Below are 57,671 nucleotides of genomic sequence, written 5' to 3' on the forward strand. Positions count from 1 at the left end.
CGAACGCGGCGGCGGTGTGGGCGAAGTCCCGGGCCCACACGGCCTCGTAGAACCGCATGGCCCGGACCGTACGCTGCTCGCCGCCGTGTTCGGCGCAGTACCCGAGGGCCAGTTTGGGCACGTACTCGCCGGGCAGCGCCCGGTAGACGGCCTCGAAGCAGCTGCCGGCCTGCCGCACCTCGGCCTTGCTCAGGTGGAGCACGCCGCGGTGCCAGGCGATGCGCCAGTCGTAGGCCGCGGCGCGCTCGCCGAGCAGGGTCTCGGCCTCGGCCAGCCAGTTCTGGGCCTCGCCCTGCGCACCCTGTCTCAGATAGGCGCGGCACAGCCACAGCGCGGTCTCGGGGGTACCGAGGCGGGATTCGCGGGGCCACTGCCGGGCGACCCGGTCGGGGGCGTCGGGCGGGAAGGTGTCGAGCAGCAGGGCGGCGCCGTCGTCGGGGTCGGGGACCGGTTCCGGCAGGGCGCCGGCGACCTCGGCGGCCGCGGGCGGGGAGACGTCGAGATCGGCGGGGTGTTCACCGGGCCGGCCGGTCCAGTGGTCCAGGGAGGGGATCGCGCCGAGCCCGGCGTCGAGGCTGGCCTCGGTGGCGCGGAACCGGGTGCTGCTCTCGGGCAGTTGCTCGCCGAACTGCAGCGAGCGGAACTCGCGCAGGACCTCCCAGAGCTGGCGGGACATCTCGGCGGCCGAGCGGAACCGGGCGCGGGGTTCGGCGTGGGTGGCGCGGTCGATGAGCCGGCGGAAGGAGTCGGGGGCGAGACCGCGGGCCGCTTCGGTGCCCCGAGCCAGGGCCTGCAGGGTCATGCCGACGGTGTAGAGGTCGCTGTCGACGTGCCAGCCGCGGCTGTCGACCTCCTCCTTGGGCGGGGCGAAGCTCGCGGTGTAGACGTAGGCGGAGCCGCGGTCGCCGATCGCGCGGACCGCGCCGAGGTCGATGACCTTGATCGCCCGCCCGAAGTGGATGACGTTGGCGGGCTTCATGTCGCAGTAGAGCAGCCCGCGTTCGTGCATGTACTGCAAGGCGCCGAGGATCTTGCAGCCGTAGGTGAGGACGTGGTCGAGGCGGGGGCGGCCCTGGAAGACGCGCTCGGCGTCGTCGGCGTCGAAGAGCTGCTGCAGGGAGCGGCCGCCGATGTAGTCCATGACCAGGTAGCCGGTGGACGAGCGGCCGGGGGCCCGGTGTTCGACATAGGTGATGATGCGGACGATGTCGGGGTGGTGCAGCCCGGTGAGCGAGCGGCGCTCCTCGACGGCGTTGCGGCGGGCGAGCGCGTCGTGGACGTCGATCAGCCCTTTGAGGACGACGCGGTGGCCGTCGGCGCTGGTGTCCTCGGCGAGGTGGATCCAGCCGAGGCCGCCGCGGGCCAGGCAGCCGAGGATCCGGTAGTGGCCGGCGACCAGGTCGCCCTTGTCCAATTGGGGAAGGAAGGAGTAGGGGGTACCGCAGCGGGGACATCGGCCCTCGACCGGGGCGGGCTGGCCGCCGTAGCCGATGCCGACGATCATCGTGCAGCCGTTCGCGCCGCAGCGGCGGCCGCCGGTGGGCGGCCGGGGGTCCTCGACGAGCCCGCCCTCCGGGGCGGGGACGTCGGGCAGCAGGACCAGTGCGTGCTGGTCGAGTTCGCCGACTCCGGCGACGGCGTGGGTGGGCTGCGGGCCGGGCGGTTCCTCGGGCCCGGGGGGCGGTGGCTCGGACCGCGACTCGGGCCGCGACTCGGACCGCGGTTCGGTCCGTGGCTCCAGGTGCCGGTGTCCGCAGGTGTCGCAGTAGCCGGTGCCCATGATGTGGCCCGCGCAGCCGGGCCGGATGCACGAGGTCATGGGGTGCCCTCCCTTCCGGGTGCCGTGCCGGAGCAGAAGCCGACGAAGCGCCGGGCGGCGGTTTCCGCCGCGTCCACGTCGCAGGGGCTCTGCCGCAGCAGCGACAGGGCGAGTTCGTAGAGCCGGTAGGCCTCCATGACCCGGTCGTCGCCCTGGACCGCGGCCCGTTCCCGGCACAGCGGCCACTCGGCGGTGACCCGGCCGAGGAGTTCCTCGCGGCGGCGCAGCCGGTCGTCGAGGACCGAGATCGCCTGTTCCAGGCGCTGGCGGCGGCGCTCGGCGGCGTCCTCGAAGGTGAACAGCAGGTCGGCGTGGCGGGGTTCCCGCTCCCGCTCGGGGGTGTGGGCGACCCAGGCGAGCAGCATCCGGGTGCGCCGTACGCCGGCCTCGGCCTGGTCCAGCAGCTGCCGGGTGCCGGGGTCGGCTGCCACGCGGTCCCGACGCTCGTCGAGTGCCGGCCCCAACTCTTCCACGATGTGGTCGAGTTCGCGGTGCAGCCGGGTCCAGCGGTGGCGCAGGGGTCGCTGGACAAAGGATTCGGCGGCCTGGGCCGTGCGGCCGCCCCGGCGGCGGAAGACCAGGAGCAGCCGGGCCCCCTGTTGAGCGAGCCGGTCCAGCAGGCCGAGCAGGGCGTCGGGTTCGGCGGCCTGGTCGACGCCGACCAGGACGGCGGCGAGTGGCACGCGCAGGGCGCCGAGCCGTTCGGGCCTCGGGTCGCCGCGGATGCCCAGCCGCTCGGCGATCCGGTCCATGACCTGACCGGCCGTCATGCCTTTCACATCCAGGGCGAGATCGTGGCCGCCGGCCGGCGGAACGGTCTCGGGCGGGTCGTGACTGAAGGCGCTGGTGTTCTGCTGGGTGCGCAGCTCCCGGTCGGCCAGGGTGACGGCGCGGGTGAGGGTCCAAGCGCGGCCGCCGCGGGCGGGGACGACGGTGACGAGCACCGGCCAGCCCTCGCCCCGGAACCAGGAGGCGAGTTCGGTGGCGAACGGCACGTCGAGCCTGCCGGCGGTGCCCGTCGCGCCGGGGCGCAGCCCCGGGTCGACGGCTTCGGCGCCCTCGCTCCAGGCGGCGGCCTGCGGCAGATGGCTCAGGATGGTCTCGGTGGGGCTCATGTAGCTGAAGACGGAGCCCGGTCCCTCGTCGACGCTGAGGACGATCCCGATGACCTCGTCGGTCTCGTGGTCGACCACTCCCCCGCCGCTGAAGCCCTGGGCGGCCAGCTCGCCCCGGGTCTGCGGGCGCAGTTGCACCTGGTGGTCCCGGCCGCGGGCGGCGACCAGGGTGGCGCCGTGCCAGCGGCCGCCGTCGTCGCCGGCCGGGAAGCCGTACATGCTCACCGGTCCGTGCGGCGAGGCCAGCCGATAGAGCCGGGTGGTGTGTTCGGCGGGCAGCGGCTCCGCCAGCCGCAGCAGGGCCAGGTCGCCGATGCGGTCGCCGAAGGCGTCCTCCCGCTGCGGCACATGCTCGTCCGCCCGGACCGTGGCGGCCACGCCCGGTACGCCGGGCACGCCGACGAAGTGGACGACGTAGGACCGGCCCGGCCGGACGACATGGGCCGCGGTGAGCACGCGGTCGGGGGCGAGGAGCACCCCCGCGCCGAGCACCTGTCCGTCCTGCTCTTCGATGCGAGCCACCCAAGGTGGCGTCCTTAACCGCGACTTGACGGCTCGCTCCCCCGTGCGCGTCATGTCACGAGAGGTTACTCCGCGTGCCCTTCCGGTACCACTGGTGTGCACGGGGTTGTCGCGGACGGGCGGGATGCGAGCGTCTGCACCGGATGCCTCCCCCGGTCCGGCGTCACCGCGCGCGGGCCTCCCACCCGGTCCAACTCCGCACGCCGACGGCGATCACCGGCCCGTCCGGCGGGTCGTCCCGGTACTGCGGATACTTCTCGCGCAGCAGCCGTACGGCGGTCTCGTGGGCGTCGCGGACGGCCGGGTCGGCCGCGTCGGGCGGCAGGACGCGGGCCTCGCCGTCGGCGCGGACCCACCACAGGTGGTCCCAGTTCTCGTCGTAGGCGTCCGCCAACAGGCACACGGCCGGGTGTGCGGCGATGTTGCGCAGCCGCTTGAGGCGGGCGGTGGACTTGGGTTTGTGGTCGACGGCGGTCACGAGCCGGTCGGTGCCGTCGAGGGTGTGCCGGGCGAAGACCACCGGCACCTGGTGCGGGCGGCCCGCCGCGTCGACCGTGGCCAGCCGGGCGACCCGGGCGGCGGTGAACCGGCGCCGCGCCTCCGCCTCGTCCAGTGCGGGCATCCTCGCTCCCGGCGTTCAGCGCGCGTGCAGTGCGTCGAGCACGTCGAGCACGTCCGCGTCGGTCAGCTGCCCGAAGTCGACGTACCACTGACCGACGGCGCTGAACCCGGCCGGCCGGAGCGGGCACACGATCATGTCGGCCTCGTCCGCGAGCAGGGCGAGGGAGTCCGGGGCGCCGACCGGGACGGCCAGCACGACCCGGGCGGGGCCCCGGCGCCATACGTGGCGCAGGGCGGCGCGGGCGGTGGCGCCGGTGGCCAGGCCGTCGTCGACGACGATCACGGTACGGCCCTTGAGTTCCGGGGGCGGGCGGTCACCGCGGTAGCGGTGCTCCCGCCGGGCCAGCTCGGCCCGTTCCCGCTCGACGGTCGGGGCGAGGCGCTCCTCGGTGAGGCCCAGGCGGTCGAGGGTGTCCGAGTCGAAGAGGGGAGGATCGTCGGCGGCGAGGGCGCCGACGGCGAACTCCGCGTGGTGCGGGGCGCCGATCTTGCGTACGACGAGCACGTCGAGCGGGGCGTCGAGGGCGCGGGCGACGGGCGCGGCGACCGCGATCCCGCCGCGGGGCAGGGCCAGCACGACGGGGTCGGGAAGGTCGCCCCTGTCGCGCAGGTCCCTCAGCAGGCCGGCGAGTTTCCGTCCGGCCTCGGCGCGGTCCCGGTAGTACATGGGCCCGTCCTCTCGCCGGGGTCCTCTCCCCCGCACCTCCATGGTGCTACGGCGGCCGGACCCGCCGTCGGAACTTCCAAAGAATTCGAACGCGTGGACTATACACAGAGTGTATAGTCCGGGCATGCCTTTTTCGACTTCGACCGAGACGAACCCGCCCCCGCAGCACGCGACCAAGAAGATGCGCGCAGGGGGCCGAAGGTTGCGTCTGTCCGCGCTCACCTCGGCCGCCGCCTGCCTGGCGCTGACCCTGTCCGGCTGCGCGGAGGTCGACACGACCGCGCCGAGCACGGTGCGGGCCGAGGCGGCGCACGGGGCGCCGGCCCACTTCGGGTCCGTCGACTGCCGCGAGGCCAAGTGCATCGCGCTCACCTTCGACGCCGGACCCAGCGAGAACTCGGCGCGACTGCTGGACATCCTCAAGCAGAAGAAGGTCCCGGCGACCTTCTTCCTGCTCGGCAAGCGGCACATCGAGAAGTACCCGGAGCTGGTCAAGCGGATGGCCGCCGAGGGCCACGAGGTGGCGAGCCACACCTGGGACCACAAGATCCTCACCCGGATCTCCGACGCGCAGATACGCGAGGAGCTGAAGCGGCCCGACGACGCGATAGAGCGGCTCACCGGGCACAAGCCCACGCTGATGCGCCCGCCGCAGGGCCGTACGGACGCGAACGTGCACAAGATCGCCAAGCAGCTGGGCCTCGCCGAGGTGCTGTGGAGCGTCACCGCGAAGGACTACACGACCAACGACTCCGCGCTGATCACCAAGCGGGTCCTCGCGCAGGCGTCCCGGGACGGGATCATCCTGCTGCACGACATCTACCAGGGCACCGTGCCCGCCGTGCCCGGCATCATCGACGCCCTGAAGCAGCGCGGCTACGTCTTCGTGACGGTCCCCCAGCTCCTCGCCCCCGGCAAGGCCGAACCGGGGAAGGTGTACCGGCCCTGAGGCCGAGCCGGTTCAGGCGGCGCGGGCAGCCGCGAGGCTCTCGCCCTCCGCGTCCGCGCGGCGCGCGGCGGCCGCCGCGTCGACGAACTCCCGCAGGTCCGCGGTGAGCTGCCGCGCGTGGGTGGCGAACAGACCGTGGCCGCCGTTCTCGTACACCTTCAGCGTGGCGTGCGGCAGCAGCCGCGCGGTGCGTTCCCCGGTGAGCGCGAGGGGTGCCGAGGTGTCGTGGGTGCCGTGCACGACGAGGACGGGGACCCGCACGCCGGGCAGCTCGTCGGTGAGGTCGAGCGCGGCCACCACGGCCCGCACCCCGTTCGCGGCTCGGGGCGTGGCGGCCAGGCAGCGGTCGACGAGGTAGCGGACATAGGCGGCGGACAGCTCGTTGCCGGGCCGGCTCACGGCGAAGAAGTCGTCCGCCGAGGCGGTGAAGTACCCCGCGCGGTCACGCCGGAAGATCTCGTCGTCGGCGCGCACCACCGCCGGGTCCACGCCCTGGGGAAGCCCGGGCGAACGGACGACTCCCGGTGTGACGCCGGAGACGAGCACGGCCCGTGCCACCCGGTCGGCGCCGTGCCGGGTCAGGCAGCGCACCACCTCGGCGGTGCCGACGGAGTGCCCGACCAGCGTCACCTCCCGCAGTCCGAGGTGGACGAGCAGACCGTGCACGTCGTCGGCGAGGGTGTCGAGGTCGTAGCCGAGCCAGGCGTCGTCGGAGCGTCCGTGGCCGCGCCGGTCGAGACCGACGCACCGGTAGCCGGCCTCGGCGAGCGGCAGCATCTGGTACTCCCACAGCTCGTGCCCCAGGTACGCGCTGCTGACGAACACGACGACGGGTCCGCGGGCGGGGCCGTGGTCGACGTAGTGCAGCCGGGTGCCGTCGACGGGGCTCTCGTAGTACGGCATGGGGCCTCCTCGGGATGGTCCGGACGGGTTCGGACGGGACGGGGCGTCCCGTCGTGCTGTCGGTCCCGATCCTTCCCGGAGCCGGTCCCCGGGTCGATTACCTGCCACGTCAAGCGCTCGGAGCCGAACGGGTTCCGGGTCGGCGCAGTGCCTTGGTGAGCAGCGTGCCGGCCACGACGAGGGCCACGCCCAGCCACCACATGTTGTCGAAGATCAGGACGGCGATCCCGATCGGGACCAGCAGGCCGGCCAGCGGCAGCAGCAGATCGGCCACCGGGGGCGGGTCCGGACCGGGGCGGCCGCTGTCGCGCCGGGCGTGGGCCCGGGCCACCTCGGGATACCACTCGGTGAAGCGGAGAGCCACGACGATGGCCAGGATCTGGATGATCCAGCCGGTCCAGAGATTGTCCGGGTTGTGCAGGACGAGGTCGCCGTAGCCGCCCGCGAGCGCCGCCACCAGGAAGGCGAGCCCCCACACCCCGGTGATGGCGTAGTTGGTGCGCAGGAACGCGGGCGTGTCCCAGAGGGCCGGGTCGACCTGTTCGCGGGCGTACTGCAGGGTGAACGGCATCCGGACGGCCATCGAGCCGAAGGCGATCAGCACCAGCGCGATGTTGGACACCTCCCCGGCGTACGTCTCCAGCCAGCGCAGCGTGCCTTCGCTCGCCAGGACGCCGACGACGGCCATGCCGGCGAAGAAGACCACGTCGCACAGTTCGAGGAGCTTCCAGGAGCTGCCCGGGTGGGCCAGCCTGCCGAGCAGGACCAGAGCGACCGAGCAGGCCAGCGCGAGCGCGACCGAGATCTCGAACCGGCCCGGTCCGACCAGCAGGGAGAAGATGATCCACGGAGCCATGCCGACGACGGGGCTCTCCAGGAACCCTCTCCAGCCGGAGGCCGCCGCGGTGCCACCCACGGTGCTCACTCTTCCAGGGTGGACACCGTGCGCCCCATCGGCCACTCGTGGGCTCACACGTTCGCCGGCGGCCGCACCGCCGCTGCGCCGGCGAGGTGACCCTGGACCGAACTCGCAGGTGGCGGGCGGCGATTCCCTACGATCGTGCCGTGCCCATCTTCTCTTTCGAACGCACGGTACCGCTCCCCCTCGACGAGGCGTGGCGCCGGCTCACGCAGTGGCCCCGCCACGCCGACGTGGTTCCGCTGACCCGGATCACCGTGGTGACGTCCGGGCCGACCCGCGAGGGCACCCGCTTCGTGGCCCGCTCGGGCCTCGGCGCCCTCGCCTTCGACGATCCCATGGAGGTGACGGCCTGGCATCCGCCGGTGGACGACGGGCCCGGGCTGTGCCGGCTGGAGAAGCGCGGGCGGGTCGTCCTGGGCTGGGCGGAGATCGAGGTCCGGCCGGGGCCCGGGGGCCGCGCCCGGGTGGTGTGGCGGGAGGAGCTACGGGTCCGGTTCCTTCCCCGCTTCTTCGACGGCGTGGTGGAGCGGACGTCACGCGCGGTGTTCGGACGGGCGGTGAACAGGCTCCTCAGACGGGCGTGAGAGGGCTCCGCTCTCAATGGCCCGTCAAGGCCCAGTGCTCCGGCTGTGCGACGTAGATCCAGTCGAAGCCGTCGTATCCCTCCGTGTCGAGATGCTGCGCCCGGCCGAGTCCGGCGCGCAGGGCCACGCGCTGGGAGGCGACGTTGGCCGGCCGTGTGCGTGCGATCAGCGGGAGGTCCGGCAGGTGCCGGTGCGCCCAGGCGGTGACCGCGGCGGCTGCCTCACCGGCGAAGCCCTGGCCCCAAGCCGAGGCGGCGAAGCGGTAGAAGAGGTTCAGGACCCGCTCCCCGTGCAGTTCCATGGGCTTGACCCCGCAGAACCCGAGCTGCCGGTGGGAGCCGTGGCACCGGACGACCCAGTACCCGTACCCGTGCCGCTCCCACTGGTCGTCCCAGCGCCGGTAGAGCACTTCCGCCTCCTCGAACCGGGCGAGCGCGTCGGAGGGGTTGTGGGCGCACGTGTCAGGATCACTGTGAACGGCGAAGATCGCGTCGATGTCGGCTTCGGCCGGGCGTCGTAACGACAGCCGGGCGGTCTGCAGTTCCTCGGCTGCCGTGCTCCTGTCACTCATGTCAAGATCGTGGAGCCGGGTGCGGCTGCCCGGAAGGGCGGCCGGATCCGCCGAGGGGAGCCGCGTGAGCGCCTTCGCGCAAAAGATCGTCGAAACCGCCCTCGGACGACGACCGGGCGCGCTCCGCGACGGCGGAACTCAGCGGCGCACGAAGGGGATTGGCCTGGCAGATCCCGCGCGACGCGGTGCCCGACCCAGCCCGTCCGTCGGACGGCACCGCGCCGCTCAGGCCACCGACCCGATCCGCCCCGCCGGCAGCGACGCCGTGTCGTGGTGGATCGGGGTGTGCGCTCCGGTCAGCGAGATCCCGCTGCCTCCGCGCCGGCCCGCGACGATCTCCGCGGCGATGGAGAGTGCCGTCTCCTCGGGCGTACGGGCGCCGAGGTCGAGGCCGATCGGGGAGCGCAGGCGGGCCAGTTCGAGTTCGGTGACGCCGACCTCGCGCAGGCGCTCGTTGCGGTCGAGGTGGGTGCGGCGGGAGCCCATCGCGCCGACGTAGGCGACCGGCAGGCGCAGGGCCAGTTCGAGCAGTGGTACGTCGAACTTGGCGTCGTGGGTGAGGACGCACAGGACGGTACGGCCGTCGACCTCGGTGCGCTCCAGGTACTTGTGGGGCCACTCGACGACGATCTCGTCGGCCTCCGGGAAGCGGGCGCAGGTGGCGAACACCGGGCGGGCGTCGCACACCGTGACGTGGTAGTTCAGGAACTTGCCGACGCGGACCAGGGCGGAGGCGAAGTCGATGGCGCCGAAGACGATCATCCGGGGCGCGGGGACCGACGACTCGACCAGGAGCGTGAGCGGGGCGCCGCAGCGGGAGCCCTGTTCGCCGATCTCCAGCGTGCCGGTGCGGCCCGCGTCCAGGAAGGCACCGGCCTCGGCGGCGACCGTGCGGTCCAGTTCGGGGTGGACGCCGAAGCCGCCGTCGTAGGTGCCGTCGGGGTGCGCGAGGAGGGCCCGGCCCAGCAGTTCGGCCGGTCCCTGGACGACGCGCGCGACCGCCGCCGCCTCACCGAGGGCGGCGGCGGCCAGCGCGGCCGCGAGCACCGGCCGGGCGGGACCGTCCACCCGGACCGGTGTGACGAGGATGTCGATGATGCCGCCACAGGTCAGGCCGACGGCGAAGGCGTCCTCGTCGCTGTACCCGAAGCGCTCCAGCACGGTCTCCCCGTCCTCGAGCGCCTGCCGGCACAGGTCGTACACGGCGCCCTCCACGCACCCGCCGGAGACCGAGCCGATCGCCGTGCCGTCGGCGTCCACCGCGAGGGCGGCGCCGGGCTGGCGCGGGGCGCTGCCGCCGACGGCCACCACGGTGGCGACGGCGAACTCACGGCCCTGCTCGACCCACCGGTTCAGCTCCTCGGCGATGTCCAGCATCTCTCGGTCTCCTTAACGGGGTTGCGTGGGAAGGGCGTTGACGGGCCGGCTAGTGCACGCCGAGCCAGCCCTCGATGGGATGCAGTGCGAAGTAGATCAGGAAGACTGCCGTCAGACCCCACATGAAGGCGCCGATCTCGCGGGCCTTGCCCTGGGCGGTCTTGATGGCCACGTAGGAGATGACGCCCGCGGCGACACCGGTGGTGATGGTGTACGTGAACGGCATCAGGACGACGGTCAGGAAGACCGGGATCGCGGTGGCTCGGTCGGCCCAGTCCACGTGCCGGGCGTTCATCAGCATCATGGCGCCGATGACGACCAGGGCGGCGGAGGCGACCTCCTGCGGGACGATCGCGGTGACCGGGGTGAAGAAGAGACAGGCCGCGAAGAACAGGCCCGTGACGACGGAGGCCAGACCCGTGCGGGCGCCCTCGCCGACGCCGGTCGCCGACTCGATGAAGACCGTCTGGCCGGAGCCGCCCGCCACACCGCCGATCGCACCGCCGGCGCCGTCGATGAACAGCGCCTTGGACAGGCCCGGCATACGGCCCTTGTCGTCGGCCAGCTTGGCCTCGGTGCCGACGCCGATGATGGTGGCCATCGCGTCGAAGAACCCGGCGAGCACGAGCGTGAAGACGATCATGCCGACGGTCATCGCACCGACCTTGCCCCAGCCGCCGAACTCGACGTGCCCGAAGAGCGAGAAGTCGGGCATCGAGACGGCACTGCCGTGCAGTTCGGGGGCGCCGTTCGCCCACTGCTTGGGGGCGATGACGCCGGCGGCGTTGAGGACCGCGGCGACGATGGTGCCGGAGATGATGCCGATGAGGATGGCGCCGGGGATGTTCCGGGCCTGCAGCATGAAGATCAGCAGCAGGGTGCCGGCGAAGAGCAGCACGGGCCAGCCGGCGAGTTCGCCCGCGGGGCCGAGGGTGACGGGGGTGTGCGCACCCTGGTGCACGAAACCGGCCTTGTAGAAGCCGATGAGGGCGATGAAGAGGCCGATGCCCATCGTGATGCCGTGCTTGAGCGCGAGCGGGATCGCATTCATGATCATCTCGCGCAGGCCGGTGACGACCAGCAGCATGATGACGACGCCGTACATCACGCACATGCCCATGGCCTGCGGCCAGGTCATGTTGGGGGCGACCTGCGAGGACAGGACGCCGGAGACGGAGAGGCCGGCGGCGAGGGCGAGCGGCACCTTGCCGACGAATCCCATCAGCAGCGTGGTGAGGGCCGCCGCGAACGCGGTCGCGGTGATCAGCGCCTTCTGGCCGAGCGTGTCACCCGCCGCGTCCTTGCCGGACAGGATGAGGGGGTTGAGCAGGAGGATGTAGGCCATCGCCATGAAGGTGGTGATGCCGCCGCGGACCTCTGTCGAGACCGTGGACCCTCTCTTGGTTATGTGGAAGTACCGATCGAGCCAGGAACGCCCGGCCGGGACGCGGCTGCCATCGCCCGCGTCGTCGGCTGCGGTCCTGGGCTCCACTGACTGCTGGGTCATGGTGCCATCTCCCAAGGTTCACAGGGGCACCCGTGCGTGCGCCTTCGGCAACTCACGGGATTTGGGGGAATGGACGACCCGGGGGACGGCCCGAGACGAACATGGGGGCCTGGGGGGACGTAGTCCCCCCAGTTACATCACCTACTGAAACCCCGTAGGGTCATGTCCCCGTCAGGTGCTCGGGCCGCACCGGAGTGCGGTTGAGCTCCAGCCCGGTCGCGTTCCGGATCGCCGCGAGGACGGCCGGGGTGGACGACAGGGTCGGGGCTTCACCGATGCCGCGCAGCCCGTACGGGGCGTGGTCGTCGGCGAGTTCGAGGACGTCGACCGGGATGGTCGGCGTGTCGAGGATGGTCGGGATCAGGTAGTCCGTGAAGGAGGGGTTCCTGACCTTCGCCGTCTTCGGGTCGACGATGATCTCCTCCATCACCGCCACGCCCAGGCCCTGGGTGGTGCCACCCTGGATCTGGCCGACCACGGAGAGCGGGTTGAGGGCCTTGCCGACGTCCTGGGCGCAGGCCAGTTCGATGACCTTGACCAGGCCGAGTTCGGTGTCGACCTCGACGACCGCGCGGTGCGCGGCGAAGGAGTACTGGACGTGCCCGTTGCCCTGGCCGGTGCGCAGATCGAAGGCCTCGGTCGGCCGGTGCCGCCACTCCGCCTCGATCTCGACGGTCTCGCCCTCCAGGACGTCGACCAGGTCACCGAGGACCTCGCCGCCGTCGGTGACGACCTTGCCGCCCTCCAGCAGGAGTTCGGCGGTGGCCCAGGCCGGGTGGTAGGTGCCGAACTTGCGGCGGCCGATCTCCAGGACCTTCTCGCGGACGAGTTCGCAGGTGTGCTTCACGGCGCCGCCGGTGACGTACGTCTGCCGGGAGGCCGAGGTCGAACCGGCGCTGCCCACCTGGGTGTCGGCCGGGTGGATGGTCACCTGGGCGACGCCCAGCTCGGTGCGGGCGATCTGCGCGTGGACGGTGACTCCGCCCTGGCCGACCTCCGCCATCGCGGTGTGCACGGTCGCGACCGGCTCGCCGCCGATGACCTCCATGCGCACCTTGGCGGTGGAGTAGTCGTCGAAGCCCTCGGAGAAGCCGACGTTCTTGATGCCGACCGCGTAACCGACCCCGCGTACGACGCCTTCGCCGTGCGTGGTGTTGGACAGACCGCCGGGCAGCTGCCGCACGTCGGCGCCCTCGCTGGACTCCCACTGGCGCTCGGGCGGCATGGGCATCGCCTTGACGCGGCGCAGCAGTTCGGCGACCGGGGCCGGGGAGTCGACCGGCTGCCCGGTCGGCATGATCGTCCCCTGCTCCATCGCGTTCAGCTGCCGGAACTCCACCGGGTCCATGCCGAGCTTCTTCGCCAGCTTGTCCATCTGCGCCTCGTAGGCGAAGCACGCCTGGACCGCGCCGAAGCCGCGCATGGCGCCGCAGGGCGGGTTGTTGGTGTAGAGGGCGATGGCCTCGATGTCGACGTCGTCGACGACGTACGGGCCGACCGCGAGCGAGGACGCGTTGCCGACGACCGCCGGCGAGGCGGACGCGTAGGCGCCGCCGTCCAGGACGATCCGGCACTTCAGGTGCGTGAGCTTGCCGTCCTTGGTGGCGCCGTGCTCGTAGTAGAGCTTCGCCGGGTGCCGGTGGACGTGCCCGAAGAAGGACTCGAACCGGTTGTAGACGATCTTGACGGGCTTGCCGGTGCGCAGCGCCAGCAGGCAGGCGTGGATCTGCATCGACAGGTCCTCGCGGCCGCCGAACGCGCCGCCGACGCCGGCCAGCGTCATGCGCACCTTGTCCTCGGGCAGGCCGAGGACGGGCGCGATCTGGCGCAGGTCGGAGTGGAGCCACTGGGTGGCGATGTAGAGGTGGACGCCGCCGTCCTCCTCGGGCACGGCGAGGCCGGACTCGGGGCCGAGGAAGGCCTGGTCCTGCATGCCGAAGGTGTACTCGCCCTCGACGATCACGTCGGCCCGCCCGCGGGCCTCCTCCACGTTGCCGCGGATGATCGGCTGGCGATGCACGATGTTCGGGTGCGGGACGTGGCCGATGTGGTGGTCGTCGCGGTTCTCGTGGATGAGGATCGCGTCCGGAGCGGTCGCGGAGGCCTCGTCGGTGATGACCGGGAGTTCCCGGTACTCGACCTTGATCTTGGCGGCGGCGCGGCGGGCCGTCTCCGGGTGGTCGGCGGCGACGATCGCGACCGGCTCACCGTGGTGGCGTACCTTGCCGTGGGCGAGGACCGGGGTGTCCTGGATCTCCAGGCCGTAGTTCTTCACCGCGGTGGGCAGGTCGTCGTAGGTCAGGACCGCGTAGACGCCCGGCGTGGCGAGGGCCTCACCGGTGTCGATCGACACGATCTCGGCGTGGGCGACGGTGGAGCGCAGGATCTGGCCCCACAGCATGTCCTCGTGCCACATGTCGGACGAGTACGCGAACTCGCCGGTGACCTTGAGGGTGCCGTCCGGGCGGAGCGTGGACTCGCCGATGCCGCCCTTGGTCTGGGAGCCCTGCGTGATCTTCGTAGGAGCACCGTTGGTCGGCATGTCAGACCCCCTCGGACTGGCGGGCGGCCGCCAGACGGACCGCGTCCATGATCTTCTCGTAGCCCGTGCAGCGGCACAGGTTGCCCGACAGCGCCTCGCGGATGTCCGCGTCGGACGGGTTCGGGTTGTTCTCCAGCATCTCGTCGGCGGCGACCAGCAGACCCGGGGTGCAGAAGCCGCACTGGACGGCGCCGGCGTCGATGAACGCCTGCTGGATCGGCGAGAGCGCTGCGTCCGGGGAGATCGCGCCCTCGCCGGTCTGCGAGTCGGTGCCCTTGGCCTGCCACTGCTGGGCGTCCTGCAGGCTCGTGCCGCAGGCGCCGCTCGCGCAGCCGCCCTCGGCGCGCTGCTTGGCGTAGTCCGCCAGGCCCTCGACGGTCACGACCTCGCGGCCCTCGACCTGGCCGGCCGCGACCAGGCAGGAACAGACCGGGACGCCGTCCAGGCGGACGGTGCAGGAGCCGCACTCGCCCTGCTCGCAGGCGTTCTTGGAGCCGGGCAGGCCGAGGCGCTCGCGCAGGACGTAGAGCAGGCTCTCGCCCTCCCAGACGTCGTCGGCTTCCTGCGGACGTCCGTTGACGGTGAAGTTGACGCGCATTACGCAGCTCCCTCGGTGGCGCGGCGGGCGCCGCGGTACGACTCCCAGGTCCAGGTGAGCGTCCGGCGGGCCATGACGCCGACCGCGTGGCGGCGGTAGCTCGCGGTGCCCCGGACGTCGTCGATCGGGTTGCAGGCGGCCGAGCAGAGGTCCGCGAACTGCTTGGCGACCGACGGGGTGATGATCTTTCCGTTGTCCCAGAAGCCGCCCTCTTCCAGAGCCGCGTTCAGGAAGTCCTCGGCGGCCTTGGCCCGCACGGGGGTCGGGGCGGCGGAGCCGATGCCGGTCCGGACCGTGCGGGTCTCGGGGTGCAGGGCGAGGCCGAAGGCGCACACCGCGATGACCATGGCGTTGCGGGTGCCGACCTTGGAGTACTGCTGCGGGCCGTCCGCCTTCTTGATGTGGACGGCGCGGATCAGCTCGTCGGGCTGGAGCGCGTTGCGCTTGACGCCGGTGTAGAACTCGTCGATCGGGATCAGGCGGGTGCCGCGGGCCGCCGACTCCACCTCGACGTCGGCGCCGGCCGCGAGGAGGGCGGGGTGCGCGTCACCGGCGGGCGAGGCCGTGCCGAGGTTGCCGCCGACGCCGCCGCGGTTGCGGATCTGCGGGGAGGCGACCGTGTGCGAGGCGAGCGCCAGGCCGGGCAGCTCGGCACGGAGATTCTCCATGATCCTGGTGTACGGGACGGAGGCACCCAGCCGTACGGCGCCCTCGCCGACCTCCCACTCGGTGAGGTCGCCGATGCGGTTCAGGTCGAGCAGGTACTCGGGCCGGCGGTGGTCGAAGTTGATCTCGACCATCACATCGGTGCCACCCGCAATCGGCACAGCGGTGGGGTGCTCGGCCTTCGCGGCGAGCGCCTCCTCCCAGCTGGCGGGGCGAAGGAAGTCCATGACCGGCTCTCTTCTTCGTCTCGTGGGTCGTACGTATTGAGCCAATCCGTGTGCGGCGGGCCCGGCTCGTTCATGTCCTGTTAACGCGGAGTGGACTCAGTACACCGCCCCGTACTCCGACCCGGTCAGTCACCGAAACCATGAAGGAGTTGGCTGGCCACGACGGGCATCTTGTAGATTCGTATGAACGGAGGTCATCGGTAACCTCTCCGTTTTCCTCGGGAAACGCAGGACACAGCCCGACGACCCCGGAGAACGGCCTGTGCGCCCCGCGTCGGGTCCCTCCCCCGTCACCCATCCAAGATTCATCGTAGGTTTCGAGACAAAGAACGGCGGCGACGAAATGCGGCTGCGCGCACTTCTGGACACCGATGCGCTGGGCCTGCGGCTGCTCGGCGGCGAGGACGAGCTGGACCGCTCGGTACGCGGAGTCATGACCACCGACCTGCGCGACCCGAGCCGCTACCTCTCCGGCGGCGAGCTGGTGCTGACGGGCCTGGCCTGGCGTCGGGACGCCGACGACTCCGAACCCTTCGTGCGCATCCTGGTGCAGGCCGGGGTGGCGGCCCTCGCGGCCGGCGAGGCGGAGCTGGGCGATGTGCCGGACGATCTGGTGCTGGCCTGCGCCCGGCACCGGCTGCCGCTGTTCGCGGTGCACGAGTCGGTGGCGTTCGCGACCATCACCGAGCACGTCGTACGGCAGGTCTCCGGCGAGCGGGCCGGAGACCTGGCAGCCGTGGTCGACCGGCACCGCCGGATGATGACCTCGGGCCCGGCCGGCGGCGGCCCGGACGTGGTCCTCGACCTGCTCGGCTCCGACCTGGACCTGCGCGCCTGGGTGCTCTCCCCCACCGGCCGGCTGATCGCGGGCTCGAAGGTCTCGGGCCCGGAGCTGCCGGCGGAGACCTGCGCCAAGCTGGCCGCCGAGCACCTGGCCGCCGCCCGCACCGGCCGCCGCGGACCGCACCGGCTGCTGCTGGGCGGGACCCGCTACTCCCTGTTCCCGATCCGCTCCTCCGGGCGTTCCCCGCAGGCCGCACGCGACGTGCGCGAGACGGTCCTGTCGGACTGGCTGCTGGCCGTCGAGGCGGACGCCGGGGACTGGCCGGAAGAGCGCCTCGACCTGCTCCAGGGCGTCACCCAGCTGATCGCCGTCGAACGGGACCGCCGGGACGCGGCGCGCACGGTACGGCGCCGGCTCGCCCAGGAGGTGCTGGAGCTGGTGCAGACGGGCGCCGCGCCCGCCGAGATCGCCGCGCGCCTGCGGGTCGCGGCACCCGTGCTGCTGCCCGGACTCGGGGCGGCCCCGCACTGGCAGGTCGTGGTGGCCCGCGTGGAGTGGGACGGCGACGCGGTCGAGGGCGGGCCGGTCGCGCAGTCGCTCTTGGAAGAGGTCCTGGTCGACCCCATGGCCACGGGCCCGGAGCCCTCGGACCGCATCGCCGTCGCACACACCGGCGACGAGGCGATCGCGCTGGTCCCCCTCCCGGCGGTCGCCACCGAGCACGACGGCTCGGAGACCGGTCTGCTCGCCGACGCGCTGCTGCAGTCGGTGCGCGAGCCGCTGTCGGCGGGCCTGAACGACGACGGGCGGATCACGCTCGGTGTCAGCGCGGCCGTGCACTCGGCGGAGGGGCTGCGCGGCGCCCTGGAGGAGGCCCGGCACGCCCGCCGGGTGGCCGCGGCCCGCCCCGGCCGGGTCTGCGCGGCCGGCCACCAGGAACTGGCCTCCCACGTCCTCCTCCTCCCGTTCGTCCCGGACGACGTCCGCCGCGCCTTCACGGCACGCCTGCTGGACCCCCTGACGGACTACGACCGCCGCCACCGCGCCGAACTGATCCCGACCCTGGAGGCGTTCCTGGAGTGCGACGGCTCCTGGACCCGCTGCGCCACCCGGCTCCACCTGCACGTCAACACGCTGCGCTACCGGGTGGGCCGCATCGAGCAGTTGACGGGACGGGACCTGTCGCGCCTTGAAGACAAGCTGGACTTCTTCCTGGCGCTGCGCATGAGCTGAGGTCAGGCGGGCGCGGGACGGTCAAACCAACTCACGCCAATGCCCCGCCACTTTGTGAAATCTTTCACCCACCCCCTTGGCCCGGCCCCTCCATTGGTGCTGGAATGCCGCCACCACTCAACAGCTCGATGGCGTGCTCGGGGAGGGCAACGTGGCGCATTCCGCCATGTCTGGTAACGGAACGACCGCCGGTGACGATCCTCTCCAGACCGCGGTATGGCGGTTGCGCTCGCGGGCCTGCTGGGCCGATGCGGCGGCGCTGCTCCCGGCGGACACACCGGCCACGACCCTCCAGCGGGCCGCGCTGCTGGTCGAGCGGTGCCTGTACACCGAGCGGGGCTGGGAGGAGGCGGAGGACGCCCTCCGTACGGCCGAGGCGCAGGCGCACACCGACGAGGAGCGGGGGGCGGCCGCCTGCGAACGCGGCCAGCTCGCCTACGCGGCCACGCTGCACGGCGTACGGGACCGCGCGGACGAAGCCCGGGCCGCGCTGGGCCGGGCGGCCGCGCTGATCCCTCCGGGGGCCGCGGGCCGGGCCCTGCTGGACTTCCGCCGGGGCCTGCTGGCCGAGAACCTCGCCCGCTCCCCGCAGGCGGCCCGCGCCGCGTACCGCCGGGCCCACGCGGGTGCGACGGCGCAGGCCGACCCGCTGCTCCTGTCCTTCACCTGGCGCCATCTGGCCGGACTCGCCCTGCGGGACGGCGAGTTGGCGGAGGCGCGGCACGGATTCGCCGAATCACTGCGCATCCGCGAGGAGTTGGGCTATCTGGTGGGTACGGCGCCCGCACTGGCGTCGTTGGCGGACGCGGAGTCCGAGCCGGAGGCCTCACGGCTGCGGGAGGAGGCCCTGCGGCTGTTCCGGTTGCTCGGGGGTGTGCCCACGTGGCTGGCCCGCCAGCTGACTCCGCCTGCGCCCGGTGCTGCCACGGCTTAGCGGCCGGGGGGGCCGTCTGCCGAGTGCGGGCCGGTGGGGGCTGATCGCGCAGTTCCCCGCGCCCCTTGGGTACATTGCGCTGACCTGCCTAAAGGGGCGCGGGACTGTATCGAGATGCGGCTCCGCCGCGTGTGCGCGGCAAGCCACAACGGACCCTCACCCGGCAACCGACCCATACCCCAACGGCGAGACACCGCTCAGCTCGCGCCCGCGAAATGCTCCCCCACCAGCGCTCGCACGGCATCGAGGTCCTGCGCGGTCAACGCGTCCAGCAGCGCGGCGTGTTGCGAGGCGTCCGCCACCAGGTCCGTCCTGCCGTGCCGTACCTGTGACCGCCGGTGCAGGTCCTCCGCGATCTGGACCAGCTGCTCGTTGCCCGCGAGGGACAGGACGGCCCGGTGGAAGGCCCGGTCGGACTCCGCGTACGTCGCCACGCAGCCGGAGGACGCCGCGCGTACCGTCTCCTCCGCGAGGGGGCGGAGTTCGGCCCACCGCTCGGCCGGAACGGCGCGGGCCAGCCGCAGCATCACCGGCACCTCGATCAGCGCCCGCACCTCGGCCAGCTCGGCCAGCTCCCGCGCTCCCCGCTCGACGACCCGGAAGCCACGGTTGGGCACGACCTCGACGGCACCCTCCAGCGCGAGCTGCTGCATGGCCTCCCGCACGGGTGTCGCCGACACCCCGAAGCGTTCGCCGAGGACCGGTGCGGAGTAGACCTCGCCGGGTTTCAGCTCGCCCGCCACCAGCGCCGTACGCAGCGCGTCCAGGATCTGCCCGCGCACCGAGGAGCGCTGCACGACGGCCCGCGGCTGCGGGATCGGCCGCTCGCAGTGCGTGTGCTCGCCCCGTACGCCCGTCGGGGCGGTGCCCCGTTCCCGGGGCACCTCCACGTCGACCGTGCGCTGCTGCGCAGGCACCCGGGGGGAGCCCTGCACGCCCTGCTTCACGGGGTCCTCCTCCGGCGGTCGGTACTCGGGTCATTAACGGCGGTTTGTTACTTGTCCGTCAAGCACCTTAGGCGCACAAGGCGACAGTTCAAACTCCCCCCAGGGCGAGTAAGGTTAGCCTTACCTCTCCAGCCAGGTCCCCATCGAAGGACGGAGTCCGCCATGCCCGCTGCGGCCTCGCCGCTCACCGCCGCGTACGCCCGCCTCACCGAGGCCTACCCCGGGCTGACCGTGACGGTCCTGGACCCGGCGGAGCCGATACCGGGGAACGAGGGATGGGTCACCGGAGCCGGGCTCGCGGCGGGCGGCGCCGACCTCGACGCCTTCCTCGCCCGGGACGAGGCGCAGGTGCTGCGGGACTACGGACGGCGGGCCCGCCCGGACGTCGTCGCGAGCTTCGGCCTGCACCGCTACGCCTGGCCGGCCTGCCTGCTGATCACCGTCCCGTGGTTCCTGCACCGCCGGGTGCCCCGGCTGCCCGTGACGCAGATCTCGTACGACCGCACCGCCGGCCGGATGGCCGTACGCCCTGCCTCCTTCGCCTGCCTGCCGGACGACCCCGCGGCCGCGCTGCCCGGCGCCGTCGTCGCGGCCGACGAGGAGGCGCTGCGGGCCGAGGTGCGCGCGGCCGTCGCCGAGCACCTGGAACCCGTGCTCGGCGTCTTCGGGCCGCGGATGCGCAGGCGCGGCCGGGCACTGTGGGGCATGGCGACCGACGAGGTCGTGGAGGGACTGTGGTACGTCGCCCATCTACCCGGCGACGACGAGGAGGCACGGGCCGTACGCGAGCTGGAGCTGCTGCTGCCGGGGGCGACGCGGCCGTACGTCGGCTCGGCCGCCTTCCGGATGCTGACCGGGCCGGACGGCGAGCCCCTGCCCACCCGCGACCGGGCCAGCTGCTGCATGTTCTACACCGTGCGCCCCGAGGACACCTGCACCACCTGCCCGCGCACCTGCGACAGCGACCGCATCGCCAAACTCACCGCCACCGCGACCGCCTGAGGGATCCTCAGGTCCGGAGCAGCCCCGCGGGTCCACTAGGATCACCGCATTCGGCCCCCCATCCCCGGACAGGTAATTCACAACTTCCTCACTTGTCTCGGGAACTTTCCGAGGAACCATCCGTACCGGTACTCTTATTCGAACTCAGCTCCCGCCCCTCAAGCGGCAGTTCGAGCAGAACGCCGCCCTGGGCATCCCCTTGCACTTCCTTGGCGGCCTCTTGCCCCGAAACCCCCTGAGGGCCGTCGGGAGTGGGCCACTATGGCGGGCGTTACGCCCTATCCCAATGCAAGGGACCCCTGATGAGACTGACCGACATATCGCTGAACTGGCTGCTTCCGGGCGCCGTACTGCTCCTGGGCATGCTGGCGGCGGTGGCGGTGCTCGCGCGCGGAAAGCGCTCCTCCGGGGAGAACGCGAGCGCGGACGACTCCTGGGAGCGCAGCGAGGAGCGCCGCAGGCGCAAGGAGGCCATCTACGGCACAGCCTCCTACGTGCTTCTTTTCTGCTGTGCGGCGGTCGCGGCCGCACTTTCCTTCCACGGCCTGGTCGGCTTCGGCGAGCAGAACCTCGGCCTGACCGGCGGCTGGCAGTACCTGGTGCCGTTCGGCCTGGACGGCGCGGCGATGTTCTGCTCCGTCCTCGCGGTGCGCGAGGCCAGCCACGGTGACGCGGCGCTCGGCTCCCGGATACTCGTGTGGATGTTCGCCGCGGCCGCGGCCTGGTTCAACTGGGTGCACGCACCCCGGGGCGTGGGTCACGACGGCGCGCCGCAGTTCTTCTCCGGCATGTCGCTGTCCGCGGCCGTCCTGTTCGACCGCGCGCTGAAGCAGACCCGCCGGGCCGCGCTGCGCGAGCAGGGCCTGGTGCCGCGTCCGCTGCCGCAGATCCGCATCGTGCGCTGGCTGCGAGCCCCCCGCGAGACCTACAAGGCATGGTCGCTGATGCTCCTGGAGGGCGTGCGCAGCCTGGACGAGGCCGTCGAGGAGGTCCGCGAGGACACCCGGCAGAAGGAGCAGGCGCGGCAGCGCCGGCGCGACCAGCAGCGGGTGGAGCGCGCCCAGCTCAAGGCGATCAGCCGGGGCCACCGCGGCTTCGTCGGCCGCACCGCCGGTCGGCAGGTCGAGATCCAGGCGCTGGAGCGCGAGCCCGCGCAGGCGACCGCGGAGCCTGCCATATCGACGCCGGAGCAGCTGCCCGTACGCTCTCGGCCGTCCCTTCAGCCGGTTCGCAAGGCCACTGAGCCGCTCACGGTGGACCTCACGGCGGAGGACGACACCATGGCCCTGCCGCGCCTGGACTCGCTCGAGCGCAAGCTGAAGGACCTCGAGCAGCAGTTCGGCTAGGACGCCAGGACTTCGGCCCAGCACGGGACGGGGGCGTGACCCGCGTGGTCACGCCCCCGTCCCGTTCCCGTCTCCGGGCCCTCTCACGCGGCCTCGGCGCCGAGTTCGAACCACACCGACTTGCCCACCCCGTGCGGCCGTACGCCCCAGGCGTCCGCGAGGGACTGCACCAGGACCAGACCCCGGCCGTGGGTGTCGTCGCCGGTGTTCGGCGTGCGCGGGTGCGGCCTGCGGGCCACGAAGTCCCGTACCTCCACGCGCAGTCCGCGCGGTGAGACGACAGCGGTCAGCACGGCGTCGTCGTCGGTGTGCACGAGCGCGTTGGTGACGAGTTCACTCGTCAGCAGTTCCGCTATCTCCGAGCGGCCCGGCCGGCCCCAGTGCCGCAGCAGTTCGCGCAGTTCCCGTCGGGCCTCGGGCACCGCCCTGAGGTCCGCCCGCCCCAGCCTGCGCCTGAGCTGGGTACGGTGCGCCCGTTCCGTGATGGTGTCGGTCTCTTCCCCCGCCTTCGCCGAGGAGGCCCCGATGGCCACGGGACCGCCCCCTCGTGCCTGCCTCTTCATGACCCCCGCCTGCACGTTGCCGGACCTGCCCCTCCTGATCGAACACGTACACGGCAATCCATGCCCAACGGTCCTGTGGGCACGCATGGCGGTCGGCCGACGGCCGCCTGTTCGGCCACCCCCGTACGGCCGCCCGGCCGACCCTCCGGCACCCCCGCACCCGCGCCGGACCCGCCAAGCCCGCCGTACGACGTCACGCACGCCCCACCGCGGCACGGCTCGGCCGTCCTGCAGCGGAGGCCGACGAGCCGTCACCCGGCACGAAACTGGCCGGAAACCATCGCTCCGGTCGGCCCGCTCAGAGCCTCGGGACGTTCCGCAGATTGGAGCGGGCCATCTGGAGCATGCGGCCGACCCCGCCGTCGAGCACGATCTTCGAGGCGGAGAGCGCGAACCCGGTGACCATCTCGGCGCTGATCTTCGGCGGGATGGACAGGGCGTTGGGGTCGGTGACGATGTCCACCAGGGCCGGGCCCTTGTGGCGGAAAGCGTCCTTCAGCGCCCCGGCGAGATGCTTGGGCTTCTCCACCCGCACCCCGTGGGCACCGCAGGCGCGGGCCACGGCGGCGAAGTCGGGGTTGGTGTTGGCGGTGCCGTACGAGGGCAGGCCCGCCACCAGCATCTCCAACTCGACCATGGAGAGAGAGGAGTTGTTGAACAGCACGACCTTGACCGGCAGGTCGTGCTGCACGAGCGTGAGGAAGTCGCCCATCAGCATGGCGAATCCGCCGTCCCCGGACATGGAGACGACCTGCCGGCGCCGGTCGGTGAACTGGGCGCCGATCGCCATGGGCAGCGCGTTCGCCATCGAGCCGTGCGAGAAGGAACCGATGATCCGGCGGCGGCCGTTGGGCGAGACATAGCGGGCGGCCCATACGTTGCACATGCCTGTGTCGACGGTGAACACGGCGTCGTCGTCGGCGACTTCGTCCAGGACGGCGGCCACGTACTCGGGGTGGATCGGGACGTGCTTCTCGACCTTCCGCGTGTACGCCTTGACCACGCCCTCCAGCGCGTCGGCGTGCTTCTTCAGCATCTTGTCGAGGAAGCGCCGGTCGGTCTTCTCCCGCACCCGCGGGAGAAGACAGCGCAGGGTCTCGCGGACATCGCCCCACACGGCGAGGTCGAGCCGGGAGCGGCGGCCGAGCACCTCGGGGCGTACGTCGATCTGCGCGATCCGCACGTCGTCCGGCAGGAAGGCGTTGTACGGGAAGTCGGTACCGAGCAGGATCAGCAGGTCGCACTCGTGGGTGGCCTCGTAGGCGGCGCCGTAGCCGAGCAGGCCGCTCATGCCGACGTCGTACGGGTTGTCGTACTGGATCCACTCCTTGCCCCGCAGGGCGTGCCCCACGGGCGACTTGACGCGCTCCGCGAGCCGCATGACCTCGGTGTGCGCGCCGGCCGTGCCGCTGCCGCAGAAGAGGGTGACCTTGCCGGCCGCGTCGATCATCTCCACGAGCTTGTCGATGTCGACGTCGCCGGGCCGCACGGTGGGCCGGGAGGTGACGAGGGCGCTCTGGGGGGCCTTGTCCGGGGCGGGTTCGGCGGCGATGTCGCCGGGCAGGCAGACCACGCTCACCCCGCTCCGGCCGACCGCGTGCTGGATGGCGGTCTGCAGCAGCCGGGGCATCTGCCGGGGGCTGGAGATCAGCTCGCTGTAGTGGCTGCACTCCTGGAAGAGCCGGTCCGGGTGGGTCTCCTGGAAGTAGCCGAGGCCGATCTCGCTGGAGGGGATGTGCGAGGCGAGGGCGAGCACCGGGGCCATGGAGCGGTGCGCGTCGTACAGGCCGTTGATGAGGTGCAGGTTGCCCGGGCCGCAGGAGCCGGCGCAGGCGGCCAGGCTGCCGGTGATCTGGGCCTCGGCGCCGGCCGCGAAGGCGGCGGTCTCCTCGTGGCGTACGTGGATCCAGTCGATGGCGGAGTTGCGGCGGACCGCGTCGACGACCGGGTTGAGGCTGTCGCCGACGACGCCGTAGAGGCGGCGTACGCCGGCGCGGACCAGGATGTCGACGAACTGTTCGGCGACGTTCTGCTTGGCCATGGCTCTCGTCAGCCCCTTCGATGTACCGGGATCCGCCCCTCCCGTTCCATCAATCCACAGGGGCCGCGGTTACGCCTCCCAAACGGCCGCCGCCGTGCGGTCGTCGGAGTAGCCCTTCACCCGCACCTGGGTGTCGGCCAGGAACGCGGCGAGGCCGGGCGGGGTGCGGCCGGACCAGCGGCGCGCCAGGTAGGCGCAGAAGGCGGGCTCGCCGCGCAGCGGGTCGGCGAGCCCGCCGGTACCCATCACCAGCACGTCACCCGGGCGGGCTACCGAGGCGCGGAACCGGAAGGGTTCGCGCGGCGGCTCGGGCGCCGGCTCGTACGGGCTCGGCGGGGTCGGGATGCCGAGGTCCATGGTGAGGCGGTCGCCCTCGGGGGTCTCGGCCGGCGGGGAGCCGAAGCCGAGGACGGGTTCGCCGGTGGTGTCCGCGGGTGACACCCGCGGCTCGATGTCCTGCCACTCGCCGTCCCGCAGCCGGAACAGACCACCCTCGCCGACACCGAAGAACACCCGGGTACGGCAGTCGGGGTCGGCGGGCAGCAGCAGACAGCGCAGGCTCGCCGAGTACTCCTCGGGGTCCAGGCCCTGCTCGACGGCGCTGGCGCGCAGCTTGCCCAGACTGCGGTCGGTCAGCCGGTGCAGCCCCGACTTCAGATCGCCGCGGCGGGCGGCCCGGATGTCCTCGGCCAGCCGCTGATGGGTGCGGCCCACGGCCCGACCGATCAGCCAGCACGCCTCGGCCGCCGCCAGGTGCGCACCCGGCGTGGCCCGCGCGCCGGTCGCCATCGCGACCAGCACCAGCGTCTGCTCCCCCACCCCGAACCGCGCGGTGAGCAGCGCGTCCCGCCGCGGCTCCCCCCGGTACCGCGCCGAGTCCCCCCGCAACGACACGGCCCGCAACGTCCAGGCCCCGTACCGGGCACCGTCCAGCACGGTGTCGGCGACCAGGTCACCGAGTTCGTCCGGATCTGCGGCCGGGAGCGCGGTGGGCTCGGGGTCGTAGGTGGGGGGCCCGGAGCCGACGTAGTCGAGGGCGGAGGACGGAGGGGGTGGAGCGGAGGTGACGGCGAGGTCGAGCTGGGTGGCCACGGGAGGCGGGCTCGCGAAGGCACCACCGGGAGCCCTGGCCCCCTCGGGCCGCTCGGACGCCTCGGGGGCGGGCGCACGCTCGGGCGGAACGGCGGACCGGCCGCCGGAGGCCGATCGGGGTCCGGGAACGGGTGCGGGCTCCTTCTCCGCCCGTCGGTCTGTTCGCCCCGCCCCGGACGGCGGGGCTTCGGGCACTTCGGGTCCGGCGCTCCGGGCCGACGCGCGCGCCGCCTCTGCCCGATCCCCGGCGCCGCCCGCCAAGGGCGGCCAGGCCTCGGACGCTTCACGGTCGGCGTTGCGGGCTGGTGCGGGCGCCGGATCCGCCCGTCCGTCTGCTCTGTCCGCCCCGGGCGGCCACGCTCCGGTCGCCTTCGGATCGCCCCTCCGAGCCGATGTAGGCCCCGTCTCCGTCCGGCCCCCGGTGCCGCCCGCCACCGGTGGGAAGGCCGCCGGTGCCGCGGGTTCGGCGGGCGGGGGTTCCCAGGGGGCGCGCCGTCCGGGTGGTGCGCCGGTCGCGGCGGTGCCCGGGCGTGCCGCGGTGGCCGGAGGCGGCGCGGCTCGCTGTGGTGGTACCGCGGGCTCGTGCGGCGGCTCCTGACTCGGTGTCCGAGGCGTCGTGTCCCCGGTGTGCCCCGTCGTCCCGCCCGGCCGCCCCGCCACCGTGTCCTTCGCCGAGGCGAAACGGTCGTCCAGGGAGTCGGGTGCGGCCGTGGGGCCCGTGTCCTCGGTGGAGTCGTCGTACAGCTGCTCCCACCAGTCGTCCTCGTGACGGGCGGGCCTACCCCCCTGCTGGCTCATGCCCCTAATTGTCCACCCCTCGGGCCGGATGAAAACGGGGCATCAGGAAAATCCGGCGCACGTGGCCGTCTCGAACGGCGTGTCGAGGGACAGAGCGAACGGCCGTACGAGGAACGGAGGTTGATGGCCGCCGGGCGACCCCACCCCCCACGGGAGGGCCGCCCGGCGACATCGGAAGTGACCCGGCCCCGCATCCCCTCGTGCGCTCGCGCACGCACGGGCCCGGATCACCGTCTCGCACGACCGGGCCGCCGAGGGCACCGGTCGAATGGCCAGATTGTGGCTTGGTTTCCTGGGACGCGGCTGTGAGCCGTGCGCACGGCCCCGCGCCCTTCGGTGCCCCCACCTTGGCAGAGTCACCTGAGGTACGGCGATGATGGGCGGCGGCGGGTTTGCGCCGTGGCCGTTTTCCGCCAGGCCGTACGGCGTGGACGGCTGGTTCTCAGGGGAGGGACGTGGGTCGATGCTGGCAGCGATAGGCCTGGACGAGACGCACGAGTCGGCGTACCGGGCACTGGTGTCCGCGGGTGCCGCCGAGGTGGCCGATCTGGCCCGGCGCCTGTCGCTGGCCGAGCCGGACACCGAGCGTGCGCTGCGCCGGCTGGAGCGGCAGGGCCTCGCGGCCCAGTCCCCCGCGCGGCCGGGCCGCTGGGTGGCGGCCCCGCCCGGGGTGGCACTGGGGGCGCTGCTCACCCAGCAGCGGCACGAGCTGGAGAAGGCGGAGCTGGCGGCGGCGCTGCTGGCCGAGGAGTACCGGGCGGCAGCGGCCGAGCCGGAGGTGCACGACCTGGTGGAGGTGGTGACCGGCGCCTCGGCGGTCGCCCAGCGCTTCCTGCAGCTCCAGCTGGGCGCCGCCGAGGAGGTGTGCGCGCTGGTCACCGGCAATCCGGTGGTGGTCTCCGGGACGGAGAACGACGCGGAGGAGCAGGCGGCCGGACGCGGGGTCCGCTACCGGGTGGTGGTGGAGCGTGCGGTGCTGGACCTGCCGCACGGGCTCACCGAGCTGACGGCCGCGCTCGGCCGGGACGAGCAGGTGCGGGTGGTGGACCGGGTACCGACCAAGCTGGTGGTCGCCGACCGCTCCCTCGCGATGGTGCCGCTGACCTCGCGGACGGCCGAGCCGGCCGCTCTGGTGGTGCACGCGAGCGGTCTGCTGGAGCTGCTGGCCGGGTTGTTCGAGTCGGTGTGGCGCGAGGCGCTGCCGCTCAGGCTGGGCGCGTCCGGGGTGAGCGAGCAGCAGCCGGACGGCCCGGACGCCACCGACCTGGAGGTGCTGTCGCTGCTGCTGGCCGGGCTGACCGACGCGAGCGTGGCCAAGCAGCTCGACCTGGGCCTGAGGACCGTACAGCGCCGGGTGAAGCGGCTGATGGAGCTGACCGGGGTGACGACCCGGCTGCAGCTGGGCTGGCAGGCCTACGAGCGCGGCTGGGTGTCCCGCGAAGGCTCCCGGTGACCTGCGGGTTCTTGCGTCCTCCGGCACTCTGGGCAGATGGGAGCGTGGGAACTCCTGCTGGTCGGCGTGGTCCTGGTGCTCGGCCTGTGCGGAGTGCTGGTGCCCGGGGTGCCGGGGTCGTGGCTGGTGTGGGCCGCGGTCCTGTGGTGGGCGCTGAAGGACCCGCAGCCGGTGGCCTGGGGAGTTCTGGTGGGCGCCACCGGGGTGCTGCTGCTGTCGCTGGTGGTGCGCCGGGCGCTGCCGCCGCGCCGGCTGCGGGCGAGCGGCGCCACTCCCCGCACGGCGGTGTACGCCGGAGCCGGCGCGCTCCTGGGCTTCTTCCTGATCCCGGTGGTGGGCGCGCTGCCGGGCTTCATGGCCGGGATCTACCTGCACGAGCGGCTGCGGCTCGGCCGGCACGGTGAGGCGATGGCCGCGCTGCGCACGACGATGCGCTCGGGCGGCTCCAGCGTGCTCGCCGAGCTGTTCGCGTGTCTGCTGATCGCGGGGGCATGGCTGGGTGCGGTGCTGTGGGGCTGACCGGTCAGCCGGCGACGGCCGCGGCGCTGCCGGCCAGGGCGCCGGTCACGGTGTCGGCGACCGCGCCCATTCCCGCGTCGTTGAAGTGCAGGTGGTCGCCGGGGTCGTACCCGGGCAGGATGCGTTCGGGGGCGGCCGGGTCGCGTACGGCGGCGTCGGCGTCGGCGACCGCGTCGAAGGTGCCGCCGGTGCGGATGAACGCGTTGACCTGTTGCCGTACCGCCTCGCGGGCCGGTGTGTACGCGGAGTAGCCCCCGAAGGGGGTGAGGGTGACGCCGACGGCCCGGATACCGCGGGCGTGGGCGCGGGCGACGAGGGTGCGGTACGCGGCGGCGAAGGCGGCGGGGTCGTTCGCCTCGGGGGTGCCCTTGATGTCGTTGATGCCCTCGAACACGATCAGGGCCCGCACCCCGGACCGGTCCAGGGCGTCGGCGTCCAGGCGCGCCAGGGCGCTCGGTCCGACGCCGTCGCGCAGCAGGCGGTTGCCGGCGAGGCCGGCGTTGAGGACGCCGAGCCGGTCGTCGCGCAGGTGCCGGGCGAGCCCGTCGGGCCAGCGCTGGTTGGTGTCGGCGGTGGAGCCGGTGCCGTCGGTCAGGGAGTCACCGAAGGCGACGACGCTGCCGGCGCCGGTGCCGAGGACGTCGACGCCGGTGACGTAGTACCAGTAGGCGATGGCCGTGGTGTACGCGAAGCCGTCCTCGTCGGCCGCGTGGCCTGCGCCGGCGGGGGCGAGGTAGCTGGTCTGCAGGGCGGTGCGGTGGTAGGTGGCCGGCCCGGAGTCGACCGGGGTGAGCACGGTGACCAGCAGGTCGGCGGCATCCGGTACGGGCAGCTGGACCGGGTCGGTGACCAGGTCCTGTCCCGCCGGGACGACGGCCGTCGGGGCGCCGCCGAAGGTGGCGGTGCGCAGGCTGCCGAGCACCGCGTCCGCTCCGGCGCCCCGGCGCAGCGCGACCGTGACCGCACCGAGTTGCAGGGGCGCGGTGCCGAACCGGTTGCTGAGCCGGATCCGCACGGCCGTGCCGCCGACGCTGAGGTGGACGACGTTGCGGACGGCGGCGCCGGGGAGCGCCGATGCGGTGCCGGAGGGCGCCGTCTCCCAACTGCCGCTCCACACCGGCGTCGTGGGCTGGGCGACGGCCGTCGCCGTCGTGCCGGGCAGCACTGCGAACAGGAGCGCCACGAGGACCCGTCCGACCTTGCCCATGCCTGCGCCCGCCCTTCCCCGTGCCCGTCGCAGGCGACCGTCCCACACGCCCGCCCCGGGGCGCCGGAACATCCGCACCGGTCCACCCGCTCGGCGTAGGGCGTCAGACACGGCGGACGCTCAGGGCCGCCATCGCGGTGCTTGGTCGTCCGGTCTGTCGGGGCTCGCGAAGTGGAAGGGGACCGAGAGACGGGCGGCCAGGGCCGTGCCTGCCCTGGTGGCCGCCGCCGAGGGATGCAGCGGGCCGTGATCCTCGTGCTCTCCCAAGTGCCTTACGGCCGTGCTCCGGTAGATGGTGACCAGCCGCTGCTCGCCGGTGGGCTCGGCGGTGACGGCCAGCAGATCCACGAACCAGTCGTGCGTGGTGTCGCCGTCCCGGACCGCCTCGATCGCCAGGACGCGTCCGGGGCAGCCGGCCGCACGGGCGGCCAGCGACTCCAGGTCGAGGGGGCTGTCCGGGGTGCGGGCGATCCTGTCGCCGTGGTGGAGGTAGCGGTCGTGGGCGACCGTCTGGGCCTCGGTGAGCCCCAGACCGTGCGCACGTCCCACTTCCCGAACGACACGGACCGCCTGCAGCCGGGCGTCCTGAAGCACGTACCCGTCGACCTGTCCGCGGATCCCGGCCGGCAGCAGATTCCACCACCCGGTCCTGGCCGTGTCGGTCATCCGGAGCCCCCCGTCTTCCCTGTCCCGAAAGGGAAACCCTAAGCCGACGGCGCGCCCTCCAGCGTCAGCAGCCACACCTTGCGCTCAAGTCCGCCCGCGTACCCCGTCAGCGAGCCGTCCGCGCCGATCACCCGGTGGCAAGGGCGCACGATGAGCAGGGGATTGGCGCCGATGGCTCCGCCGACGGCGCGGACGGCGGCGCGCGGGGCGCCGATGCGGGCGGCGATCTCGCCGTAGGTGGTGGTGGCGCCGTACGGTACGGAGTCGAGTGCGGCCCAGACCCGCTCGCGGAACTCGGTGCCGTGGGTGTGCAACGGCAGGTGGAACTCCTTGAGTTCGCCCGCGAAGTAGGCCATGAGCTGTTCCTCGGCCGCGCGGAAGGGGCCGGGGTCGTGTCGCCGGCCGTCCAGGACGCTGCGTCCGCCCTTCTGGCCCGGCATGGACAGTGAGGTGAGCGCGCCGTCCGGGTCCGCGGTGAGCAGGAGCCGGCCGAGCGGCGTGTCGACGCCCGTCCAGTAGGTCGCTTCCATCAGTCTCTCAACTCTCCTGTGATGCGCAGATGTTGGGCGGCGTAGGAACGCCACGGCCGCCAGCTGTCGGGTACGTCCACTCCGGGTGGAGTCACGTCGGGGTCGCCGAGGGCGCGGGCGCGCAGGGCGGCCACGGCGGACGGGGCCAGGCCCGGCAGGGCGAGCAGCCCCTCCTGGGCGGCGTCGCGGTCGGCGCCGGGGTCCAGGCGCACGGTGCCGTCGGCGAGGGCGGCGGCCAGCGCGCCCAGCGGTCCGCCCAGGCCGGCCTCGGCGAGGGCTGCGGCCTCCGGGAAGAGGTGGGTGAGGCTGCCGCACGGGGCGTCGAGTGCCTTGCCGTACCGGCGGACCAGGTCCTCCGCTCCGGCCACGCCCACCAGCGCCCGTACGGCGGGCTCCAGCGGGTCGACGGCGCCGGGTGAGCGCAGTCCGGGCCGGGCGGCGACCAGCGGGGCGAGCCGCGGGTCGGCGCCGAGCCGTTCGTCCACCGCGTACGGGTCGGCGTCGAGGTCGAACAGCCGCCGCAGCCGCTGCACGGCCGTGGTCAGATCCCGTGGGTCGGTGAGGTGCAGGCGCGCGTCGAGCCAGCCGCCCGGATGCGTGCCGCCGCCCGCCTTCGGCCCTTGGGTGCGCTCCTCGACGGCGACGAGCCCGGTGCCGTACGGCAGGCGCAGGGTGCGCCGGTAGGTGCGACCGCCGGGGGCGCCGCTCACCTCCTCGACGCCGGGTACGGCCTCCCGGGCCAGCTGGTCGAAGACGGCGGCGGCCTGGTACGGGCCGCGGTAGGCGAGCCGGAGGGGGATGCCCGCGCCCGGGGTGGCCCGGCGGGTGCCCCGGCCCCGTGGTGCGGCGGCCCGTACCTCGGTCGGCGTGGAGTCGTACACCTCGCGGACGGTGTCGTTGAACTGCCGCACGCTGGCGAACCCGGACGCGAACGCGATCTCGGTGATCGGCAGCTCGGTGGTCTGCAGCAGCACTCGGGCGGTGTGCGCCCGCTGGGCGCGGGCGAGCGCCACGGGTCCGGCGCCGAGTTCGGCGGTGAGCTGGCGCTGCACCTGCCGGGCGCTGTAGCCGAGCCGGGAGGCGAGGCCCGCGACGCCCTCGCGGTCCACGATCCCGTCGGCGATCAGGCGCACGGCCCGGCCGACGGCGTCCGCGCGGACGTTCCACTCGGCGGACCCGGGCACGGCGTCCGGCCGGCACCGCCGACAGGCCCGGAAGCCGGAGCCCTGCGCGGCGGCGGCCGTCCGGAAGAACCGCACGTTGCGCCGCTTCGGGGTGACCGCAGGGCAGCTGGGCCGGCAGTAGATCCCGGTCGTGGCGACGGCGAAGAAGAACGCTCCGTCGAACCGCCCGTCCCGGCTGCGCACCGCCTCGTACCTGGTGTCCTCGTCCATCACGTGTTCCAGTGTGAGGCGTGGCGGCGGGGCGGGCTGGCGGAAATCGGACGCGCAGCTGGGCGGCGGCCTAGGGGGCGGAGTCGTCCCACTGGTCCAGGAGCTCGTCGGCCGTCCGCGCGGGCTCCTGACGGTCCTCGTGCAGGGGCAGCTCCGCCCAGATCACCTTGCCGCGGGCGGTGTAGCGGGTGCCCCAGCGGGTGGCGAGCCGGGCGACCAGGAACAGGCCGCGGCCGCCCTCGTCGGTGTCCGCCGCGCGGCGCAGGTGCGGGGCGGTGCTGCTGCCGTCGGAGACCTCGCAGATCAGGCTGCGGTCGTGCAGCAGCCGGACCCGGATGGGCGGGGAGCCGTACCGGATCGCGTTGGTGATCAGCTCGCTGAGGATCAGTTCGGTGGTGTACCCGATGTCCGTGAGCCCCCAGGTGTCCAGGGTGCGGGCGCAGGCGGCGCGGATCGGGGCCACGGCCGCCGGATCGGCGCGCACCTCCCAGTCGGCGATGCGGTCGCGGTCCAGCAGCCGGGTGCGGGCCACCAGCAGGGCCACGTCGTCGCTCGGCCGGGCCGGCAGCACCGCGCCGAGGATGTCCGCGCAGGTCTCCTCCGGGGTACGGCCCGTCGTGCCGGTCAGTGTGGCGCGCAGCTGTTCCAGGCCCGTGTCGAGGTCCCGGTCGCGGTCCTCCACCAGCCCGTCGGTGTACAGCACCAGCCGTGATCCCTCGGACAGGATCAGCTCGCGCGCCTCCACGGGCATGCCGAAGCCCAGGCCCAGGGGCGGGGAGACGGGCACGTCGGGGAAGTCGGCGGTGCCGTCGGGCAGCACGAGGGCGGGCCCGGGGTGGCCGGCCCGGGCGACCGTGACCCGGCCGGCGACGGGGTCGTAGAGGGCGTACAGACAGGTGGCCCCGGTGATGGCCGAGCTGCCGTCCTGCTCGCCAGTCTCGTCGCTGTCGATCCGGCTGACCAGCTCGTCCAGGTGCGCCAGCAGTTCGTCCGGGCTCTGGTCGAGGGCGGAGAAGTTGTGCACGGCGGTGCGCAGCCGGCCCATGGTGGCGGCCGCGTGCAGGCCGTGCCCGACCACGTCGCCGACGACCAGCGCCACCCGCGCACCCGGCAGCGGGATGACGTCGAACCAGTCGCCGCCCACCCCGGCCTGCGCGGGCAGATAGCGGTAGGCCACGTCGAGCGCGGACTGCTCGGGGACGCCGCGCGGCAGCAGGCTGCGCTGCAGGGTCACGGCGGTGGTGTGCTCGCGGGTGTAGCGGCGTGCGTTGTCGATGGCGAGGGCGGCCCGGGCCACCAGTTCCTCGGCGACCGCCACGTCCTGCTCCTCGAAGGGTTCGGGCCGCTCGGAGCGCCAGAAGCTGGCCACGCCCATGAGGATGCCGCGGGCGCGCAGCGGGATCACCATCATCGAGTGGAGGCCGTACTCGATGATCCGGCGCGCGTCGACGGGATCCTGCTCCTGCCAGCCGGTGAGGTCGGGCAGGTGCGCCTCCAGTACGGGCTCTCCGGTGCCGAAGCCGATCGCCTGCGGGGTCTCGGAGCCGAAGTCGATGAGGGTGCCGACCGGGTACAGCGGATGGTCCTGGCGGAGGCCGGTGAGGGCGGTGCGCCGCACCATCGTGCCCTCCGGCTCGTGGTCGCCCCGCAGGATCGAGTCGACCAGGTCGACGCTGGCGTAGTCGCTGAACCGGGGGACGGTGAACCGGGTGAGTTCCTCCGCCGTCCGCTCCATGTCGAGGGTGGTGCCGATCCCGGTCATGGCGTCGTACAGCAGGCGCAGCCGCCGCTCCGCCTCGGCGGCCTTGCCGGTCAGAGCCCGCATCTCGGTCGTGTCCCGCAGCGTGACGACACTGCCGGGCGGGCCGCCGTAGGGCGCGGTCGGCCGGACGCTCACCGCGAGCATCCGGTCGCCGGCCTCGCGGACCTCGTCGGTGGCGCGCTGCCCGCCGGCCAGCAGTGCGGCGAGGTCCGGTTCGAGGCCGAGGTCGGTGACCCGCCGGCCGCGCACGTCCTCGGGCAGGTCGAGCAGGCGCCGGGCCTCGTCGTTGACGAGCAGCAGCCATCCGTCCTCGTCGACGATGAGCACGCCCTCACGGGCGGCGTGCAGTACGGCGTCGTGGTGGTCGTACATCCGGCGCAGCTCGGCCGGGTCCAGACCCCGGGTCTGTCGTCGCAGCCGGTGGCTCACCAGTCCGGATCCGGTGGTCGCGAGCAGCAGCGCAGCACCGGCGGCGGCGAACAGGAGCGGCAGGTGCTGCGCCACGCGCGCGTGCACGCTGCGGACCGTGATGCCGACGGACACGAGCCCTACGACCTTGCCGCGGCTGTCGAGGACCGGGACGGTGGAGTCCACCGCCCGGCCCACGGGTGTCTCGAACGTCGAGGTGTACCGATGCCCGGCGAGCGCCTCACGGTACGTGCCGCTCACGCGCTTCCCGATCAGGCGCGGGTCGGGATGGGTCCAGCGGTATCCGGCCGGGCTGAACGCGACGACGTAGTCGACGCCGGAGCCCTTGCGGGCTGCCTCGGCGCGGGGCTGCAGGAGCGCGCTGGGGTGGGCGGAGCGCATCGCGTCGAGCGTGCCGGGGGCGTTCGCGAAGCTCTCGGCACCGACGAGCGAGCGTTCCCGCGCCCCGGTCAGGCTCGCCTGCTGGGCCTGCAGCACCAGGACCGTGGCGGCGGCCGCGCCGACGAGCAGCAGGATGACGAGCTGCAGGACGAACATCTGTCCCGCGACACTGCGCAGACCCGACGGCGGACGGCGGGGCCGCCCCGCGGCGACCGGGGACGCCTCGGCAGGGGCGGGAGCGTCCCGCACCCCGAACAGGCCGAAACGCCTCTTCATGGTCTATTTCTACATCAGAGGCAGGAAACGGACGTGCCGCCCGTGCTGGAGCACTGCGGTTCCTGGCGGGCGCCGAAGCCACCCGCCAGGAACGCGCCCTCACCCTCGGGCCCCTAGTTCCATCGGCCCCGCTTGGCCTCCATCGCCGCCTTGCCCTCCGCCCCCTTCCGCTTCCAGTCCTTGCGGATCTCGGAGCGGAGCCGGGCGTCCGTCTTGGCGACGATCCACTGGTTCTCCCGCATCAGCTTGCGGTAGCTGTCCAGACGGCGGACCGGGAGGTCACCGCTGTCCACCGCGGCAAGGACCGCGCAGCCGGGCTCGCGCTCGTGGGCGCAGTCGTGGAAGCGGCACTGCTCGGCCAGTTCCTCGATCTCGGAGAACACCTGCCCGACCCCGCTCTCGGCGTCGAACAGGCCGACGCCCCGCAGCCCGGGGGTGTCGATGAGCACGCCCCCGGAGGGCAGCGGCAGCAGGTTGCGGGTGGTCGTGGTGTGCCGCCCCTTGCCGTCCACGTCACGGGCGGCCTGTACGTCCATGACGTCGTCGCCGACGAGGGCGTTGGCGAGGGTGGACTTGCCGGCGCCGGACTGCCCGAGCAGCACGGACGTGCCCGAGCCGACGAGGGAGACGAGCGCGTCGAGGCCGTCGCCGTGCAGGGCGCTGACGGTGAGCACGGGCACGCCGGGCGCACTCGTCTCGACGTCCTGGACGAGGTGGGCCAACACCACCGGGTCCGGCACGAGGTCGGCCTTGGTGAGCACGACCACGGGCTGTGCGCCGGACTCCCAGGCCAGCGCCAGGAACCGTTCGACGCGCCCGAGGTCGAGTTCGACGGCGAGGGACACGGCGACGACGGCGTGGTCGACGTTGGCCGCGAGGATCTGCCCCTCGGACCGCTTGGAGGAGGTGGAGCGCACGAAGGCGGTGCGGCGCGGCAGATACGTGCGCACGTAGCGGGGGTTGCCGCCGGGTTCGACGGCGACCCAGTCGCCGGTGCACACGACCCGCATGGGGTCGTGCGGGGTGACGAAGGCGGTGTCGGCACGCAGCACACCGCCCGCGGTGACCACGTCGCACTGACCGCGGTCGACCCGGACCACCCGTCCGGGCAGCAGCCCCTCGGACTCGTACGGGGTGAACGCGTCGGCCCAGGCGTCGTCCCAGCCGTAGGGAGCCAGCGCGGTGAAAACAGCAGAGCTGGAAGTCAAGGGAGACCCTTCACAAGGGTGGCCCCGGCGGGCGCGTTCAGCGCAGGTCGGTCAGCCGGTGACCACGGAGGTGGACTTGAGGAGTTCCTGGATGAGGGCAGCGCCCAGCGCAGTGACAGCCATTCGGTCGACACCTCCTCGTTCAGCTCGTGCGGTCGGGACCGACACTAGGGCCGGACGGCGGCAGCGCGCCACCGGTTTTTCGCGTGCACCCGTCTTTTCCCCGCGCACCCGTCGGCGGTGTCCGCGCTCACCGGCAACTTCTGACGACGGCGACGTTCGTGACGTCACGGAGCGGCACCACGACGGGATCGTGCCGTCCCGGGATCCTCAGCCGGAACCTGCCACCGTCGGCGGAGGTCAGCGTGCCGCAGCTGGGCCCGCCGGGGTGGCTCACCTTGAGGTAGACCGGTTTGTCCTTGCCCGCGTCGGCCGGCGCCCACCAGGTGACGACGATGCCGGCGAGCAGCAGGCTCAGCGCGACGGCGACGAGGTACTGGGCGCGCCGCAGGCGCCGCGCCGCTGCGACGGCCAGGGCGACCTTGTAGGCCGCGACGGACCCGTACCGGCCGTGCACCGCGCTCAGCGTGGCCGCCCGGGGGCGGGTGCCGGCCTGCGCCGCGAGGGACTGCCACAGCCCCATGAGCGCCGCGAGCAGGCCGCCGCCGACGAGCACGGTGAGCGCGAGGCGCCAGCCGGTGGACAGGTCGCCGGTGGTGTCCCGCCCTTTGATGACCACACCGGTGGTGACCAGGGTGATGAAGGCGGTGAGCCCGTTGCGCCAAGTCTCGGCGGAGCTGCGCACAGTGTCCAGGGAGGCGGCCGACATGACGGCGAAGGCGTCCCGCTCGGCGATGTCGAAGGCGGTGGGAGCGCTGGAGGGCCTGCGCGGACGGTACCCGGTCACGACGCGCCCGAAGTCGGGTCCTGCGCGCCCTCGGCCACCAGCTCCACCCGGAAGGTGACTCCACAACCGGTGGTGTTCTCGGGCGCGTTGGCGTGGGCCACGCCGCAGCCGCAGGTCACATCGACCCGCACGAAGGCGGGTTCCAGGGCGCCACCGGCCACGCCCGGCCCGCCCCGGCTGCCGGTGAAGTCACCGACCGCGGTGTGGTCCTGGACGTCATGGAGCTGTCCTGAGCAGCGGGGACAGCAGCCCCACACCCAGGTGGTGAGGACGCCGCCGTCGACGACCTTGACCTCGGCCTGCAGCAGCTTCTGCTCCAGCAGGTCGTAAGCCCGGTCGGTCCAGGTGAACTCCGAGGTGGCCAGCCAGGGTTCGGCTGTGTTGTGCTCCGGTGAGGCCACGGTCCCCCTCCTCTGCCGTGTGCGGGTGGCGCGCGCCACTAGAGTGGCATGATGCGGGACCGCCTCATCGCCGAACTCCTGGGTCGTGTGGCGCGCTACGACGAGCAGGGGGACGACTCGGCGTTGTTCGCGGACGACGCCCTGGAGGACGCCAGCCGTCTGCGCGAACTGATGCTGTACGACGGGCCGTCGGGCAAGCAGGTACTCTCCGTGCCGGCGCTGCAGACACTCATCTGCTTCCACGGGGCGCGCCATCGCGCACGGCCAGGGGGGAACGCCTACACCGACTTCGGCCTCATGTTGCGCCTTACGGCCTTCCACGCCCGGCTGTTGCCGGACCAGGTGCCGGAGGACTTCCCCAAGGCTCTCGTCGCCATCCGGATACGGGTCGACGAAGTCCGGGCTCGCGCCCTGCAGTTGTTCCACGCGTACAGGAGCAGCGGAGATCCGGAACTCCTCGACCAGGCCGTGCATCAACTCCGGTGCGCGGTCAACCTGGCGACGGAAGGGGACGACCTGCGGGGACTGACACTCACTCAGTTGTCTGCTGCCCTCGACACCCGCTACCACGCCACGAACCGGCGGGAGGACCTCGACGAGGCGATCGAGACGCGTGCAGCCTCGATCGCCTCGACGGATCGAGGCCACCCCGAACTGGACCTCCGTCTCCATAAGTTGTGCCGAATGCTGGTCATCCGGCATGAACTCACCGGAGACCGGCGGGACCTGGAGCGCGCGGTGGACGCGGCGCGGCAGTCCGTCGCGGCTGCGCGGCCCGGCACCCCTGCCCGGCCGCGCCGGACGGCCCTGCTGGCCTCGGCGCTGGGCCGGCTCGCATCCGTGCCGGACTCGGGAGCCGAGCTTGCGGAGGCCGTCGCGCTCGTGCGGGAGGCGGTCGGCTCGGCGGACTTCAGCGCCGCCGACTCGCTGGTCGACGTGGCGGACGTGGCGTGGAAGCTGTGCGAGAGGTACGACCGTGAGCATGATGCGGCCGATCTGGACCTGTCCGTCGAGCTGCTGTGCGACGTACTCGACTCGGCCTCCGGGGACGCGCTCGCGCGCGTGCGGTCGGAGCTCGGGAAGGTCCTCTTCAGCCGGCACCAGAGGACGGGTGACCTGGCGGACCTCGACCGCGCCGTCGAGCTGGCGGGACTGGCGGCGGCCGAACCGACGGACGACGGCGACCTGCGAAGGCGGCGCCTGACGAACCTCTCCCTCTCGCTCAGGGCGCGTTACGAACGCCTCGGCTCTTCCGAGGACCTCGATGAGGCCGTACGCGTCGGGACGCAGGCCGTATCAGATGCGGTGGACGATGGGGCCGCCCTGTCCGGGCTCAGCATGGCCTTCGCCCTGCGGTACGAGCGCACGTTGGAGGCAGCGGACCAGGAGCAGGCCGTGCGGCTGGCCACCCGGGCGGTCGCCGCCTTTCCGGCGGACAGGATCGACGCCAACCGCGCCGCAGCCCTGTCGCACCTCGCCCGGGTACTGAGCACCTCGCTGTGGAAGACGTTCGATGCGGCTGTGCTCGACCGCATGATCGACCTGACGCGCCAGGCCGTGGCCGCGTGTCCCGCGTCGCACCCCGATCACATACGCCTCCTGGGTGACCTCGCGCACGAGTTGGTGACCCGTTACCGGCACGCCCGGAGGCCGGAGGATCTGGATGAGGCGATCCGGACCATCGAGTCCACGCTGGCCGCCGCACCGGCCGCCCATCCCTCCCGCCGGGCCCACCTCACCATCCTGGCGCAGGCACTGACCAGCCGTCCGGACGCCGGAGTCGAGGACCTCGACCGCGCCGCGGCCCTGTACCGGCAGTCGGTGTCCATGGCGGGCGAGGACATCCTCACGGCGCGGGCCTGGCGGCACCTCGGTGACACCCTGAGAGACCGCTACAAACGCAGCGGCGACCTCGACGACCTGCGCAAGGCCGTCAACTGCTGGCGACACGTCGCGGATCTACCCGCCGTCTCGATCACGGACCGTGTCGAAGCCTGCGCCGACTGGGGAGTGGTGGCCGCCGCACTCGGCGACCTGAGGTCCGCCGCCGAAGGGTACGACCGCGCCGTTCTCCTGCTGCCTCAGCTGGCCTGGCACGGTCTGCCCCGGGCGACCCGGGAGAAGCACTTGGTGGACATGGCCGGGCTCGCCCCCGCCGCGGCCGCCTGCCACATCCTGACCGGCGCGCCGGAACGGGCGGTGGCGATCCTGGAACAGGGCCGGACGATCAGCCAGAGCCAGCTCCTGCAGACCCGGGGCGACCTGTCCCTGCTCGCGGAGCGGGATCCGGCGCTGGCGGACCGCCTGCTGCGGGTGCGTGAGCGGCTGAACGCCCAGCGCCTGCCGCCGGGGAGAGCCGCCACGGAGGCCCCTGGTGACCCCCTGCTGTCTTCGCCGGGTCCGGAGCAGCAGGCCGAGGGGCGGGCCGCGCTGTGCCGTGAGTGGGACCGCCTGCTCGCCGAGGCGCGCCGTCTGGAGGGCTTCGAGCACTTCCTCGCGCCGGTGCCCTACGCCGAGCTGAGCGCCGTGGCCGACGGCGGACCGGTGGTGGTGGTCAATGTGAGCCGGATCGCCTCCCATGCCCTGGTGGTCCGCGCGGCGGAACCCGTCGAGGTCGTCGCGTTGCCCGATGTGAAGAACACCGATCTCGTCCAGCAGGCCCAGGTCTTCCTCAACGTGCTGCTCACCCGCCGTCGCGGCGACCAATCCTTCCTGCGCCGGGAGCGCGACCGGCACGCGGTGCACGACGTGCTGGAGTGGCTGTGGGAACGCATAGCGCGGCCCGTGCTGGACCATCTCGGATTCGACGGCCGGGCCGGCGAGCCACTGCCCCGCCTGTGGTGGTGTCCCACGGGGTTGCTGACCCTGCTTCCACTGCACGCCGCCGGTCGACATCCGCGCCACCGCGCCGCGGGGAACCACGCCCGACAGGGCGCGGCGCAGTCCGTGCCGGACCGTGTCGTCTCCTCGTACACCTCGACTCTCACGGCGCTGCGCCGCGCCCGGGAGCGTGCGGGTGACGGGGCCTTCCGTGGCCTGCTGACCGTCGGGATGCCGGAGACCCCCGGTCGCCCCGCGCTGCCCGGGGTGGAACGCGAGTGCGGCGGGGTGCGCGCGCACATCCCGGCGACCGGCGGCACGGCGGGCGATCTGATCGGCCCGAAGGCGACGCCGGGAGCCGTACGAGAGGCGCTGCACCGACATTCCTGGGTGCACTTCGCCTGCCACGCCGAACAAGACCTTATGGATCCTTCGCAGAGCGCCTTCCTCCTGTACGACGGTCAGCTCACCGCCGCCGGGCTGCTGGAGCTGCACCTTCCCTCGGCGGAACTGGCCTATCTCTCGGCGTGCGAGACGGCCACCGGCGGAGTCAACCTCCCGGACGAGGTCATGCATCTGGCGTCGACACTGCAGACCGCCGGATACCGCCACGTCGTCGCCACCCAGTGGAGCATCCAGGACGGATCGGCACCGGACATCGCCTCACGCTTCTACTCCGCGCTGATCCGCGCCGGTCGGCCGGATGCCGACAGGGCCGCCCGCGCCCTGCACGAGGCGCTGGCGGAGCACCGCGCGCACAATCCGACCGATCCCCTGCGGTGGGCGGCATTCCTGCACGTCGGCCCGTGAGCCGAGCCGCTCAGCCCGCCGCGCAGGCCGCCCCGTTGAGCGTGAAGCCGTACGGCACCCGGTTCTCGCCCTGCCAGGACGCCAGGAACCCGAACGTCAGGGTCCCGTGCGCGGACACGGACTTGTTGTAGTCGGCGGCGGAGGCGGTGACGCGGGAGCCGTCCTGGTGGACCGTGGCGTCCCACATCTGGCCGACCTGCTGGCCGTCGCGGAAGCGCCAGGCGACCTGCCAGTCGGTGAGGGCCTTGCCTGTGGTGACGGTGACGGTGGCCTGGAAGCCGTCGGGCCACTGGCTGTCCAGGTTGTAGTCGACCCGGCAGCCGGCCGCGGGGGCGGTCGTACGGGTCGGGCCGCCGCTGCTGGTGGCGGCGGAGGTGCCCTGGGGTTCGGGGTCCGGGTTCTTGCGGTCGGACCTGCCCTTGGAGGCGGTCGGGGAAGGGGTGGTGGAGGGCGTGCGGGAGGGGGTCGGGTCGGCGGCGGTGGCGGTGTCGGGGAAGGCGGGGTCGGCGACCGGCTGTCGGTCGTCGCCGGCCGCGGCCGCCTTGCCGTCGCCGGAGTCGCCCGAGCCGTCGAACGGCATCATCGACACGCCGAGGGCCAGTACCGACAGCAGGACGGCCGCGGCGAGCAGTCCGTTGCGCAGGACGCGGCTGCGGCCCTCCTTCTCCTCGGAGTCGCCGCCGTCGGCCTCGGCCGCACCGGGCCGGCCCACGCCGAGCCGGACCTCGGCGGCGCGGCGCCGGCGCTCCAGATAGGCGAGGCCGCCCCAGCCGATGACCCCGCCGGCCAGCGCGGCGGGCAGCCCGCCCCCGTGCAGCCGCAGACAGGCTGCGGCCTCGGCGCACTGGACGCAGGTGGCGAGGTGCCGGGAGAGGTCGCTCGGCGTCTCGGCGGCCGGCGAGCGGGTGACCGCGTCCAGCAGGCGGGCGTAGCTGCGGCACTGCGCGTCCATCGGGGTGTCGATGTGCGCACGGTGGCAGCGGTCCCGGAACAGGCCGCGGACCTGGTCGAGTTCCTCGGCGATCGTGGCCGGGTCGAGGCCGAGCCGGCGGGCCACGGTCGTCAGGGGCAGCGCCTCCACCTCGGCGAGCCACAGCAGCGAGGCGTCCGCCTCCTGCATGTCCCTGAGGCCGCGCAGCGCGACCGGGCGCTGCAGCGGCGGGCCGGTGTAGCGGGCGGCATGGCCGGAGTTGAGCCACAGCCTCAGGTCGGGGTCCAGCTTGTGCCCCTCGCCGTCGGCCTCCCAGCTCGCGGCCGTGTTGCGTACCGCGGTCAGCAGCTCCGGGATCGTCGGCAGCCGGCCGGCGCGCCGGCCGGGGCCGCGCGCGGGCACGGTCCCGGCGGCGCGGACCTCGCGCATGCCGAGGGTGAACGCCTCGGTCGCCAGCTGGTGTGCCGTCAGGGAGCCGGAGGTGCACAGGTCGGCGTACGAGAGCACCGCGTCCCAGCACTCCGAGAACAGCGCGGCCTCGGTGGCGTCCTGGGGGGTCGGCAGGTCGGGCATGGGACTCCTGCATCCACGTGCGAGGTCAACTCACCATAGAGGAAATGGAGTTGGGGGGAACCTCGCGGCGACAGGAGCCTTTCACGTCTTCGCCACAACTGACAAGCGCCATATTCAAATCCGGTGACGAGGAGGTAGCGTGACGTGACCGCATCCGCGCAGGACCGCAACTCCGGCCTCCGATACGGATGCGGGCGCCGTTCGACTCACCGCCCCGACGGTTTTCCGGAGCGGATCACACCTCCGCCGGCTCGGCGGCGGGCAGGCTGTCCATGAAGGAGCTGACGGAGAACACCGCGCGGCCGGGTCCGGGCGGGCCGTAGCCGGGGGGCGAGGAGAGGCCGAAGTCGTCCATCGTGGCCCGGTAGGCCTCCAGGAGCCGGATGTGGTACTCCAGCGGCGCGCCCTGCGGGTTGGCCTTGCCGAGCGGGGTGGTGGGCTCCGGGCACCAGGTGGTGAAGCGGGGCGTGATGCCGTGCGACATGAAGAAGCGCAGGCCCTCGGTGGTGGAGGCGATGGCCTCGTCGACGGTGGTGAAGCCGAACGGCTCGGCCATCTCCACGCCCGCCACGAAGTTGGGGATCACGTTGCGCGCGCCGAAGATCTCCGCCGAGTCCAGGATCCGCTTGTGCCACTCGTCCCGGCCGACGTACCGCTCCTTGCCGGGGCAGTACAGCTCGAACAGCCGGCGGTCCCACACCTCGAAGTTGGGGTGGTAGATCTGCACGCCGTAGTCCTTGAACCGCTGCACGTCCGCCTTGGGCAGCGCCTGCGCGACGACCTTGCCGATCCAGCGCCCGGGGAAGCGCTCCTCGATGGCCTTGGCGTAGTGCCCGTAGAAGTCGGCCTCGTCCCGGCCGGCGACCGTCTTGGTGATCGCACCGCCGGTGAGGGTGTAGGCGGTGGACGCCTTCTGGGTGTCGTACCGGTCGATGATCTCGAGGGCTTCGAGTACCTCCTCGACGTCCTTGACCCCGGTGTACGGCCGCCCGGCCGCCTTGTGCTGGCGCCAGTTGTGGTTGATGTCGCAGTACTGGCACTCCTCCTTGGCGCCGAAGTACTGGCAGACCCGGAAGACGGTGAGGTAGATCAGGTAGCCCCACTGGATGGTCGGCGCGACCTCCATGACGGACTTCCCGTTGGACAGGGTGTGCCGGTAGTACTCGGGCATCGGCGGCACACCGACGTCGGCGATCCGCTTCCCGTCCAGGTACAGCCCGAGCAGCCCCTCGCCGTCGGCGGCGACCCGGTACGGCGAGGCCGGGTTCACCCGTACGGAGACCACCGTGCGGCGCAGGTCGTACGGGCCGCCGGTGAGGATGATCTCCTCCGGGGGACGGCGCAGCGCGGCCTCGCCCAGCTCGGGCAGCGTGCCGTGGTCGAAGGAGAAGATGAAGTACGACTTCGGCTTGACCTCGCCACCCTCGTTGTCACTGAGGGCGGATGGGTCGAAGGCGACGCCACCCCGAAGCAGGTCCTCCTTGAAGACGGCCTCCCGCGGTACATGCGGGAACCTCTCCATCAGATCCTCGACCAGCGCGGTGCGACTGCCCATCCGTCATCTCCTCCCGGCTCAGGCGTTCGCCTCTCACCGTATGCCCCCGCCTCCGGGTCAGCCGTGCCGGGTCCCCGCACGGCGCGCGATGTGTCCCGGTACGGCGGTGCCGGACGGCAGCGCCGGGTCCGCGACGGGCTCGCCCCAGACGGAGGCGAGCGGCAGGACCCCGGCCCACAGGCCGAGTTCCGCGTCGGGCCCGTCACCGTCGTCGGGAGCGCCGCTCCGTATCTTGACGGAGGCCTCTTCGAGGGAGAGCGCGAGGAGGGTGGTGGCGGCGAGTTCCTTCCGGTTCGGCCGCCGGGCGTACGACCACTGCCCCGGCGTCGCGTGCTCGGTGAGCCGGCGCAGCCCCTCCAGCTTCTCCTCGGGGTCGGTGACCTTGCGGGCGGTGCCGTGGATCATGGCGCTGCGGTAGTTCACCCCGTGCTCGAAGACGGACCGGGCGAGCACGAGCCCGTCGACGTGCGTGACGGTCACACAGACCGGGAGATCACCGGCCAGACTGCGGCTGGCCACGGACCCGTGGAGGTACAGCTCCCGCTCGTCCCGCCCGTACACGGTCGGCACGACCAGCGGCCGCCCCTCGACCACCACACCCAGATGGCAGACGAAACCGGCGTCCAGGATCGCCTCCAGCTCGGCACGCTCCAGGCTGCCCTGGTCGCGGAGGCGGCGGTGGCGGGTGAGGTCGGTCTCGGGGAGCCGGGGAGGCAGCGGTTTCGGAGCCATGGACCCGAACGTTACCGATATCGCACACTTAAGGCTACAGATATTCTAATTACATCATCACAGAGACTGTGAACAACGAAATCCGTAGCCGCAGTCAGCCGCCCCGGCGAGCGGGAGAAGGAGCCGTCGACGATCAGCCGGGGACCCGGCCGAGGTCGGCGATGCGGCGGTGGCCGGCGGCGAGCAAGTGGGTGGTCGGGGCGAATGCGCCGCCCGCGTTGTCGTGGTCGACGACCGTGGCGGGGACTCCGGGGCCGACCTGGACCGGTCGGGATCCGGCCCGGTCCAGGGAGTGGGCGGCGCCCGGCGAGCAGCCGACCCTCCGCCGAGGCCTGCTCCTCCACCCCGCGGGCGATGCACGCGCAGAAGAGGCCGGTCACTTACGAGGCGGGCGCCCCGTCATGCCGTCCGCTCCAGCGTCGCGCGGTCGACGGCGTAGGCCAACTCGCCCCCGGAAAGCAGCCGTTCGGCCTCCTCCACGACGGTCAGGCCGAGCCGGGCCAGCTCGTTGCCCTGGGCGCCCGCGAGATGCGGGGTGACGAAGGCGTTGGGCAGATCGAAGAGGGGCGAGTCGGCGGGTAGCGGCTCGGGGTCGGTGACGTCGAGGACGGCGCTCAGGCGTCCGGTGCGCAGTTCGCCGACCAGAGCTTCGTGGTCGACGAGGGCGCCGCGCGCGGTGTTGATCAGCACCGATCCGGTGGGCATCAGGGCCAGTTCGCGGGGGCCGACGAGGTGCCGGGTCTCGGGGGTCTGCGGGGCGTGCAGGGTGACGATGTCCGAGGTGCGCAGCAGGTCGTCGAGGGGCAGCAGGGGTACGCCGAGCCGCGCGGCCTCCGCCGCGTCCACGTACGGGTCGGCCAGGCTGACCCGGAGGTCGTGGGGCCGGAGCAGTTCGATGAGGCGGCGGCCGATGCGCGAGGCGCCGACGACGCCCACCCGGCGGCCGTGGTTGCCGATGCCGGGGACGATGTCGCCGTAGCGGAAGGTGCGGTGTGCGCGCAGCAGGTCCCGGAAGGCGAAGACGTCCTTCCCGACGAGCAGGATCATCGCGAGGGTGTACTCGGCGACGGGGAGCGCGTTGGCGGCGGCCGCCGAGGAGACGGCGATGCCGCGCTGCCAGACCTGGGGGGTGGTGAACCCCTTGACCGAGCCTGCGGCGTGCAGCACCGCGCGCAGCTTGGGGGCGGCGTCCAGGGCGGCCGCGTCGAGGCGGGGGCAGCCCCAGCCGGTGACGAGGACCTCGGTGCGGGCGAGGGTCTCCCGGACCCGTGGCTCGGTGAAGTCGTGCGCCACCAGAGTGGGATCGATTTCTACGCAGGCACGCAGCCGCGCGAGCACCTCCGGCGGAAAGATGTGCGGCACGTTCTGGGCGGTCATGGCGAACAGCGCCGGGGGACGCTCGGGCAAGGAAGTGACCTTCCGGCTCGGTGACGCACGGATAGCAACCGCTCTCTACGCTAGGTCGCCGCGAATGAGAGGGTCAATGGAGACGCACTCACCCGGAGGGACGACAGGGATGACGGGAACGGCCGGCACGGTGACCAACTGGGCGCGCAACATCACCTACACGGCGAAGGAGTTCCACCGCCCGCGCTCGCTCGACGCGCTCCGGGCCCTGGTGGCCGGGAGCCCGAAGGTGCGGGTGCTGGGCAGCGGCCACTCCTTCAACGAGATCGCCGACCCGGGCGCCGACGGCGTCCTGCTGTCGGTCGCCGACCTGCCACCGGTGATCGACGTGGACACCACGGCCCGTACGGTACGGGTGTCGGGCGGCGTCCGGTACGCCGAGCTGGCCCGTACGGTCCATGCCCACGGCCTCGCGCTGCCCAACATGGCCTCCCTGCCGCACATTTCGGTGGCCGGTTCGGTGGCGACCGGCACCCATGGATCGGGGGTGGGCAACGGACCGCTCGCGGCGGCGGTGCGGGAGGTAGAGCTCGTGACCGCGGACGGCTCGACGGTGTCGATCGCGCAGGGGGACGCCCGCTTCGACGGTGCCGTGACCTCTCTCGGCGCGCTCGGTGTGGTCACCGCGCTCACGCTCGACCTGGAGCCGTCGTACGAGGTGGAGCAGTACGTGTTCACCGAACTTCCGTCGGCCGGGCCGGACTTCGGGGCGGTGGCGGGGGCGGCGTACAGCGTGAGCCTGTTCACCGACTGGCGGGAGCCGGGCTTCCGGCAGGTGTGGGTCAAGCGCCGCACCGACCAGGCGCCGGTGGACTTCCCGTGGGCCGCGCCCGCGACCGAGGCGATGCATCCGGTGCCCGGGATGCCGGCGGTCAACTGCACCGAGCAGTTCGGGGTGCCGGGGCCGTGGCACGAGCGGCTGCCGCACTTCCGGGCGGAGTTCACGCCGAGCAGCGGTGACGAGCTGCAGTCGGAGTACCTGCTGCCACGGTCGGCCGCCGTCGACGCGCTGGACGCGATCGACGCCATTCGGCCGGCGGTCGCCGGTGTCCTGCAGACGTGCGAGGTGCGTACGGTCGCCGCCGACCCGCAGTGGCTCAGCCCGGCCCACGGCCGCGACTCGGTGGCCCTGCACTTCACCTGGGTCGAGGACACGGGGGCCGTGCTGCCGGTGGTCCGCCGGGTGGAGGCGGCGCTGGACCCCTTCGACCCGCGCCCGCACTGGGGGAAGGTCTTCACCGCGCCGGCGACCGAACTGCGCCGACGGTACGCACACCTGGCCGACTTCCGCGCCCTGGCCCAAGCCCTGGACCCCGTGGGCAAGTTCACCAACGCCTTCGTTCGGGACGTCCTGGCAGACTGATGGGCAGCCACGGGCGGCAGACTTTCTCCACCCCCTTTCCTAACCCCTTGTCGAAAGTCCCTCCCAGCCCATAGCCTGACGCCGCGCCGGTGCCGACCTCGCCCCGGCCTGGTCCGACGGGATGGGAGGGGCAGCCCGGTGAAGCGCACATCACGTGACATCCGCACCGCGAACCGCTACGAGGTGTTGCGCCAGATCATCGCCGAGTCTCCCACCTCCCGGCAGGAACTTGCCGCGGCCACCGGACTGAGCCTCGCCACGGTCGCCACGCTCGTCGGCGAACTGCTGGACCTGCGCATGATCACCGAGGTCGGGTTCGAGGACTCGGCAGGGGGCCGCCCCCGGGGTCTGGTCGCCGTCAACGCGGCGGGGGGCGCGTTGATCGGTGTCGACATCGCGGAGACCTACGTCCATGTCGAGCTGTTCGACCTGGCACTGAACGTGCTGGCCCGCGCCGACGAGGACATGCGGCCCGGCGAGAGCCGTCCCGAGCAGGTGGTCGGCCATGTCGCCGCCGCCGTCGGCTCGGTGGTCGCCCAGGCCGGGGTCGAGGCGGCCCGGGTGCTCGGCGTCGGGGTGAGCGTGCCGGGCCAGGTGGACCGGGACACCGGCATCGCCGAGTACGCGCCCAACTGGAACTGGCACGACGTCCCGTTGCTCGACCTGCTCGCCGAACACATCGCCTATCCCCTGTACCTGGACAACCCGCTGCGCGCCTGCGCGATCGCCGAGCTGTGGTTCGGAGCCGCGCGGGGCCGCGGGGACGCGGTGGTGGTCAATCTCGGCACGGGTGTCGGCGCCGGTCTGGCGCTCGGCGGCGGGCTGCACCGGGGCGTGAGCAACAGCGCCGGCGAGTGGGGGCACACCACGCTCGTGCTGGACGGACGGCTGTGCCACTGCGGCAACCACGGCTGCGTGGAGACGTACGTCGGCGCGCCCGGCATCATGCAGAACCTGCGCGAACTCAGCCCGCAGTCCACGCTGTTGCACCCCGAGGACCAGACGGCCACCATCGACGCGCTGGCCCGGGCGGTCACCGTGGACGACCCGGTGGCGCTCAAGGTGGTCCGGGACACCGCCCGTTACCTGGGCGCCGGGATCTCCGACCTGATCAACCTCCTCAACCCCGAAGTGGTCGTGCTCAGCAGCTGGGTGGCCTCCCGGCTGGGCGAGCCGCTGCTCGGCGAGGTACGCGCGGCCGTCGCCCGGCACGCGCTGCGGCGGCCGCTGGCCGCCACCGAGATCGTCCTCTCCCCGATCCCCACCGACCCGGTGTCCCTCGGCGCAGCCACGTTCGCGCTGGAGGGGGCCCTGCAGTCCGTCGGGCAGCGGGGCGCGCCGGTGTCGAGGGCGCGAGCGCGCGGAGGCCCGAAGGGCTGAGCACGGTCGCGGTCTCGACACCGGCTTGAGGCGTCCCGCACAGGAATCAACGCGCCCGGCACGAAGCGCACCACCGCACCCGCAAGGAGCCGTACCGCACCGCCTTCATGACGACGGAAGGGATGCACGTGTCTCACCCCCGCACCGGTCACCCCCGCACCAGGAGATCCGTCCTGCTGACAGCCTCGGCCGCACTGGTTGTCTCGGGAGCGCTCCTCACCTCCCCGGCCGCGAGCGCCGCCGAACCCGCGGCGGCCGAGGTCTCCCCCCACGCCGCCCAGACCATCGACGACTTCGGCGCCTCGGGCGCCTGGTGGGTCAACGACCTGAAGAACTTCGACCCCAAGGTCCAGGCCCGGGTCGCCGAGCTGCTGTTCTCGCACCAGGGCCTGGACCTGAGCGCGTACCGCTACAACATAGGCGGCGGCGGTACCGGCGTGACGTACGCGCCGCGTGCCCCCGAGGACTTCCTGAACTCCGACGGCAGCTACGACTGGAGCAAGGACAAGGCGGGCCGGTACTTCCTGTACGCCGCCGCCAAGTACGGGGTGAAGGACCTGATCGGGTTCGTCAACAGCGCGCCCGCCGCGTGGAAGACGAACGGCAAGAGCTGCGGCGGCTATCTGAAGGCCGACAACGAGCAGGACTTCGCCAAGTACGTCGCCGACGTCACCGACCACTTCGCGCGCCAGGGCGTGAAGCTCGACTACATCAGCCCCTTCAACGAACCGACGAACAGCTTCGACTCCTGCGGTCAGGAGGGCATGCTCGTCGACCCCTCCCAGCGGGACGACATCGTCCGCGCGCTCGGCGCCGAGCAGCGCGCCCGGCACCAGAAGACGGGCATCATCGCCGACGAGTCCACCAGCACGGTCAAGTTCAACGAAGAGATACCCCAGTGGGTCTCGCAGCCGGGCACGGCCCAGTACGTCTCCAAGCTGGCCCACCACACGTACGACAACCCCAGCGACGCCAACCGGGCCAAGGTCTACGAGACCTCCAAGGCGGCCGGCAGACAGTCCTGGTCGACGGAGATCTGCTGCTTCGGCAAGGGCGGTACGGGCTGGGCACAGGAGTACGACCCGACGATCGACGGCGGGCTGAACCTGTCGCGGATCATCTACAAGGACTTCGCGACCGCCCACGACTCGGCGTTCCAGTGGTGGGTGGCGCTGTCGGAGATGATCGGCAGCGACCCGCTGGCGAAGAACGACGACGGCTGGAACGACGGCCTGATCTACTACGACCCGAACTACGCCGCGAACGGCAACCAGACCCTGTACTTCACCAAGCGCTACTACGCGCTGGGCCAGTACAGCAAGTTCGTGAAGCCGGGCTCGGTCGCGCACAACGTGACCGGGGCGCCGGACGGCGTGGAGGTGTCGACCTACGACCAAGCCGGCAAGTGGGTCGTCGTGGTGAACAACCACAACACCACCGACACCGCACTGAACCTGCACTTCAACAGCGCGACACCGGTCCGGGCCGCCCAGGCCGTGCGCACCTCGGCCGACGAGAACTGGGCGAAGGTCGCGCGGCCGACCGTCCGGGGCGGTACGGCGACGACGACGCTCGCGGCCCGCTCGATCACGACGTACGTCTTCGACCAGCGGGGTCACGGCAGTTCGGCGCTGACCGGAGCACTCGTGGGCAAGCAGTCGGGCAAGTGCCTGACCGCCGACGCCTCGGGTGCGGCGCTCGCCACCTGCACGGGCGCGACCGCGCAGTCGTGGTCGTACGGCGCGAAGGGCACGCTGCACAGCGACAACGGCTATCTGACGGCTGGGAGTTCGGGGCTGACGACGGCCGCCGCGACCGGTGACGGAACGCAGCAGTGGCTGCTGAACTCCAACGGGCAGATCGTCAACGAGGCCTCGGGCAAGTGCCTGGACGTCAGCGGGCAGGCGACCGCCGACGGCAGCAAGGTGATCCTCTACAGCTGCAACGGCGGCACCAACGAGGCCTGGAGCAGGCAGTAGTCCGCGCCACCCCCTGATCGAGGGCCGCCGGCCACACCCCTGACCCGGCGGCCCTCATCTTCCCTTTCCCCGAAGCCCTGTTCGGCATTCCGAACCAGGCGCAACGCTTCGAACAGACTTCATCCAACCCCTTGCCGAAGCCTTAGCCGAAGGTTAACGTCCCGCTCCGCAACGCAATTTGAGCCACCTGGCTTTGAGGCGCAGAGCCGCCGAGCCGCACTCGACAGACAAGGACGTCAGCATGTCGGCACAGAGCAGCAACTGGGACCGCCGATCGATATTCCGGGCCGCAGCAGGCCTGGCCGCCGCCGGCACGCTCGCCGCGTGCGGCGGCAACAACGGACGCGGCGGCAGCTCCGGTTCGGGCAAGAACCTCGTCCAGTACTTCCACGCGTACGGCGAGGCGGGCACCGAGCAGGCCATCAAGCGCTATGCGAAGGCATACACGAAGGCCGACGTGACCACGCAGTGGATCACCGGCTCGAACTTCGAGAGCAAGCTGTTCGCGTCGCTGCTCACCGACCAGGCGCCGGACCTGTTCGAGTTCCACCCGCAGATCCAGCTCGTCAAGAGCGGGCAGGTGGCCGACCTGACCGACATCATCGAGCCGGTCAAGTCCGACTTCAACCAGGCCGACATCAAGTCGCACACCGTCGACGGCAAGGTCTACGGCGTCCGGATGATCGACGACCCGCAGTTCTTCTTCTACCGCAAGTCCCTGCTGGAGAAGGCGGGAATCCAGCCGCCGACCACCCTGGACGAGCTGATCGAGGCGGCCGCCAAGCTCACCACGAGCAAGGTCAAGGGCCTCTTCCTCGGCAACGACCTGCACGCGGTGATCAACCCGCTGATCTGGTCGGCCGGCGCGGACACCCTCGACGACAAGAACCAGATCGCCTACCACACGGACGGCGTGGTCGAGGGTCTGAAGAAGATGCGCAGGCTGTTCACCAGCGGCGACCTCCTGCTCGACGCCCCGGCCGACTTCTGGGACCCGTCCGCGCTCAACCAGGGCCTGTGCGCCATCCAGTTCTGCGGCATGTGGGCCATGCCGCAGTTCCAGCAGACCCTCGGCGACGACCTCGGCATCATGCCGTTCCCGAAGGTCACCGACGCGGGCAAGCCGTCCGTCTACAACGGCGGCTGGTCGATGTTCGTCAACGCCAAGGGCAAGAACGTCGAGGCGGCCAAGGAGTACGTGAAGTGGCTGTGGATCGAACAGAAGAAGTACCAGGAGGACTGGGCGACCTCGTACGGCTTCCACATCCCCCCGCGCACCTCCATCGCGCAGTCCGCCACCAAGCTGAAGTCGGGTCTGCCGGCCGAGGGCGTGAAGCTCTTCAACGAGTACGGGCACTTCGACAACATCGGCTGGACCCAGGCGATGATCACCGCCACGGAGAACGTCTTCGCCGACTGCGTCCGCAAGGGCGGTGACCCGGAGGCCGCGCTCGACAAGTGCGACAAGACGGTGAACGCCGAGCTGAAGAAGCTGTTCGGATAGGCCGCCGGGCGGACCACGACATGTCGACGACCACCACGCGCGGTCTCGCGAGCCCCGCCCCGACCGAGGTCGCCAAGGCCCGGCCGCGGCGGGGGCTGCGCGGCAGCCGCACCTTCAACTTCTGGCTCTTCATCAGCCCGTTCCTGCTCGGGCTGATCGTCTTCGTCTACATCCCCATCATCTGGAGCGCCTACCTCAGCTTCTTCGAGGCCCGCTTCACCGTCACGCCCAGCGACTTCGTCGGCCTGGGCAACTACCGGGACATCTTCTCGGACAGCCAGTTCACCGGCTCGCTGGTCACCTTCACCGTCTTCGCCGCGTTCATCGTGCCCACCACCTGGGCGGTCTCCCTGGGCCTCGCCCTGCTGGTGAACCGCCTGAGGTTCATGCGGGCGTTCTACCGGTCGGTGTTCTTCCTGCCGACGGCGTGCAGCTATGTCGCGGCCTCGCTGATCTGGAAGATGTCCCTCTTCAACGGCGTGCGCTTCGGCCTCGCGAACACCGTCATCGGCTGGTTCGGCATCGACAACATCGCCTGGCTCGCCAACCCCGACCCGCCCTGGTACTGGCTGGTCATCATCACCGCCCGGCTGTGGCTGCAGTCCGGCTTCTACATGATCCTGTTCCTGGCCGCGCTGCAGAACATCCCGCAGGCGCTGTACGAGGCCGCCGCCATCGACGGCGCCAAGCCCGGCTGGCAGACCTTCCGGTACATCACGCTGCCGCAGCTGCGGGCCACCTCCACGGCCGTGGTCCTGCTGCTGCTCGTCGCCGCCTACCAGGCCTTCGACGAGTTCTTCAACCTGCTGTCCAAGACGACCTGGGGCCGCCCCCCGCTCGTCGACCTGTACTACACCGCCCTCGGCCAGGACCAGAACTACGGCAAGGGCAGCGCCGGCGCCATGGTGCTGACCGTGCTGATCTGCGTCGTCACCCTGTTCCAGGGCAAGATCATGGGATTCGGAAGGGGTGACGAGTCCAGGTGACCACCACCGTGCCCGAGACCGGCAAGCGCGCCAGGCGCGGCGGCGTGATGAGCTCCAGCGGCCTCTACATCGCCACCAGCGTCGCAGCTCTCCTCTTCCTCATCCCCTTCTACCTGCTGGTCCGCAACGCCCTCTCCACGGACCCGGAGATCACCGGCGAGAACTGGAAGTTCTTCCCCACCCACATCCAGTGGAGCAACATCACCGAGCCGTTCGACGACCCCACGGTCGACTTCGGCCAGTCGATGTGGAACTCGCTGGTCGTCGGCATCCTGCACACGGTCGGCACGCTGCTCGTGTGCTCCCTCGCGGGCTACGCCCTGGCCCGCATCCCCTACCGGCACGCCAACAAGATCTTCTACGGCGTCCTGGTGACCCTGATGGTCCCCACGGCCGTCACCTTCGTCCCGAGCTTCGTCCTCGTGTCGTCCCTCGGCTGGGTCGACAGCTACCGGGGTCTGATCATTCCGGGGCTCTTCAGCGGTTTCACCTGCTTCCTGTTCCGGCAGTACTTCCTCGGGTTCCCGAAGGAGCTGGAGGAGGCGGCGCGCGTGGACGGGCTCGGCTACTGGGGCGCGTACTGGCGTGTCGTGGTGCCGAACTCGCTGAACTTCTTCGCGGCGATCGCCACGATCACCTTCATCAACGGCTGGAACTCGTTCCTGTGGCCGCTGGTCATCGGCCAGGACCCGAGCGCCTGGACGGTCCAGGTCGCGCTGTCGTCGTACATGACCAACCAGACCGTCAACTATCACCTGATCTTCATGGCGACCGCCATTTCCATCCTGCCCCTGCTGTTCGTCTTCCTCTTCCTCCAGCGCTGGCTGGTCCAGGGGATCGCGCAGACCGGCATCAAGGGCTGAGCTAGGAGACCGATGACTTTCCGCACCTCCCCCACTCTCGGCTCCGCTCGAGCGGGGGGACCCCCATCCGACTACGTCGAGAATGTCTCGCCGGGATCCGGAGCCCTGCCGCCCCGGGCCTGGTACGCGTCCTCGGACGCCAAGTCCCTCTCACTGAACGGCAGCTGGCGTTTCAGACTGTCGGACACGGCCGACGCCGAGGACGACTCCTTCGCGGAGGAGGGGTACGACGCCGGTGGCTGGGCGGAGGTGTCGGTCCCCGGGCACTGGGTCCTCCAGGGACACGGCTCCCCCATCTACACCAACCACCTCTACCCGTTCCCGGTCGATCCGCCCCGCGTCCCGACCGAGAACCCGACCGGCGACCATCTGCGCGTCTTCGACCTGCCGGCGGACTGGCCGGCCGAGGGCGGTGCCGTCCTGCGCTTCGACGGTGTGGAGTCCTGCGCCCGGGTCTGGCTGAACGGCACGGACATCGGCGAGTTCAAGGGCTCCCGGCTGCCGCACGAGTTCGCGGTCGGGCACCTGCTGAAGCCGAGCGGCAACGTGCTCGCCGTCCGCGTGCACCAGTGGTCGGCCGGCTCCTACCTGGAGGACCAGGACCAGTGGTGGCTGCCCGGCATCTTCCGTGACGTCACCCTGCTGCACCGCCCGGCCGGCAACGCCCTCGACTTCTTCGTGCACGCCTCCTACGACCACATGACCGGCACCGGCACGCTGCGCGTCGACTCCGACGTGGACGGCCGGGTGACCGTCCCCGGCCTCGGCATCGACACCGCGACGGGCGAGCCGGTGACGGTGCCGGTCGAACCGTGGACGGCGGAGCGTCCGACGCTGTACGACGGCGTGCTGGCCACCGAGGGCGAGCGGGTGCCGCTGCGCATCGGCTTCCGTACGGTGGAGCTGTCGGACGGTCTGATCAAGGTCAACGGCAGGGCGGTGCTCTTCAAGGGCGTCAACCGGCACGAGTGGCACCCGGAGAAGGGGCGCGCGCTCGACCTGGAGACCATGCGCGAGGACGTGCTGCTGATGAAGCGGCACAACATCAACGCCGTCCGCACCTCCCACTACCCGCCGCACCCCGCCTTCCTCGACCTGTGCGACGAGCTGGGCCTGTGGGTGATCGACGAGTGCGACCTGGAGACGCACGGCTTCACCGAGCAGGCCTGGCGGGACAACCCCGTCGACGACGACCGCTGGACCCCGGCGCTGCTCGACCGCGCCGCCCGGATGGTCGAGCGGGACAAGAACCACCCCTCGGTCGTGATCTGGTCCCTCGGCAACGAGGCCGGTACCGGCCGCGGCCTGACCGCGATGGCCGAGTGGATCAGCGGCCGGGACTCCTCGCGCCTCGTGCACTACGAGGGGGACCTCGGCTGCCGCGACACGGACATGTACTCGCGGATGTACGCCGACCACGCCGAGGTCGAGCGGATCGGCCGGGGTCTGGACGGCGGCACCCACAAACGCCGCGAACTCCCCTTCATCCTCTGCGAGTACGCCCACGCCATGGGCAACGGCCCCGGCGGACTCGCCGACTACCAGCGGCTCTTCGAGTCGTACGACCGGCTCCAGGGCGGCTTCGTCTGGGAGTGGATCGACCACGGCATCAAGGACGAGCGGTACGGCTACGCGTACGGCGGGGACTTCGGCGAGGAGCTGCACGACGGCAACTTCGTCTGCGACGGCCTGCTGTTCCCGGACCGGCAGCCCTCCCCCGGCCTGGTCGAGTTCAAGAAGGTGATCGAACCGGTCGCTGTCGAGGGCGACGCCGGCGGCGGCACCGTCCGCATCACCAACAAGTACGACTTCGCCGACCTGTCCGCGCTGGCGTTCACGTGGTCGTACCAGTTGGAGGGCGAGACGGTCGGCTCCGGCGCCCTGACGGTGCCCGCCCTGCCGCCCGGCGAGACGGCCGAGGTGAAGCTGCCCGAGCCGCCGGCCACCGCCCCTGCGGGCGAGGCCCACTGGACGGTACGGGCGGTGCTCGCCGCCGACACCTCCTGGGCGCCGCGGGACCATGTCGTCGCCTGGGGCCAGTTCGCCGTGTCCGCGCGCCAGGCGCCGGCGGTCGCGGCGACCGACGGTCCGGTGCTCGGGGACGGCCTGATCACCCTCGGCCCGGCCTCCTTCGACGCCCGCACCGGCGCGCTCAGGACGGTCGGCGGGGTGGCCGTCACCGGGCTGCGCCTGGACGTGTGGCGGGCGACGACCGACAACGACGACGGCGCGGCCTGGCAGACGGACATCCGCCACGGCCTGCTGTGGCGCAAGCTCGGCCTGCACCGGCTGCGGCACCGCCTCGACGCGGTGGAGCTGGGCGACGACGCGCTGACGGTCCGCACCCGGGTCGCGCCGGCGGCCCGGGAGGTCGGGCTGTCGACCGTGTACCGCTGGACGTCGGACGGAACCCGTGTGCGGCTGACCGTGTCCGTGACACCGGAAGGCGACTGGACCGTGCCGCTGCCCCGGCTCGGCATCCGCTTCGGACTGTCCGCGGCCGACCGTGTGCGGTGGTACGGCGGCGGCCCCGGTGAGGCGTATCCGGACAGCAGGAAGGCGTCCGCGGTCGGCCGCTGGGAGTCGACCGTGGACGACCTGCAGACGCCGTACGTCCGTCCGCAGGAGAACGGCGCCCGGACCGACGTCCGCTGGGCGGAGATCGGCGGTCTGCGCATCGAGGGCGACCCGGAGTTCTATCTCACCGCCCGCCGCTGGACCACCGAGCAGCTGGACGCGGCGGCCCACCGCACCGACCTCACCCCCGGCACCGCGTCCGACAGCGGCTCCGCCGCGGGTGTCTGGGTCAACCTCGACCACGGCCAGCACGGCCTCGGCTCCCAGTCCTGCGGCCCCGGCCCGCTGCCCCAGTACTACCTGGCGGCGGAGCCCGCGGAGTTCTCGTTCGTCCTCTCCGACACTCCTTACTCGCAGACCGGTTGACCTACAGGGTCCCGACGCGACCGTGGCCGGCCGGCGGCTGTTCCCCCGGCCGGCCGCGGGCGCGAGTCGACTCTCCCGTCACGCGTTAATGGTGAACAATTTTCTCAACTATCCTTCAAAATCAAACAAGTTGGCATGAACATGGTTTCCATGCAACCCATGAGACGACTGCTCACCGCCCTCGCGGCCGGCGCCCTGACCCTCGCCGGACTCACCGCCTCCACCGGCACCGCCCAGGCCGCGGCCTCCGGCACGTTCAACGTGCTCACGTACAACGTGGCCGGCCTCCCGGAGGGCCTCAGCTCCAGCCATCCGGCCACCAACACGCCGCTGATCTCACCGCGGTTGGCGGGCTACGACAT

Annotated in this window: 45 protein-coding genes (2 of these 45 cut by a window edge); 17 read left to right on the forward strand and 28 right to left on the reverse strand. The window is 72.3% G+C overall.

Features of this window, described 5'->3' with window-relative positions:
• The 4 genes from ACIF83_RS11045 to ACIF83_RS11060 all read right to left on the reverse strand — a co-directional run.
• Positions 1-1,819: the 5' portion of a tetratricopeptide repeat protein gene (locus ACIF83_RS11045; protein ID WP_399725589.1), read on the reverse strand. The gene continues 455 nt to the left of window position 1, outside the view; 1,819 of the gene's 2,274 nt are visible here — the first part of the coding sequence; its start codon is at positions 1,817-1,819; the stop codon falls past the left edge of the window.
• Complete coding sequence (locus ACIF83_RS11050; RefSeq protein ID WP_399725592.1) at positions 1,816-3,456, reverse strand: trypsin-like serine peptidase; 1,641 nt, start codon at positions 3,454-3,456, stop codon at positions 1,816-1,818. The genes ACIF83_RS11045 and ACIF83_RS11050 overlap by 4 nt, the downstream gene beginning before the upstream one ends.
• Before the next feature lie 163 nt (positions 3,457-3,619).
• Positions 3,620-4,078: a TIGR03668 family PPOX class F420-dependent oxidoreductase gene (locus ACIF83_RS11055; protein WP_398138353.1), complete on the reverse strand. Its 459-nt coding sequence runs from the start codon at positions 4,076-4,078 to the stop codon at positions 3,620-3,622.
• A gap of 15 nt (positions 4,079-4,093) precedes the next feature.
• On the reverse strand, positions 4,094-4,744 hold the full coding sequence (locus ACIF83_RS11060; RefSeq protein WP_393473156.1) for a phosphoribosyltransferase: 651 nt from the start codon (positions 4,742-4,744) through the stop codon (positions 4,094-4,096).
• A gap of 181 nt (positions 4,745-4,925) precedes the next feature.
• Here ACIF83_RS11060 and ACIF83_RS11065 point away from each other — a divergent pair, with 181 nt between their 5' ends.
• Positions 4,926-5,693: a polysaccharide deacetylase family protein gene (locus ACIF83_RS11065; protein WP_393474079.1), complete on the forward strand. Its 768-nt coding sequence runs from the start codon at positions 4,926-4,928 to the stop codon at positions 5,691-5,693.
• 12 nt (positions 5,694-5,705) lie between these two features.
• Here the strand turns inward: ACIF83_RS11065 and ACIF83_RS11070 are convergent, their stop codons facing one another.
• Both ACIF83_RS11070 and ACIF83_RS11075 read right to left on the reverse strand, forming a co-directional pair.
• Positions 5,706-6,596: an alpha/beta fold hydrolase gene (locus ACIF83_RS11070; protein WP_393473159.1), complete on the reverse strand. Its 891-nt coding sequence runs from the start codon at positions 6,594-6,596 to the stop codon at positions 5,706-5,708.
• 109 nt (positions 6,597-6,705) lie between these two features.
• Entirely contained in the window at positions 6,706-7,521 is an 816-nt protein-coding gene (locus tag ACIF83_RS11075) for a hypothetical protein (RefSeq protein WP_399725596.1), read from the reverse strand.
• Between the two features lie 140 nt (positions 7,522-7,661).
• Between ACIF83_RS11075 and ACIF83_RS11080 the strand changes: the two genes are divergently transcribed.
• Complete coding sequence (locus ACIF83_RS11080) at positions 7,662-8,102, forward strand: SRPBCC family protein (RefSeq protein ID WP_393473164.1); 441 nt, start codon at positions 7,662-7,664, stop codon at positions 8,100-8,102.
• Between the two features lie 13 nt (positions 8,103-8,115).
• Here ACIF83_RS11080 and ACIF83_RS11085 read toward each other — a convergent pair whose 3' ends face one another.
• The 6 genes from ACIF83_RS11085 to ACIF83_RS11110 all read right to left on the reverse strand — a co-directional run bounded on the left by ACIF83_RS11085 (position 8,116) and on the right by ACIF83_RS11110 (position 15,590).
• Entirely contained in the window at positions 8,116-8,673 is a 558-nt protein-coding gene (locus tag ACIF83_RS11085) for a GNAT family N-acetyltransferase (RefSeq protein ID WP_399725599.1), read from the reverse strand.
• Positions 8,674-8,898: 225 nt separating this feature from the next.
• The gene (locus ACIF83_RS11090) at positions 8,899-10,050 is read right to left on the reverse strand and encodes an XdhC family protein (RefSeq protein ID WP_399725602.1); all 1,152 of its coding nucleotides are present in this window, start codon (positions 10,048-10,050) and stop codon (positions 8,899-8,901) included.
• A gap of 49 nt (positions 10,051-10,099) precedes the next feature.
• Positions 10,100-11,557 (reverse strand): NCS2 family permease, encoded by a 1,458-nt coding sequence (locus tag ACIF83_RS11095; protein ID WP_393473172.1) that lies wholly within the window; start codon positions 11,555-11,557, stop codon positions 10,100-10,102.
• Between the two features lie 160 nt (positions 11,558-11,717).
• A complete protein-coding gene (locus ACIF83_RS11100) occupies positions 11,718-14,099 on the reverse strand; it encodes a xanthine dehydrogenase family protein molybdopterin-binding subunit (protein ID WP_393473175.1) in 2,382 nt (793 codons plus the stop codon).
• Position 14,100: 1 nt separating this feature from the next.
• The gene (locus ACIF83_RS11105) at positions 14,101-14,697 is read right to left on the reverse strand and encodes a (2Fe-2S)-binding protein (RefSeq protein WP_393473178.1); all 597 of its coding nucleotides are present in this window, start codon (positions 14,695-14,697) and stop codon (positions 14,101-14,103) included.
• Complete coding sequence (locus ACIF83_RS11110; protein ID WP_393473181.1) at positions 14,697-15,590, reverse strand: FAD binding domain-containing protein; 894 nt, start codon at positions 15,588-15,590, stop codon at positions 14,697-14,699. Before ACIF83_RS11110 ends, ACIF83_RS11105 begins: the two co-directional genes overlap by 1 nt.
• Before the next feature lie 343 nt (positions 15,591-15,933).
• On the opposite strand from ACIF83_RS11110, the gene ACIF83_RS11115 reads away from it, so the two are divergent.
• Entirely contained in the window at positions 15,934-17,607 is a 1,674-nt protein-coding gene (locus ACIF83_RS11115; protein ID WP_393473184.1) for a PucR family transcriptional regulator, read from the forward strand.
• Positions 17,608-17,773: 166 nt separating this feature from the next.
• Positions 17,774-18,541 (forward strand): hypothetical protein, encoded by a 768-nt coding sequence (locus ACIF83_RS11120; protein ID WP_399725607.1) that lies wholly within the window; start codon positions 17,774-17,776, stop codon positions 18,539-18,541.
• A 197-nt stretch (positions 18,542-18,738) separates the two neighbouring features.
• Here ACIF83_RS11120 and ACIF83_RS11125 read toward each other — a convergent pair whose 3' ends face one another.
• Positions 18,739-19,488, reverse strand: coding sequence for a GntR family transcriptional regulator (locus ACIF83_RS11125; RefSeq protein ID WP_393473188.1), 750 nt, complete (start codon positions 19,486-19,488; stop codon positions 18,739-18,741).
• Between the two features lie 162 nt (positions 19,489-19,650).
• Between ACIF83_RS11125 and ACIF83_RS11130 the strand changes: the two genes are divergently transcribed.
• Positions 19,651-20,490 (forward strand): (2Fe-2S)-binding protein, encoded by an 840-nt coding sequence (locus ACIF83_RS11130; RefSeq protein ID WP_399725610.1) that lies wholly within the window; start codon positions 19,651-19,653, stop codon positions 20,488-20,490.
• Between the two features lie 302 nt (positions 20,491-20,792).
• The gene (locus tag ACIF83_RS11135; protein ID WP_393473193.1) at positions 20,793-21,836 is read left to right on the forward strand and encodes a DUF2637 domain-containing protein; all 1,044 of its coding nucleotides are present in this window, start codon (positions 20,793-20,795) and stop codon (positions 21,834-21,836) included.
• Between the two features lie 83 nt (positions 21,837-21,919).
• On the opposite strand, the gene ACIF83_RS11140 is transcribed toward ACIF83_RS11135, so the two are convergent.
• The 3 genes from ACIF83_RS11140 to ACIF83_RS11150 all read right to left on the reverse strand — a co-directional run bounded on the left by ACIF83_RS11140 (position 21,920) and on the right by ACIF83_RS11150 (position 25,967).
• Entirely contained in the window at positions 21,920-22,369 is a 450-nt protein-coding gene (locus ACIF83_RS11140; RefSeq protein ID WP_393473196.1) for an ATP-binding protein, read from the reverse strand.
• 328 nt (positions 22,370-22,697) lie between these two features.
• The gene (locus ACIF83_RS11145; RefSeq protein WP_399725613.1) at positions 22,698-24,440 is read right to left on the reverse strand and encodes a pyruvate dehydrogenase; all 1,743 of its coding nucleotides are present in this window, start codon (positions 24,438-24,440) and stop codon (positions 22,698-22,700) included.
• Between the two features lie 69 nt (positions 24,441-24,509).
• Complete coding sequence (locus ACIF83_RS11150; RefSeq protein ID WP_399726286.1) at positions 24,510-25,967, reverse strand: protein phosphatase 2C domain-containing protein; 1,458 nt, start codon at positions 25,965-25,967, stop codon at positions 24,510-24,512.
• 826 nt (positions 25,968-26,793) lie between these two features.
• Here ACIF83_RS11150 and ACIF83_RS11155 point away from each other — a divergent pair.
• Positions 26,794-27,783, forward strand: a complete 990-nt coding sequence (locus ACIF83_RS11155; protein WP_398138360.1) for a helix-turn-helix domain-containing protein — start codon at positions 26,794-26,796, stop codon at positions 27,781-27,783.
• A 36-nt stretch (positions 27,784-27,819) separates the two neighbouring features.
• Positions 27,820-28,302 (forward strand): DUF456 domain-containing protein, encoded by a 483-nt coding sequence (locus ACIF83_RS11160; RefSeq protein WP_393473205.1) that lies wholly within the window; start codon positions 27,820-27,822, stop codon positions 28,300-28,302.
• Between the two features lie 4 nt (positions 28,303-28,306).
• Here ACIF83_RS11160 and ACIF83_RS11165 read toward each other — a convergent pair whose 3' ends face one another.
• The 8 genes from ACIF83_RS11165 to ACIF83_RS11200 all read right to left on the reverse strand — a co-directional run bounded on the left by ACIF83_RS11165 (position 28,307) and on the right by ACIF83_RS11200 (position 37,463).
• On the reverse strand, positions 28,307-29,509 hold the full coding sequence (locus tag ACIF83_RS11165) for an SGNH/GDSL hydrolase family protein (protein ID WP_399725617.1): 1,203 nt from the start codon (positions 29,507-29,509) through the stop codon (positions 28,307-28,309).
• Between the two features lie 120 nt (positions 29,510-29,629).
• Positions 29,630-30,175 carry a hypothetical protein gene (locus tag ACIF83_RS11170; protein ID WP_399725620.1) on the reverse strand — a complete coding sequence of 182 codons (546 nt, stop codon included), beginning with the start codon at positions 30,173-30,175 and terminating at the stop codon, positions 29,630-29,632.
• A 38-nt stretch (positions 30,176-30,213) separates the two neighbouring features.
• Positions 30,214-30,705: a methylated-DNA--[protein]-cysteine S-methyltransferase gene (locus ACIF83_RS11175; protein WP_399725623.1), complete on the reverse strand. Its 492-nt coding sequence runs from the start codon at positions 30,703-30,705 to the stop codon at positions 30,214-30,216.
• On the reverse strand, positions 30,705-32,099 hold the full coding sequence (locus ACIF83_RS11180; protein ID WP_399726289.1) for an AlkA N-terminal domain-containing protein: 1,395 nt from the start codon (positions 32,097-32,099) through the stop codon (positions 30,705-30,707). Before ACIF83_RS11180 ends, ACIF83_RS11175 begins: the two co-directional genes overlap by 1 nt.
• Positions 32,100-32,169: 70 nt before the next feature.
• Entirely contained in the window at positions 32,170-34,947 is a 2,778-nt protein-coding gene (locus tag ACIF83_RS11185) for a SpoIIE family protein phosphatase (protein WP_399725626.1), read from the reverse strand.
• 113 nt (positions 34,948-35,060) lie between these two features.
• Positions 35,061-36,155 (reverse strand): ribosome small subunit-dependent GTPase A, encoded by a 1,095-nt coding sequence (gene rsgA, locus ACIF83_RS11190; protein ID WP_393473219.1) that lies wholly within the window; start codon positions 36,153-36,155, stop codon positions 35,061-35,063.
• A gap of 250 nt (positions 36,156-36,405) precedes the next feature.
• Positions 36,406-37,062 carry a hypothetical protein gene (locus ACIF83_RS11195; protein ID WP_399725630.1) on the reverse strand — a complete coding sequence of 219 codons (657 nt, stop codon included), beginning with the start codon at positions 37,060-37,062 and terminating at the stop codon, positions 36,406-36,408.
• Positions 37,059-37,463: a hypothetical protein gene (locus tag ACIF83_RS11200; protein ID WP_399725633.1), complete on the reverse strand. Its 405-nt coding sequence runs from the start codon at positions 37,461-37,463 to the stop codon at positions 37,059-37,061. Before ACIF83_RS11200 ends, ACIF83_RS11195 begins: the two co-directional genes overlap by 4 nt.
• A gap of 51 nt (positions 37,464-37,514) precedes the next feature.
• Between ACIF83_RS11200 and ACIF83_RS11205 the strand changes: the two genes are divergently transcribed.
• Positions 37,515-41,093, forward strand: coding sequence for a CHAT domain-containing protein (locus ACIF83_RS11205; protein ID WP_399725636.1), 3,579 nt, complete (start codon positions 37,515-37,517; stop codon positions 41,091-41,093).
• Between the two features lie 10 nt (positions 41,094-41,103).
• Here the strand turns inward: ACIF83_RS11205 and ACIF83_RS11210 are convergent, their stop codons facing one another.
• From ACIF83_RS11210 to ACIF83_RS11225, 4 genes are all read right to left on the reverse strand, one after another.
• Entirely contained in the window at positions 41,104-42,597 is a 1,494-nt protein-coding gene (locus ACIF83_RS11210; RefSeq protein ID WP_399725639.1) for a cellulose binding domain-containing protein, read from the reverse strand.
• Between the two features lie 235 nt (positions 42,598-42,832).
• Positions 42,833-44,152: a radical SAM protein gene (locus ACIF83_RS11215; RefSeq protein ID WP_393473223.1), complete on the reverse strand. Its 1,320-nt coding sequence runs from the start codon at positions 44,150-44,152 to the stop codon at positions 42,833-42,835.
• A 57-nt stretch (positions 44,153-44,209) separates the two neighbouring features.
• A complete protein-coding gene (locus tag ACIF83_RS11220; RefSeq protein WP_393473225.1) occupies positions 44,210-44,884 on the reverse strand; it encodes a pyridoxamine 5'-phosphate oxidase family protein in 675 nt (224 codons plus the stop codon).
• Positions 44,885-45,283: 399 nt separating this feature from the next.
• A complete protein-coding gene (locus tag ACIF83_RS11225; RefSeq protein ID WP_399725643.1) occupies positions 45,284-46,291 on the reverse strand; it encodes a hydroxyacid dehydrogenase in 1,008 nt (335 codons plus the stop codon).
• Positions 46,292-46,400: 109 nt separating this feature from the next.
• On the opposite strand from ACIF83_RS11225, the gene ACIF83_RS11230 reads away from it, so the two are divergent.
• The 8 genes from ACIF83_RS11230 to ACIF83_RS11265 form a co-directional block, all read left to right on the forward strand.
• On the forward strand, positions 46,401-47,654 hold the full coding sequence (locus tag ACIF83_RS11230) for an FAD-binding protein (protein WP_393473230.1): 1,254 nt from the start codon (positions 46,401-46,403) through the stop codon (positions 47,652-47,654).
• A 138-nt stretch (positions 47,655-47,792) separates the two neighbouring features.
• The gene (locus ACIF83_RS11235) at positions 47,793-49,034 is read left to right on the forward strand and encodes an ROK family transcriptional regulator (RefSeq protein ID WP_393473233.1); all 1,242 of its coding nucleotides are present in this window, start codon (positions 47,793-47,795) and stop codon (positions 49,032-49,034) included.
• A gap of 122 nt (positions 49,035-49,156) precedes the next feature.
• The gene (locus ACIF83_RS11240; RefSeq protein ID WP_399726292.1) at positions 49,157-51,013 is read left to right on the forward strand and encodes a glycoside hydrolase; all 1,857 of its coding nucleotides are present in this window, start codon (positions 49,157-49,159) and stop codon (positions 51,011-51,013) included.
• A gap of 241 nt (positions 51,014-51,254) precedes the next feature.
• A complete protein-coding gene (locus ACIF83_RS11245; RefSeq protein WP_393473235.1) occupies positions 51,255-52,517 on the forward strand; it encodes an ABC transporter substrate-binding protein in 1,263 nt (420 codons plus the stop codon).
• Between the two features lie 20 nt (positions 52,518-52,537).
• Complete coding sequence (locus ACIF83_RS11250; RefSeq protein WP_399725648.1) at positions 52,538-53,503, forward strand: carbohydrate ABC transporter permease; 966 nt, start codon at positions 52,538-52,540, stop codon at positions 53,501-53,503.
• Positions 53,500-54,366 carry a carbohydrate ABC transporter permease gene (locus ACIF83_RS11255; protein WP_399725651.1) on the forward strand — a complete coding sequence of 289 codons (867 nt, stop codon included), beginning with the start codon at positions 53,500-53,502 and terminating at the stop codon, positions 54,364-54,366. The genes ACIF83_RS11250 and ACIF83_RS11255 overlap by 4 nt, the downstream gene beginning before the upstream one ends.
• Positions 54,367-54,378: 12 nt before the next feature.
• Complete coding sequence (locus ACIF83_RS11260; RefSeq protein ID WP_399725654.1) at positions 54,379-57,309, forward strand: glycoside hydrolase family 2 TIM barrel-domain containing protein; 2,931 nt, start codon at positions 54,379-54,381, stop codon at positions 57,307-57,309.
• A gap of 159 nt (positions 57,310-57,468) precedes the next feature.
• Positions 57,469-57,671, forward strand: partial view of a jacalin-like lectin gene (locus tag ACIF83_RS11265; protein WP_399725657.1) — the 5' portion only. Its footprint extends 1,114 nt past the window's final position; only the first 203 of its 1,317 coding nucleotides appear in the window; its start codon is at positions 57,469-57,471; its stop codon lies beyond the right edge, outside the window.

This window comes from Streptomyces sp. NPDC085866 (assembly GCF_044541035.1).
Classification (GTDB): Bacteria; Actinomycetota; Actinomycetes; order Streptomycetales; family Streptomycetaceae; genus Streptomyces.

Excerpts from the sequence above, each read along its gene's own strand:
- ACIF83_RS11065 (WP_393474079.1), top strand. The coding sequence starts at position 4,926 with ATGCGCGCAGGGGGCCGAAGGTTGCGTCTGTCCGCGCTCACCTCGGCC.
- ACIF83_RS11055 (WP_398138353.1), bottom strand. The coding sequence starts at position 4,078 with ATGCCCGCACTGGACGAGGCGGAGGCGCGGCGCCGGTTCACCGCCGCC.
- ACIF83_RS11110 (WP_393473181.1), bottom strand. The coding sequence starts at position 15,590 with ATGGACTTCCTTCGCCCCGCCAGCTGGGAGGAGGCGCTCGCCGCGAAG.
- ACIF83_RS11090 (WP_399725602.1), bottom strand. The coding sequence starts at position 10,050 with ATGCTGGACATCGCCGAGGAGCTGAACCGGTGGGTCGAGCAGGGCCGT.
- ACIF83_RS11260 (WP_399725654.1), top strand. The coding sequence starts at position 54,379 with ATGACTTTCCGCACCTCCCCCACTCTCGGCTCCGCTCGAGCGGGGGGA.
- ACIF83_RS11180 (WP_399726289.1), bottom strand. The coding sequence starts at position 32,099 with ATGGACGAGGACACCAGGTACGAGGCGGTGCGCAGCCGGGACGGGCGG.
- ACIF83_RS11130 (WP_399725610.1), top strand. The coding sequence starts at position 19,651 with ATGCCCGCTGCGGCCTCGCCGCTCACCGCCGCGTACGCCCGCCTCACC.
- ACIF83_RS11240 (WP_399726292.1), top strand. The coding sequence starts at position 49,157 with ATGCACGTGTCTCACCCCCGCACCGGTCACCCCCGCACCAGGAGATCC.
- ACIF83_RS11160 (WP_393473205.1), top strand. The coding sequence starts at position 27,820 with ATGGGAGCGTGGGAACTCCTGCTGGTCGGCGTGGTCCTGGTGCTCGGC.
- ACIF83_RS11085 (WP_399725599.1), bottom strand. The coding sequence starts at position 8,673 with ATGAGTGACAGGAGCACGGCAGCCGAGGAACTGCAGACCGCCCGGCTG.
- ACIF83_RS11245 (WP_393473235.1), top strand. The coding sequence starts at position 51,255 with ATGTCGGCACAGAGCAGCAACTGGGACCGCCGATCGATATTCCGGGCC.
- ACIF83_RS11170 (WP_399725620.1), bottom strand. The coding sequence starts at position 30,175 with ATGACCGACACGGCCAGGACCGGGTGGTGGAATCTGCTGCCGGCCGGG.
- ACIF83_RS11070 (WP_393473159.1), bottom strand. The coding sequence starts at position 6,596 with ATGCCGTACTACGAGAGCCCCGTCGACGGCACCCGGCTGCACTACGTC.
- ACIF83_RS11205 (WP_399725636.1), top strand. The coding sequence starts at position 37,515 with ATGCGGGACCGCCTCATCGCCGAACTCCTGGGTCGTGTGGCGCGCTAC.
- ACIF83_RS11120 (WP_399725607.1), top strand. The coding sequence starts at position 17,774 with ATGTCTGGTAACGGAACGACCGCCGGTGACGATCCTCTCCAGACCGCG.
- ACIF83_RS11155 (WP_398138360.1), top strand. The coding sequence starts at position 26,794 with ATGCTGGCAGCGATAGGCCTGGACGAGACGCACGAGTCGGCGTACCGG.
- ACIF83_RS11250 (WP_399725648.1), top strand. The coding sequence starts at position 52,538 with ATGTCGACGACCACCACGCGCGGTCTCGCGAGCCCCGCCCCGACCGAG.
- ACIF83_RS11105 (WP_393473178.1), bottom strand. The coding sequence starts at position 14,697 with ATGCGCGTCAACTTCACCGTCAACGGACGTCCGCAGGAAGCCGACGAC.
- ACIF83_RS11230 (WP_393473230.1), top strand. The coding sequence starts at position 46,401 with ATGACGGGAACGGCCGGCACGGTGACCAACTGGGCGCGCAACATCACC.
- ACIF83_RS11185 (WP_399725626.1), bottom strand. The coding sequence starts at position 34,947 with ATGAAGAGGCGTTTCGGCCTGTTCGGGGTGCGGGACGCTCCCGCCCCT.
- ACIF83_RS11220 (WP_393473225.1), bottom strand. The coding sequence starts at position 44,884 with ATGGCTCCGAAACCGCTGCCTCCCCGGCTCCCCGAGACCGACCTCACC.
- ACIF83_RS11165 (WP_399725617.1), bottom strand. The coding sequence starts at position 29,509 with ATGGGCAAGGTCGGACGGGTCCTCGTGGCGCTCCTGTTCGCAGTGCTG.
- ACIF83_RS11100 (WP_393473175.1), bottom strand. The coding sequence starts at position 14,099 with ATGCCGACCAACGGTGCTCCTACGAAGATCACGCAGGGCTCCCAGACC.
- ACIF83_RS11095 (WP_393473172.1), bottom strand. The coding sequence starts at position 11,557 with ATGACCCAGCAGTCAGTGGAGCCCAGGACCGCAGCCGACGACGCGGGC.
- ACIF83_RS11135 (WP_393473193.1), top strand. The coding sequence starts at position 20,793 with ATGAGACTGACCGACATATCGCTGAACTGGCTGCTTCCGGGCGCCGTA.
- ACIF83_RS11215 (WP_393473223.1), bottom strand. The coding sequence starts at position 44,152 with ATGGGCAGTCGCACCGCGCTGGTCGAGGATCTGATGGAGAGGTTCCCG.
- ACIF83_RS11145 (WP_399725613.1), bottom strand. The coding sequence starts at position 24,440 with ATGGCCAAGCAGAACGTCGCCGAACAGTTCGTCGACATCCTGGTCCGC.
- ACIF83_RS11060 (WP_393473156.1), bottom strand. The coding sequence starts at position 4,744 with ATGTACTACCGGGACCGCGCCGAGGCCGGACGGAAACTCGCCGGCCTG.
- ACIF83_RS11210 (WP_399725639.1), bottom strand. The coding sequence starts at position 42,597 with ATGCCCGACCTGCCGACCCCCCAGGACGCCACCGAGGCCGCGCTGTTC.
- ACIF83_RS11115 (WP_393473184.1), top strand. The coding sequence starts at position 15,934 with ATGCGGCTGCGCGCACTTCTGGACACCGATGCGCTGGGCCTGCGGCTG.
- ACIF83_RS11175 (WP_399725623.1), bottom strand. The coding sequence starts at position 30,705 with ATGGAAGCGACCTACTGGACGGGCGTCGACACGCCGCTCGGCCGGCTC.